Here is a 57,671-nt window from a genome sequence, read left to right on the forward strand (position 1 = left end):
AGCCGGGCGGGGGCGGGCTGGGGAAGAGGTCGCGCAGGCACACGCCGGGGTCGGGCACGCCTGCGGCGCGCGCCCGCGGACCGGTCCAGAACACGCAGACCTGGGCGGCGTAGCGGAGGACCGAGCCCCAGACCTCGGGGACGGACAGATCCGAGCACGCCGCGTCGACGACGTAGCGGGTGGGGAAATTGTCCGCGCCGTCCAGGACGACGTCGTAGCCCTCCATGATCCGCCGCACATTGGCCTCGGTGAGCCGCTCCCGGTGCTCGACGACGGTCACGTCCGGGTTGAGCGCCCGGATGTGCGCAGCAGCGCAGGCCGTCTTCGCCGCGCCGACGCCGGACGAGTCATGGATCACCTGCCGGTGGAGGTTGGACAGGGCGACGGCGTCGTCGTCGACGATCCCGATCGCGCCCACGCCCGCGGCCGCCAAATAGAGGAGGGCGGGCGAACCGAGGCCCCCCGCCCCGACGACGAGCACGCGCGAGGCGAGCAGGCGGAGCTGAGCCTCCTCGCCGAAGCCGTTGAGGAGGATCTGGCGTGAATAGCGCGCTCGCTGCACGGCCGAAAGCCCCCCGGCCGCGCGGACGATCGGTGCGAGGTCCATGGCATTCATCGTAGCCGGGCGGCCGGCAGGCCGGTGGCCTCCCCCGCGAGGGACGTCACATCGCCCAGATCCCGAAAACCATATAGACTGGAATAAATCCAGATTAGCGAATCGCTCACCCACCGGACACGAACAAAGGAGACGCATGCCGGTTCTGACCATCGGCGACGAATTCCCCGCCTACCGACTCACGGCTCTGAAGGGCGGCGATCTGCGCGCCATGGGCGTCGCCCAGCCGGACGACTACTTCGAGGAGATCACCGAAGAGAGCCACCCCGGCAAATGGCGCGTCGTCTTCTTCTGGCCCAAGGACTTCACCTTCGTCTGCCCCACGGAGATCGCCGCCTTCGGCAGGCTCAACGGCGAATTCGAGGACCGCGACGTGCAGATCCTCGGAGTCTCCGGGGACAACGAATTCTGCCATTTCCAGTGGCGCGCCCAGAACGAGGATCTGAAGACCGTCCCCTTCCCCATGCTCGCCGACACCAACCGGGACCTCATGGTCGCCTGCGGCGTCAAGCGAGCCGACGGCACCGCCGACCGAGCGACCTTCGTGATCGACCCCGGCAACGTCATCCAGTACGTCTCGATCACCTCGGACTCGGTCGGCCGGAACGTCGACGACGTCCTCCGCGTCATCGACGCGCTCCAGTCCGACGAGCTGTGCGCGTGCAACTGGAGGAAGAACGACCCGACCATCGACGTCGCCGAAAAGATCGGAGAGACCCTGAAATGAGCATCGAATCCCTGAAGAACGCCGTTCCCGGCTACGCCAAGGACTTGAAGCTGAACCTCGGCTCCCTGGCGCGCTCCACGAACCTCGACGAGCAGAAGAAATGGGGGACCTTCCTGGCCTGCGCCGCCGCGACCGGCTCGGCCACCGTGTTGCGCGAGATCTCCGAGGAGGCGGGCGATTACCTGTCCGAGGAGGCGTACGCCGCGGCGCTCGCCGCCGCGGCCGTCATGGGGATGAACAACGTCTTCTACTCGGCCAAGGGGAACATGGGAGACGACTTCGCGAACGAACGCGCGGGCCTGCGCATGAACGTCATCGCCAACCCCGGCGTGGACAAGGCGGATTTCGATCTGTGGTCCTTCGCGGTCTCAGCCATCGGGCACTGCGAGTTCTGCACCGCCGCGCACGCCGAGGACTGCCTGAAGGCCGGCATCTCGAAGGAAGGCGTCATGGACGCGCTTCGCATCGCCGCGACGACGGCGGGCCTCGCCCGGGCGACGACGATTGCCGAACAGCTCGCCTGACCGCCGGCCGATCCCCGGGGCCGGGGAGGACTGTGCCAGGCCTACAAAGGCTGCCACCCCGACATCGGCCGGCCCCGGGGCTGGGGCGGCTGGTGACTGGGAGGAACTGGCGTGCGGGCGCCATTCGGCGCCGGCGTCCGACCGGCGTGCGACGCTCCGGCGCGCACTGGGATCCGCGTGGTCTCCGGCCGGCGCGCCGCCCGAATGCAGCCCGGGGAGAACCGACAGACCGGGCTAGACTGGCGTCCATGCCGCTGACCATAGCCGTCATCACCGTCTCGGACCGCTGCGCGCAGGGCGCGCGCGAGGACCTGTCGGGGCCCCTGGCAGCCGACCTGCTCGGCAAATTCGGATCCGTCACCGGGCCGGCCGTCGTCCCCGACGGCATCGACAGCGTCCAGGGCGCGATCCTGGCGGCGGTCGAGAACGGCGCCCGGGTGATCGTCACTGCCGGCGGCACCGGCATCACGAGCCGCGACCTCACCCCGGAGGCGACCGCTCCCCTCATCTCCCGGAGGATACCGGGGATCGAGAACCTCCTGCGGGACAATCCGCGCGTGCCCAGCGCGGCGCTCTCCCGGGGGCTGGCGGGGATCGTCGAGCACCGGGGCTCGCGGGCCTTCGTCCTGAACGCGCCGGGGTCGGTCGGAGGCGTGCGCGACGCCGTCGGCGCCGTCGGCCCGCGACTGGCCCACATCGTCGAACAGCTCGACGACTCCGACCACCCGCTCGCCTTCACGCCGCACGAGGCCGCGACCCTCCGGGTTCAGAATCGCGGCGAATCGGACGGCCGGGATGCGGCCGTCGTCCTGGCGGGCGTCAGCCGCCAGGCCGTCGACGTCGGCCGCCTCGCCGAACTGGTGGGCACCCCCGCCGCGGGCGCAATCGTCACGTTCCGCGGGCAGGTCCGCGACCACGACGAAGGCCGGGCCGTCGTCGCCATCGACTACGAGGCGCACCCCGACGCCGACGCGGTCGTCCGGCGCATCGCCGAGGACGCCGCCCGGGGATCGGGAGCGTCCCGGATAGCCGTGCTGCACCGGACCGGCCACGCGGAGGTCGGGGACGTGGCGCTCGGCGCCGCGGTCTCGGCGGCGCACCGCAAGGAGGCCCTCCGGGTGCTCGAAGACGTCGTCGAGAAGGTGAAACTCCAGCTTCCCGTGTGGAAACGCCAGTTCTTCGCCGACGGCACGTCCGAGTGGACGGGAGCCGTCTGACCGCTCCTGCGACCGCGCCGGAGTGGGCTGGAGCAAGCTAGATGTTTGTATATACGAACATCACCGGTCCGACCGCGCCGCGACCGGGCGAACCTTCACCCCATCCGCGACCGGCGGAGGCTGTCCCGTTCGTGCTCCGCACGGCAACGGCTCCTTCCCGCGAACGGCCGAAGCGCCCCGCCGGACGGCGTCGCGCTCCAGGCTGCCAGACTCCCCCGGTTCCAGACGGGGCGCTTTTCCAGATCACCCGCCCGCGAACGGCGGAAGCACGTCCACGCGCACCAGCCCGACGAGGGGGAGGCCTTCGCCGGGCCAACGGACGCCATCGACGAGGAAGGCGCTGACGGCGAGTTGCCGGGCGAAGGCCTCGCCGTGCCGGGCGTTCAGCGCATCCCGCAGGTCCCCGGCGGTCGTCCCCGCGGGAAGCTCGACCGTCTCCCCGCGAGTGCCCGCCGCTTCGGCGACCGCGGCGAAGTACCGCAGGTTCACGGTCACGTCCGGGCAGGCGTGGTCCCTCTTCGCAACGCTCATAGGCGACTTCCTCTCTCTCATAGGCGACTTCCTCTCTTTCCGGCTACATGGCCCTTCTCATCCCGACCGTTCGGCTCTTCGCCCTCTTCCCGGTTCCTTCCGTCGTCCCCGGCCGGATCGACTCCCTCAGCCGAACCGGCGCGGCGGCGCCCCGCAACCGTCCTCACCCCGCGGCCATCCTCATCCTCCGATCGCGCTCATGGGCCGGGTGGGGTGGAGGAAGCCGTCGTCGGTTCCGTGCCCGGCCTGTTTGCCCCACATGGCGAGACGCCACGCATGGGCTATCTCCTCGTCCGAGCAGCCCGACCGCAGCAGCCCGCGCAGGTCTGTCTCCGCCGCGGCGAACAGGCAGGCGCGGATCTGCCCGTCGGCGGTCAGGCGGGTGCGGTCGCAGTCCCCGCAGAAGGGTCGGGTGACGGATGCGATGACCCCGACGCTGCCGCCCGGATGCTCCACTCCGAGGGCCCGGCCGGGTGCCACGTCCCACTCCTGCGCCGGGGATGCGCCGCGTTCCTCCGCGGGGCGGAGGGCGAGGTCGAAATGCCGGCGGAGCATGCCCAGGATCTCGTCGGCGGTGACGACGTCCTGGGCCCTCCACGTACCCGGCGGGCCGAGCGGCATGCGCTCGATGAAGCGCAGCCTGTAGCCGGCAAGGAGCGACTGGAGGAGGAGGTCGGGCGCTTGGCGGTCGTTGACCCCCGGCATGAGCACGGCGTTGACCTTGACGGGAAGCAGTCCCGCTCGCGCGGCGGCGCGTGCGCCGGCGACGGCGTCGCCGTACCTGTCGCGGCGCGTGAGCATGGCGTAGGTTCGCCTGTCGGCCGAGTCCATGGAGACGTTGACCCGGTCGAGCCCGGCCGCCTTGAGCCCGGTCGCGCGGTGGACGAGCCCGAGCCCGTTCGTCGTGAGCGAGGTCTCCACGGGCGCGCCGTTCCACGTCGTCAGCCGTGAGGTCGCCGCGACGATTCCTTCCAGGCCCTTGCGCAGGAGGGGTTCGCCTCCCGTGAACCGCACCTCGCGGACGCCCAGCTCCTGGACGCCGATGCGTACGAGCCGGACGACCTCTTCATCGGTGAGGATTCTCTCCCCGGGCATCGGCTCAATCCCCTCGGCGGGCATGCAGTACCGGCACCGGAGATTGCACCTGTCGGTGAGCGAGACGCGCAGGTCCACCGCCGTCCGGCCGAACCGGTCGATCAAGCCGGGAACGTCGGGCCGCCCCCGGCAGCCAGCTCCTTCGCGGGCCACTCGCCGGCGGACGGCCGGCATTCCCAGGGGCACCGCCGGGTTGGGCGGAGCCGCCGGGCCGGCCGGGACAGGCGTGGCGTTCATGGATTCCCCGGTTCGCGCCGCATGGCCTCACCGCACCGCGGCTATGAGCTTCTCGATCATCTTCGGGCCTCCCGAATGCAGTGCGTCGTGGTGGAATTCCGTGGAGACGATCCGTTCGATCCCCGCCAATTCCGCCGTCCGCTCGGACAGCGAGTGCGGCACGAACATGTCGGGGGTGTAGATCCACGCCGCCGAGGGCACTGTATTGGCCGCGAGCGCCTCGGCGCTGTAGAGCTCGGGCAGGGCGGCGTCGGCGGCGAGGAGGTCGGCTGCATCGGCCATCGGCGCCAGGGCGGGGTCTTCGCGCATCTGCCACGGGTACATGTGCTCTCCGGTGAATCTGAAGCCGTGACCCTCGGCCTCCAGCGCGGCTTCGCCGGCTCCGCCTTCGGCGAGGTCGGGCAGGCGGAATTGGAGGAATTCGCCGCGGACGCGGTGGGCGCTCCACGCCGTCGCCCCCGTGGAGGCCTGAGCGTAGATCGCCTCGTGCATGACGCCGTACAGCGGCGAGGCCCTCAGCGAGACCTCTGCGCCGATCCTCGCCAGGAATTGGGGCCGCAGGCGGCGGCTCCCCCGCTTGGTCCGGAAGGCGTCCTCCAGGAGGAAGTGCAGGCGTTCGAGCCCGTAGCTTCTGCCCAGGACGCCGCCGATCTGCCGGAATCGCCCCGGTGTCAGGCGCTCGCCCGTGGGCAGCGTCTCCTCGACGTCGGCCAGGTGGCGCGCGATCGACCACGCGGTCGCCTCGTCGCCCGGGTAGCGGGCGAAGAATTCGCGGTTGCGCTTGTCGGTTTCGACGTAGGTGAGCCGGTAGACGGCGTCGGCGTGGTCGACGACGGAGGGGAGGCCGGCCGTGATGAAAGCTTCGGACAGTCCCGCGGGCGCCTGGGAGAGGTAGGCCGTCACGGCGAAGCCGCCGAAGCTCTGGCCGAGGGCGCTCCACGGCTCGTCCTGGAGAGCCCGGCGGAGGTCTTCGGCGTCGGCGACGATCGAATCCTGTCGGAAGCAGGAGAGGTACGCGGCCTGCGCCCCGGGGCCGCCGACGTCGGTGACGGCCTGGGCGTCGAGCGGGTGCGACGAACCGGTGCCGCGTTCGTCGAGCAGGACGACCCGATAGTGGTCGAGCGCCGTGGACAGCCAAGAGCCGATGGGGGCCATCCTCGGCGCGGGGAAGCCGGGCCCACCTTGGAAGTAGACGAGGCGGGGCCGGTCTTCCCTGCCTTCGCGTACGTATTCGCGGGCGAAGATTTCGATCCGCGTCGGGGCGGCCGCGGTTTCCTTCCGTCCGGTGCCCTCCTGCGGGGCTCCGGGCGCCTCGGAGCCCACCGCCCCAGGCGCTGCCGGCGCGGGCTCCTCCGGTCCGGGAGAGGACGGCCGCGCGGGCTGCGACGCCGTGCTGCCAGCCGTCAGGCGGTCGAACGCGCCGAAGCGGTCGAGGGGGGCCTCGAGCCTGTGTTCGACCATGGTGTGGCCGGGGATCCGGAACGTCGCGTCGTACATGAGTCCAATGTACCCGGCCGCACGGCCGAGGAGAACAGCGCATGCGCGACTGCGCGTACGCCGTTCGGGAACCGGCTCCCATACCGGCGGGCCGAAGGCCTATCATTGGCTTCGCACGAGTCCTACGACACACTCTGACCCGAGAAGAAGGCGGTTTCCCATGGCCATGCCAAGTCCCAGCTACACCGTGACACTGCAGGTGAACGTTCCGCTTCACCCGCGCGCCACCCAACACCTGGTGGAGGCCGTGGCCGACGCGGGCGGACTGGTGACCGGCATCGACACGGTCGAATCGCAGGAGAACCAGCTGACGGTCAACCTCACCTGCGACTGCGTCAACTCGGCACACGTCCAGGCGGTGCGCGATCACATCGAGATGCTCGTGGGAGCCAACGTCGAGGAGGTCTCCGACGCCACCCTCCAGGCGCACGCCGGCGGAAAGATCTCAGTGGATCTGAAGAACCCGCTGCGCACGCGCCAGGATCTCGCCCGGATCTACACGCCGGGCGTGGCGCGCGTGTGCAAGAAGATCGCGCGCGACCGCTCCTTCGCCCGCCAGTACACGATCAAACGCAACACCGTGGCCGTCGTCACCGACGGCACCGCGGTGCTCGGCCTGGGCGACATCGGCCCGGAGGCGGCTCTGCCCGTCATGGAAGGCAAGGCCGCTCTCTTCAAGCGCTTCGGCAACGTCGACGCCTGGCCGGTGTGCCTCGACACGAAGGACACCGAGGAGATCATCTCGATCGTCAAGGCCATCGCGCCCGTCTACGGCGGCATCAACCTCGAGGACATCGCGGCGCCGCGGTGCTTCGATGTCGAGGAGAGGCTGCGCGAGGAGCTGGACATCCCCGTCTTCCACGACGACCAGCACGGCACCGCCATCGTCACCCTCGCGGCCCTGATCAACGCCTTGAAAGTCGTGGGCAAGAACATCGAGGAGGCGCGCATCGTCGTCTCGGGCGTGGGCGCCGCGGGGTCGGCCATCATCCGCCTGCTCCTGCTGCACGGGGCCCGCGACGTCATCGGCTACGGCCGCAAGGGCGCGCTCGGGCCGTTCCGCGAGGAGGCCAATCCGCACCGCAACTGGCTCGCCCAGAACACGAATCCGCGCGGATTCCAAGGGAGCCTGCAGGAGGCTCTGGAAGGAGCCGACGTGTTCATCGGCGTCTCCTCCGGCAATATCCTCACCGGGGAGGACGTGTCCACCATGGCCGAGGGCGCCATCGTCTTCGCCATGGCCAACCCCACCCCCGAAGTGGATCCGCGCGACGCCGGCAAGCACGCCGCGATCGTGGCCACCGGGCGCTCGGACTATCCGAACCAGATCAACAACGTCCTCGTCTTCCCCGGCCTATTCCGCGGCATGCTGGACGCGGGCGCCGCGCGCATCGACGACGAGATGCTGCGCGCGGCGGCCGTGGCGGTGGCCGACGTCGTCACCGACGGCGAACGCAACTCGAACTACATCATCCCCGGGGTCTTCGATTCGCGCGTGGTCGACCGGGTGTCGCGGGCGGTCGTGGAGCATGTGACGCGTTCGAGCTACCGGTCGTAAGGCCGGACGCTCGGTTCCCACACCGCCGGATCGCCGGCGGACAGCGCGGCGACTCGACGTAGGCGACTTTCTGGCCGGTCGATTCCAGTCCCCTCCCGAAGCTCTTGAACAGCCGCGCGCACGGAACCTGCGCCGTCTGCGAGACTGGGGGCATGGAATCCCAGATGACGCTCAAGAAGGCCGCTACGACGATGGCGACGATCGTCGCCGTCCTGTGGGGAATCGAACTGGTCGACCACGTGGTGCGGCACTGGTTCGACCGCTTCGGCGTCCACCCGCGCACGACGCAGGGGCTGCTGGAGATCTTCTCCGCCCCCGTCCTGCACCACGGCTGGACCCACCTGATCGGCAACACGATCCCGCTCTTCGTCCTCGGGCTCCTCGTCCTCATGGCCGGAGCGCAGACGTTCGCCGCGGTCACGCTGGTTTCGGTCCTCGGCTCGGGGCTTCTCGTGTGGGCGTTCGCGGCGTCGAACTCGGTGACGCTGGGAGCGTCGGGCGTCGTCTTCGGGTATCTCGCCTACATCCTCGTCCGGGCCTTCTACACGAGGCAGCCCAGCCACATGGCGATCGCGATCGTCGTCGCCGTCGCCTACGGAAGCATGCTCTTCGGCCTGCTTCCCCTCAGGGCCGGCGTCTCGTGGCTCGCCCACCTGGGCGGCGCCCTCGGCGGTGTCGCGAGCGCGCCGCTCCTTCAGCCGCGCGGGCAGGCATGACGTCCGCCTCGGGCGACGATGGTCACTTCCCCATGATGAGAAAAAACAGAAGAATGGAACCATGACTCTTCCACGCATTCCGAATATCCCACTGAACACCGGCCACCCGATTCCGCAGCTCGGCTTGGGCACATACAAGCTGAGCCGCGAGGACACTCCGCGCATCGTCGAGTTCGCCCTGTCCAAAGGATGCAGGCACATCGACACGGCCCAGATGTACGGGAACGAGTCGGAGGTCGGCCAGGCGATCGCCGCGTCGGGGATTCCGCGCGAGGACGTCTTCCTGACCACCAAGCTCGACAATTCGAATCACGAACCCGCCGCCGCGCGAGAGTCCTTCGCCGCCTCGCTGAAGCTCCTGGGCACCGACTACGTCGACCTCTTCCTCATCCACTGGCCCCTGCCCGACCAGTACGGCGGGGATTTCCTGACGACGTGGAAGGTCCTCGAAGAGTTCGCGGCCGACGGGCGCGCCCGGTCGATCGGCGTGTCGAACTTCCAGAAGCACCACCTCGAAACGCTCATCGAGGGCTCCGACACCGTGCCGGCCATCGACCAGATCGAGCTCCACCCCTATTTCGGCAATCGGGAAGTCTCCGAGTTCTGCCGGAAGAACGGCATCGTCGTCGAAGCGTGGGCTCCCCTTGTGCGCGGCGTCGTCACCGGAGAGCCGCTTCTGGCGGGCATCGCCGCCGCGCATGGATGCACTCCCGCGCAGGCTGTGCTCGCCTGGCATCTGGCCAAGGGGCACGTGATCTTCCCGAAGTCGGCGAGTCCCGCCCGCATCGAGGAGAACCTCCGATCGGCCGAAGTACATCTGACGATCGCCGAGGTGGAGGCGATCGACGAACTCGACCGCGGCGAAGCGGGGCGGACGGGATACAATCCGGATACGATGAAGCGGGTGGGCCAGTAGACCGTTGCATCTGCCCCCGCGCTCAGTTATCCAACCGACCCCGCGAAGGACGATTGATCGTCAGTGAACAAGGCACGCATTGCTCCATACGATCCACGGTACGAGAAATCCTTGCTCGAACTCTCCAGGCGTTCGTGGAAGCCAGTCTTCGACGGATTCGAGCCGAACATCCCGGATGTCGCGTACGCGTCGTACTATCCCAAAGGGTGCCAGGTTCGCCAGCCGACCGACTTGCGCGCCGTCCTCAGGGACGAACAGCACAACGTCTCCGTGGCGATCATCGACGAGATCGTCGTGGGGTGGGTGTGCGTGCGCATCCACCCCGAAGACCAGATGGGCGAGATCTACGTGCTGGCGGTCGACCCCATGTTCCAGCGCCGGGGCATTGGAAGCAAACTCGTCAACCACGCTTTCGACGTCATCCGCTCGGCGGGCATGAAGATGGCCATGGTGGAGACGGGCAACGACCCCGGCCATGAGGCTTCCAGGCACACGTACGAATCCGCGGGCTTCAAACGCTGGCCGATCGCTCGGTACTTCAAGAGCCTCGTATAGGAGGGCGGCTCGTAACGGGGCCCACACGAAGGTCGAGTCGCTGGCTGACACGACTCGTGGCCTCCGCGCCTGCGGCTGTGCGGGGCCCGGTCGAGGCGCGAAACCCGAGAGCGGGCGATCCAGGCGATGACGCGGCACGTCAGGGAGCGGGCGTCTCGCATCGAGAGACGATGCAGCACGGAGGCGGCACTGGCCGTAGAATCAGCCATTGACACCACTGCATCGCCCTCGATGCCGCCGCTGCGCAGCCCCGCCGGAGCCAGCCGGCAAGCCCGGGGGCACCGTTGAGGAGAGCCATGGTCACATACGCCTACGTCATCGCCGGGTCCGAAGCGACCGGCGGAGCCGGAATCCAAGTCGACCTCAAGACCTTCCACCAACTCGGCGTCTTCGGAATGGGAACGATCACGTGCGTCGTCTCGGTGGACCCGAAGAACGACTGGGCACACCGTTTCGTTCCTCTCGACGCCGGCCTCATCGCCGATCAGATCGAGGCCGCAACGTCCATTCGCTCCCTGGACACCGTGAAGGTCGGCATGCTCGGCACCGCGGCGACGATCGACGTCGTCGCCGCCGGCCTGAAACGGCAGGCATGGAAGAACGTCGTAGTGGACCCGGTCCTTATCTGCAAGGGAGGCGATCTCGGCCCCGCCCGGGAAGTCGACGACCAGCTGCGCGAAAAGATCCTCTCCCAGGCCACCGTCGCCACGCCCAACTACTTCGAGGCCTGCACCCTCTCGGGTCTCGACAGGCTCGAAACCGTCGAGGAGATGACGGAAGCGGCCCGCATCATCAGCGCCCAGGGGCCCCGCTACGTCCTCGTCAAGGGCGGTGTGGACTTCCCCGGCCCCGACGCCGTCGATGTCCTGTGGGACGGCGAGGCGGCCACCGTCTACTCCGAGCCGAAGGTCGGCCACGAGAGGGTGTCCGGCGCAGGATGCACCCTGGCGGCCGCCGTCACGGCCGAGCTGGCCAAGGGCGCCGGAATCCACGACGCCGTCCGCGTCGCCAAAGACGTCGTGACGGCGTCGATCAAGGGAAGGGTACCAGCCGGAACGCCCTTCGACTGGGCATGGCAGGGCGCCTACGCTTCGGCCTGAGCCTGACGCTCAGCTGGGCCGACTTACTTGAGCCGATCTATCTGAGCCGGCATTCACCTGGGCTGCCCTATCCGTGAGGGGCTCACGTGCGATTTGAGGGGTCTAGCGGGTTTGACACGCATCGAATGCGGTCTCCGGTCAAACCATCGAATGCGGTAATCGGTAAGACAATGCAGTACCCGGTGGAATCTCGGTCGCAAGCGTATTTCACCGGTAGATTGACCGGTGAAATCGACGAAAAGGTGAGCTTCGCCGGACGCCGACCATCAGTCCGGAATCGCACATCACCGATCCAACCTCGCCCGCCCGCATCGGCAGTCGAAAACCACGCCGAATAATGTTAGCAAGATTCAAATAGTATTAACTTGAGTTGATGAGAATTGACTCAGATCGAACAGATTCAAATCATTTCAAGTCATGTCAATCCGGCGAATCACATCCCCTGGTCGAAACTCTCGGCGAAACGCGCGTACTGGCCTTGGAATTCCAGCTCGAGGGTCCCCGTGGGCCCGGAACGCTGCTTGCCGATGATGATCTCCGCCAGGCCTCGCCTGTCCGAATCCTTGTTGAACATGTCGTCCCTGTGGATGAGCAGGACGACGTCCGCGTCCTGCTCCAGCGAGCCCGACTCGCGCAGATCTGCGACCTGAGGGCGCCTGTCGTTGCGCCTCTCCGAGTCGCGGTTGAGCTGGGCCACCGCGACGATCGGGATCTCCAGCTCCTTGGCCAGCAGCTTGATGGACCGCGAGAACTCGGAGACCTCCTGTTGACGCGACTCCACGGCCTTGCCGCCGGAGGTCAACAGCTGGAGGTAGTCGATGACGATGAGCTGGATGCCGTGCTGCTGCTTCATGCGGCGCGACTTCGCCCGGATCTCGCCCATCGTCATATTGGGCGAGTCGTCGACGATCAACGGCGCCTGCGAGATCTTGTCGAGGGTGCGGGCGATGGCTTGCCAGTCGCGCGTCTCCAACTCGCCCTTGATCATGCGGTCGAGGAACACCCTCGACTCGGCTGCCAGCAAGCGCATGGACAGCTCCGTCCGGTTCATCTCCAGCGAGAAGTACGCGGAAGCCATGTTGTTGTGGACGGCGGCCGAGCGGCAGATGTCCATGGCGAGGGTCGACTTTCCCCCGCCGGGACGTGCGGCGATGATGATCATCTGGCCCGCGCGCAGTCCGTTGAGCTTGGAATCCAACTCGGAGAAGCCGGTCGGGACGCCGTCGAGCCCGCCGTCGCGGTTGGCGTTGCGCTCCAGCTCCTCGTACAGGTCGGGGACGATCTCCTCGAGGGTCGTGTAGTCGGTGGTCTGGCGCTGCTCGGAGATCGCGAACACCTCGGACTGGGCGAGGTTGATGAGGCCTTCGACGTCGGCCCCGTCGGTGGTGTAGCCGAGCTGGACGATGCGCGTCCCGGCCTCGACGAGGGAGCGCAGCTGGGCCTGTTCACGCACGATCCGCGCGTAGTAGGCGGCATTGGCCGCGGTGGGGACGGTGGCGACGAGCGTGTGGAGATACGGCAGACCGCCGATGCGCTCCAACTCGCCCTTCTTTTTCAGCTCCGCGCCGACGGTGACCGCGTCGGCCGGCTCGCCCCGCCCGAAGAGCTCGATGACGACCTCGTATACGCTGGCGTGGGCGGGCCTGTAGAAGTCGGCGGAGCGCAGGATCTCGATGACGTCGGCGATGGCGTCCTTGGAGAGCATCATGCCGCCGAGCACGGACATCTCCGCATCGACGTTCTGCGGCGGAACGCGCTCATAGGACGAACCGGGCTGGGCGCCCTCGCTCACGGTCATATTCCCTCCGATCGACGACACCTAGGCTCGCGACGCCGCCCACACCCGCTGACTGCGTTCGCCGTCCATGCCCAGGCCGGCCGTCGGCCTGTGGGAACCGGGTCTGCGATACGGGCGGGCTTCCCACCCGTACGCCGACCCCGGCGATCGACTACGCCTCGCGGCGCTTGCGGAGTCTGAGCGCGCACGCCCAAGGTTAGTAGTTCAGCGGGAATACGCAAATCCACCCCTGTGGATAACGTGTGGAGACACGCTCGCGACACGGTGCAGCCCGTGTGGAGGCGATGTGGAAGGGAGCCCTGTTTCGTCCACATTCTCTCGCGCGTCTATCCACAATTGTGGACGGGATGGAGGAAAACCCCGCCATCCCGTCCCCAGGCCTGTCCACACAAGTGGATAACGGCGGCGTCTTTCCCCGCCCCCTGCAATGACGCTTCGCACACCGAGACTTAAACCCGTACTTGAGGTTCAGACGATTCTTCCCACTCCGGGAGTAATCTGGAAAAGTGTCGACGACCTCCCGCGGACGGAGCATCGACCGGCAGATCCGGGCGTATGCTTTACCTTCTCTGGCAACTCTCCTGGCCCAACCCCTCCTCGTCGCGGCGGACACTGCGATGGTCGGGCACCTGGGAACGCTCCCTCTGGCCGGGCTCGCGCTCGCCTCGACTCTTCTGTCCACCCTCGTAGGGCTGTGCGTCTTCCTCGCCTACGCCACGACGGCCGCCACCGGCACGCTGGTCGGCGCTGGAGACCGGCGCGCCGCCGCCAGCCGCGGGGTCGAGGGGATCTGGTTGGCCGCAGGAATCGGCTGCATCCTGGGCGCGATCCTCCTCCTCTTCGCCACACCCGTCCTCGAGCTCTTCAACGCCGAACCGTCGACCACGGCGCAGGCCGCACGCTATCTGCGCGCCTCGGCCGTCGGGCTCCCCGGCATGCTCGTGGTGCTGGCCGCCACCGGCACGCTCCGGGGGTTCGGCGACACCAAACGCCCGCTCTACGCGGCCACCGCGGGGGCCGTCGCCAACATTCCCCTCAACTTCGCACTCATCTACCCGGCCGGTCTCGGCGTGGCGGGCGCGGGCCTGGGAACGGCGCTGTCGGAGACGGGCATGGGCGGATGGCTGGCGTTCGTCGTCGCGAGGATCGCCCGGGGAAGCGGAGCCTCGCTGGCCCCGAGCCGGCGCGGAATCCTCGGAGCGCTCGGCCAGTCGTGGCCGCTCATCGTGCGGACGGTCTGCCTGCGAGCGTCCATCCTCGCCGAGATCGCCGCCGCCACGAGCCTGGGGACCGTCGCGCTGGCCGCCAACCAGATAGCGATGACCGTCTGGCAGTTCGCCGCCTACGGGCTCGACTCGCTGGCCATGGCGGCCCAGATCCTCATATCGACGGCGATAGGGGCGAGTTCGGCCGCCAAAGACGTCGACTCCCCGGCGCAGGGGAGAAGCGACGGACCAACCGAGCCGCATGGAAGCGAGGGGCAAACCGAGCCGATCGGCGACGTGCCCGCAGTGCTCAGCCGGTGCCTGCGCTACGGCGTGGCCACCGGGATCGGACTGGGGGTCGCCCTGGCGGCCGCGAGCGTCCCCATCCCGGCGGCCATGGGAGCCGAGTCGGCGGTGCGGAGCCTGTCCACCGGAACGCTCATCGTCATCGCCTGCTGCCTTCCGCTCGCCTCAGTCGCCTACATCCTCGACGGAGTGCTCATAGGAGCCCAGGACACCCGGCGCCTAGCCTGGTACATGCTCGCGGCCCTCTTCGTGTTCGCGCCGATCGCCTGGATGATCATGGCCGTCCACAGCGCGTATCCCGACGTACCGGGCGCCTGGCTCTTCTTCGCCCTGTGGGCGGCCTACGGCGGCGTCTTCATGGCCGCCCGGGCCGGCACGATGCTCGCCCGGGCCCGTTCCGGCAAACCCTTCGGCACGCCGTGAACGCAGTGCCACGAAGATGGGTGCGGCCGGCCGCCGCCCGCACCCATTCCGCGTCAGCGCCACCCGCGCGTCGGCGGGCGGCCCTGCATCAGCGTCACTTTTTCTTCTTCTTTTTCTTCGTCACGACCTCGACGACCTCGATGGTCAGACTCGCGACGATGTCGTCGTGAAGCTTGGCGGTCGCCTTATAGGAACCGAGCGACTTGATGGGCGTCGTCACGTTGATCGTGCGGCGGTCGACCGTCTTGCCGGTGGCCTCCGTCGCCGCGGCGGCGATCTCAGCGTTGGTGACGGCGCCGAACAGGCGCCCGCTCTCGCCCGCGGTCTTGACGATCGTCAAAGCCTCCGACTGGAGGGCGTCGCGCAGAGCGTTGGCCTCCTCGAGGGAGGCGATGGCGCGCTTACGGCGGGCCTCCGCGATCTGGTCGACCTGCTTCTGACCGCCTTTCGTCCATTTCGTCGCGTACCCGCGGGGAATGAGGTAGTTGCGGCCGTATCCGTCCTTGACTTCGACGACCTCGCCGGCCGACCCGAGACCGTCGACGTCATGCGTCAGAATGAGCTTCATGGATGGCCTCCTCAGCGAGTCGAACTCGAGTAGGGAAGCAGGGCCATCTCGCGGGCGTTCTTGACGGCCCGCGCGATCTTGCGCTGCTCCTGGACGGTGACACCCGTGACGCGTCGAGCGCGGATCTTGCCGCGGTCCGAGATGAACTTGCGCAGCGTGGCGGTGTCCTTGTAGTCGATGTTCTCGATCTTGGCCGACTTGAGAGGGTTGGCCTTCTTCTTGGGCTTGCGAAGAACCGGCTTCGCCATAGTTATGCTCCTTCAGTTGCGGTGGCCGGAGCCACCAGGCGGCTGGCGCCGCCGGGAAAGTCGAACGATGGGAATCAGAAGGGAGGGTTGTCGTCGAAAGCCGACCCGCCCTGCGGAGCGCTCTGCCACGGATCGTGCGCCGACCCGCCCTGCGGAGCGTCGTAGGACGCTCGGCCGCCGTACCCGCCGCCTCCGCCCTGGTAGCTGTTGCCGTAGTTGCCGCCACCGCCGAAGTTTCCGCCGCCTCCGGTCACCTTGGTGACCTGGGCGCGCGCGTAGCGCAGAGAAGGGCCGATCTCGTCCACCTGCATCTCCAGGCTCGTGCGCCGTTCGCCGTTGTATTCGTAATTGCGGACGGTCAGCCGGCCGGTGACGACCACCCGCATCCCCTTGGCCAGGGACTCGGCGACGTTCTCGCCGTGCTCCCGCCACACGGAGCAGCGGATGAACATAGCCTCGCCGTCCTCCCACTGCTGGGTCTGGCGGTTCAGGGTGCGCGGAGTGGAGGCGACGGTGAAGGAAGCTACGGGCGTACCCGAACTCACGTAACGAAGCTCCGGATCACCGGTCAGATTCCCGACGACGGTGATGATCGGTTCGCCTGCCATGGTCTCTCCTTCGGTGTGGACGTCTTCCTCAGGCCTCGATGCGCAGCAGCTTCGTGCGGAGAATGGCCTCGTTCAGGCCAAGCTGACGATCGAGCTCGCCGGCCATCGCGGGCGTAGCCTTCATCGTCACGACTGCGTAGATGCCTTCGGAGTGCTTCTTAATGTCGTAGGCAAGGCGGCGCTTGCCCCAAATGTCGACTTTCTCCAGGGTGCCGCCCTCATTGGGGACGACCTGAAGCAGCTTGTCGACGAATGTCTGGATGTTGCGTTCGTCGACGGTCGGATCGATGATGATCATCATCTCGTAGTCACGCATGCTCGTACCCACCTCCTCTGGTCTGTGCGGTCATGGTCTCTCCATGACAGGAGGGTCAATGCGTCTGGCGCCGGAACGGCCCGAAGGCCGGGGCGGGCCGGAAGACCGAACATCCCGATAGCCGGGCCGGGCACCGGAAACGGATTCTACCCGTGAGGGGAAGGCGTTGGCCAGTCTCCGGCCGACCGCCCCCGGGCCGTCGCGCCCATGCACCGGCCCCTTGGGGCAGCAGACAGCGTTCGCCGGCGACCGGGCGGAGTTGGGATCTCGTCCCCGGCGCCCGCCGCGCCGAACGCTCACCGGCTCCCGAGCGAGGCCTTCCCCGGCGAGGCGCAGCGTCCGGTCTCTTGGAGCCAAGGCTATTGGGTCTGCTGTGTCGCATCTTTACTCGGCTCGGGAGGAGGAGAGGCCGAAGGCACAACGGCAGGCGGCGTGGTGGGTTCGGGAGTCCTGGTCGGGGTCGGGGTCGGCGTGCGCGTCGGCTCGGACGGGGTGCGCTCGGTCGGCGTCGGCGAGACGCCGGGCGACGAAGACGTCGGTCTGCCCCTCGTCGTCGGCGCCTGGCTCGGCTTTTTGGCCGGCGTCTCCGTCTCGTCGTCGCCCGTGGGCGTCACGCGCTTCTTCGGCTTCGGGAAGTTCTCGACCTTCATGCCGTCGGTGGCGACCTCCATGTACCGGAGCCAGATCTCCGCGGGGAACGACCCGCCGCCGATGCCGTAGGTGTACTTGCCGAAGGGGGTGAGGACCTCTTCCTCGCCCTTGGACCCCACCTGGTACATGTCGACGACCGTCACCATCTGCGGCGTGTAGCCGATGAACCACGCGGACCACGGCCCCGACGACGTGCCGGTCTTGCCGGCCACCGGCCGGTCGAGCTTACCCGCGGTGGACCCCGTCCCGTCCGAAGACGTCACGCTCTGCAAGGCGTAGTTCATCTGGCTCATGAGCTCCGACTCAAAGACCCGCTTGCCCTCCGTCTCAGCCGTGTACACCGTTTCCCCGTTCTTGTTCTGCACACTGCGCACGATGTGGGGGGTGGTGCTCACACCCTGATTCGCGAAGACCGAGTACGCCTTCGCCATGTCGATCGGCCGGGGCGAAGCCGATCCGAGTACGTTCGTCAGGGTGCTGTCCAAGCCGGGGGTGTTCTCCGGTATCCCGGCCGTGATGGCGGCCTTCTTCGTCTTGTCGGGGCCTACATCCTCGTTGAGCTGAACGTAGGCAGTGTTCACGGAGTACTTCGTCGCGGTGATCAAGTCGATCTTCCCCCGGTCCTTGCCGTCGAAGTTCTGGACCTTGTTGCCGCTGAACACCTTCGGCGTGGAGGAGTCGAGCCGTTCGCTCAGCGACTTCCCGCTGTCCAGGGCCGCCAGGAGGGTGAAAGGCTTGAACGTGGATCCGGCCTGGGCGCGGTCCTGAGTGACCGCGTTGCGCTCCCGCGCCTTGTAATCCGCACCGCCGTACATCGCATAGATCTCGCCGGTGCGCGGATCGACGGAGACCAGCCCCACGTAGTTGTTGGCCGGCCTGTCCTTGGGCAGCCCGGCGACGGCGTCGACGGACGCCTTCTGCATTTTCGGGTCGATCGTGGTGACGATCTTCAAGCCGTTCTGATTGAGATCGTCGGCAGTGAACTTCTTCGTGGCCCGGAGTTCGGAATCCACCGCGGCGAGCAGATACCCGTTCGTCCCGGAGAACGCCGACGACGTCCCCGGAGGGATAGTCTGCGGGAAGGAGGCGGACTCGGCCTCCTGCTTGGAGATGTAGCCTTCGCCGACCATGCGGTTCAGGACGCGCGTCCAGCGCTCCTTGGCCTTCTCGGGGTTGACCGCTGGATCCCACCCGCTCGGGGAGGGGATGATGGCCGAGAGCATGGCGGACTGGGAGAGGTTGAGCTGCTGGGCGTGGATCCCGAAGTACTTCTGAGCCGCCATCTCGATTCCGTAGGCGCCCCGCCCGAAGTAGATCGTGTTGAGGTAGTTCTCCAAGATCTCGTTCTTGGACTGCTGCTGGTCGATCTTGATCGCCAGGAGGGCCTCCTTCAGCTTGCCGAGATACCCCCTCGTCGTCCCCAGGTAATAGCGCTCCACGTACTGTTGAGTGATCGTCGACGCACCCTGACGGTGGCCTCCCCGGAGGTTGTTGACGACGGCGCGCGCGATCCCGCGCGGGGAGATGCCGCTGTTCGTGTAGAAGGAGCTGTCCTCCGAGGCGACGACGGCGTGGGGCACCGTGTCCGGGAGGTCGGAGAGCTTTATCGGCTCGCGCTCGTACTGCGCGAACGTCCCCATCTTCGTCTTGCCGTCCGAGTAGTAGACGGTGGTCGTGCGGGCCAAGGCGAAGTCGCCTGGCTGGGGGATGTCGATGGTCACGTACAGATAGCCGACCGCCCCCACTCCCATCGCCAGGAAGAGGAAGACGGACGCCAGGACGATGCGCCAGCTCGGGACCCATCGTCGGATCGGCCCGTAGCCCGCCCGGGGATAGTTCCATCCGCGCTTGCGAACCGGGCGGAGCTTGCCGCGCCGAGTCCTGCGCATGGGGAAGGCCTGCCCAGCGGCCCTCCCGCCTTTGACGCTCGATACGTCCCCCGTCGGTCTTCGCGTGTGTGCCATCCCTTACCTTTCAGGCTGTCGTTCGGTCTGCCGCAACAGCGACTGCCGACGCGCACCCTTGCGGGCCTGTCTCCTTCGTGCTTCCCTCCGCGCTTTCGCCTGCTCGCCCAATTCGGCCTCCATGAAGTCGACGAAGTCGTCGGCGGCCGGATTCTCCTCATCGTATATCCCGTGCTCCGAACGTTTCTTCGCCTCCGACTCGGGGATGAGGAAGACTTCCAGCCACCTGGTCGCCGGACTCGAATCCACGAGCACCGCCTTGGCGAAGAGGGTGAGGGGGACGGCGAGGATGGCCCCGAGAGGCCCGATGACCACCGTCCAGAATATGAGCGAGAGGAAGGTGATCGTCGTGGAGAGGCCGACGGCGTCGCCCGTGATCTTGGGCTGGAAGATCCCCTGGATGACGAAGTTGATGATCGAGTACAAGGCTATGACCCACACCGCCGTCACCCAGCCGGAGTCGACGAGGGCCATCACCGCGGGCGGGATGACCCCCATGACGAACCCGATGTTCGGTATGTAGTTCGTGATGAAGCTTACCATCACCCAGGCCACGGGGAGCGGGACGTCGAGGAACCACAGGACGATGCCGTCGATGACGGCGACGATGATGCCGAAGATCGTCGAGACGAGCCAGTACTGGCGCACTCGCCCCTCGAAGCCGCAGAGAGCCTCGTGCAGGGAGGAGTCGTGGTTGGCCAGCACCCTGGAGCGGAAGTCCATCGTCATCGTGTCGACGGTGATGAACAGCATGGCCAGCGCGATGAGCGCGATGAGCGATCCCGCGGACGTGAGGTAGTTGACGAGGGTCGAGACCATCTCCAGGATCCGGTCGAAGTCCAGGTTCTTGAGCAGCTCGTCCTGGAGTTTGGCCGTGTCGAAGTCGAAGTCGTACTTGGCCGCCAGATCCCTCAGCTGGCGGACGATGTCCTCGAAGCTGCCCTTGTACTTGCTCAGCGTGTCGGGAAGGCCCACGAGCGACCACACCGTCAGGCCGACCGTGCCCAGGAGCACCGCGGCCAGGGCGGCCATCGTGCTCAGGCCCGACAGCCACGGCGGGAGCCCCTTCCTGACGAGCCACCGGTGTATCGGGCGGACGGTGAGCACCAGGGTCAGCGCGAAGAACGCCGGAGCGACCATGTTCTGCACCTGGTTGAGCCCCGCACAGCACACCGTCACGAGGGCGACGACGACGAGTGCCTTCATTCCCGGCGGGACCGTGCCTCCGGCCCTTCCTACCTCGGGCCGGAGCCCTCGCCCCGCGCCCCCGGCGCCCACGCCGCTTCGGCCCGCCTGCCGAGCCGAGGGGCCCGCCGGCTCGATCGCCGCCTGCCCTGGGAACTCCTCCGCCGAGCCGGCCTCCTCGGTGCGTCCGCCGCGGGACGGCGTCCCTTCGCCTGGAGCCGCACCGGAATCCGGCGCGTCGGCGGGCTCGGCCCGGCTGGGCGCGGCAGGCCCGTCCTCCTCGGGGTCCGCGGGCCCGGCCGGGCCCGCCTGAGCCGCTGGGACTCGGTCCTTCGGTGACATATGGCCTCCTGGGGCATCGAGGGCTTACTGAAGACTAGTCTGCCCTATCAGCCTGGACGAAGCCCCAGAGCACGGCCAAACCGATATGGTCATCACAGCCCCCTGAGGGCCCCGTCCCGGGCCGGGCGCCGCATCCCCGGTTCCCCCTCCGGCCCTCCCACGGGCTACGATGGCTCCGGTGAGCGGCATCATCACGCCGATGTGACGCCGCGGTCCGACGCGATCGGCCACGCGCGACACCGCTCCCGGCAGGTCTCGACGAGTTGTACGGACTCCGACAGCGCTACTGCCCTACACATTCATAGGAGAGTTAATGAGCACAATCCGAGTAGCGATCGTTGGCGTGGGCAACTGCGCCTCGTCACTCATCCAGGGCGTCGAATACTACAAAGACGCCGATCCGTCCACGCAGGTCCCCGGCCTCATGCACGTCCAGTTCGGCCCGTATCACGTTCGCGACCTCGAGTTCGTCACGGCCTTCGACGTCGATGCCAAGAAGGTCGGCTTCGACCTCGCAGACGCCATCGCCTCCTCCGAGAACAACACGATCAAGTTCGCCGACGTGCCCCCCACGGGCGTGACGGTCGAGCGCGGCCACACTCTCGACGGCCTGGGCAAGTACTACCAGGGGCAGATCGAGGAGTCGCCCGCGGCACCGGCCGACGTCGTGAGAATCCTCAAAGACAAGAAGGTCGACGTCCTCGTCAGCTACCTGCCGGTCGGTTCGGAGCAGGCGGCCAGGTTCTACGCCCAGTGTGCCATCGACGCGCGCGTGGCCTTCGTCAACGCCATGCCCGTCTTCATCGCCTCGACGAAGGAGTGGTCGGATAAGTTCGCCGCCGCGGGCGTGCCGGTCGTCGGCGACGACATCAAGTCCCAGATCGGCGCGACCATCACCCACAGGGTTCTGGCCAAGCTCTTCGAGGACCGCGGCGTCACCGTGGACCGCACCTACCAGCTCAACGTGGGCGGCAACATGGACTTCATGAACATGCTCGAGCGCGAGCGCCTGGAATCGAAGAAGATCTCCAAGACGAACGCCGTCCAGTCCAACCTTCAATCGCGGCTCGACGACCACGACGTGCACATCGGCCCCTCGGACTACGTCGCCTGGCTCGACGACCGCAAATGGGCCTTCGTCCGCCTGGAGGGCCGCAACTTCGGCGACGTCCCCGTGTCGCTGGAGTACAAGCTCGAAGTGTGGGACTCGCCGAATTCGGCCGGCATCATCATCGACGCCGTGCGCGCCGCCAAGATCGGGCTCGACCGGGGGATCGGCGGGGCGCTGCTGTCGCCGTCGTCCTACCTGATGAAGTCCCCGATGGAACAGCGTCCCGACGACGCGGCCCGCGAATCCGTCGAGGCCTTCATCCGCGGCGACGTCGAGAGGTAGTCGAAAGGCGAGGGGAGCGGGCTGCAGCCCGCTCCCCTCGTGGGGCCGGCTCGCCGCCTTCAGGGCGTTCGCCGTCGACAGCCGAGAACGCCGCTTCCCTTCCTCGCCTCTCCAGCCATCGGGGGACGGAAGTCACATTCGCAAGGAGGGCGTGACGCAATACGGCCCCTGCGGAACGGACCGGTCGGCCAATCGCATGTGAGACGCACACGGCTTGCATAAGGTGTGCATACACACCTGTCGACCACCTTCGCGGGGACGCCATGCAAGCTCTCGTCATCACACTCCAAATCGTCGTCATCCTCGGGTGCCTGCTCGTGGGAACCCACTACGGGGGCATGGGACTCGGCCTCATCTCCGGCATCGGACTGGTCGTCCTCGTCTTCGCCTTCCACCTCAAGCCGGGCGACCCCCCGGTCGACGTCATGCTGACGATCCTGGCCGTCATAGGATGCGCCTCGACTCTCCAGGCCTCCGGCGGACTGGACGTGCTCATGCAGTTCGCTGAGCGAATTCTGCGCAAACACCCCTCACAGATCACGATCCTCGGGCCGCTGACCACGTGGACCCTCACGGTGCTCTGCGGCACGGGCCACGTCGTCTACACGATGCTCCCGATCATCTCCGACATCGCGATCAAGAAGAACATCCGCCCCGAACGCCCGATGGCCATCTCCTCGGTGGCGGCCCAGATGGGCATCACCGCCTCTCCGGTCTCGGTGGCGACCGTCTCGCTCGTCGGGATCCTCCACAAGGAGACGAACCTGGGCTGGTCGATCCCCCAGATCCTCATGGTCTCCCTTCCGGGCTCGCTGTGCGGCGTGCTCCTGGCCGCGCTGTGGAGCATGCGCCGCGGAAAGGACCTGGACGAGGACCCCGTGTTCCAGGAGAAGCTGAAGGACCCGGGGTTCCGCGACTACGTCTACGCGGACTCGGACTCCCTCATCGGCAAGTCCTTCCCGAAGGAGGCCTACCGATCCGTCGCGATCTTCTTCTCGGCCATCCTCGTGGTGGTGGTCCTCGGCACCTCCACCGCGCTGCGCCCGAAATTCCCCACCGGGAAGGGAGGCGCCGCCGAGCCCCTGTCGATGAACCTGGTCATCCAGATGATCATGCTCCTAGCCGGGGCGGTCATCCTCCTGACGTGCAAAGTCGACGGTTCGAAGATCAACCGGGGGCCCGTCTACCGCTCGGGGATGACGGCGATCTTCTCAGTGTTCGGCGTGGCCTGGATGACGGAGACCTTCATGGGCGCCCACATCAAGGCGCTCGAGAGCTCCCTCTCCCGCATCATGAGCGACTACCCGTGGACCTACGCCATCATCCTGTTCGTCGTGGGCAAGCTGGTGAACTCCCAGGCCGCGGCGCTGCTGGTGATCGCCCCCCTCGGCCTGCAGCTCGGGGTGGACCCGGTCACGCTCGTCGGCTTCTACGGGGCGGCCTACGGATACTTCGTCCTGCCCACCTACCCCTCGGACCTCGCCGCCATCGGCTTCGACCGGACGGGCACGACGCACATAGGGAAGTACATCATCAACCACTCGTTCCTCGTTCCCGGATTCATCTGCGTCATCACGTCGTGCCTGGTGGGGACGGGCCTGGCGCACATCCTCCTCGGCGGCTGACCCCTCCGAACGGACGAACAGGAGTATCCGAAAAGCTCGGGCGCATGAGCTCCGGATCGCCCCGGCAACGCGGTCGGCCGGTCAGCCCGCAGCGGTCGGTCCGGCCCGGCGCGGCTCGTCGCCTAGAGCGCGCACGCTCCTCCAGTATCCGAAGGCTGTCGCCCAGACGAAGGCGGCCAAGCCCACCTGAACGGTCCACGACCAGCCGACGTCGGGCAGGACGAGGAGCGCCACGGCCGCGGCGAGACACGCCGACATGTTGAACATGACGTCGTAGATCGCGAAGGTGCGGCCGCGGTAGGCGTCTTCGACGTCGCCCTGGATGATGGAGTCGACCGCGATCTTCGCACCCTGGACGCCGATCCCGAAGACGAACAGCCCAGCTATGAAGACGGGCGTCGAATACGAGACGGCGACGGCGAGCTGCCCGACCGTCCCGACGACCAGGCACACGAGGGTCCAGCGAGACGGCGCCATGCGCTCGTGTGCGACGGGGGTCAGGATGACCGCGAGGAAGTGGCCCGCGACCATCGCTCCGCCGAGCGTCCCGAAGAGCGCGATGCCCGCGTCGGCGTCGGACGGCTCGGAGAGGAGGTTCCTCGCGGCCAAGATGATCGTGATGAGCTCCATGTAGTAGACGAAGCGGTGGAGCGCCATCGTCACCAGGGCCGCCGCCGGGGTGCCTCGGCTCAGGAGGTAGGTCACAGCCGCGCCGAGTTCGCCGGCCGTCCGCCGCAACGTCTCGCCCAGGGGCGCGGGCCGTTCCACCCCGTCGGGTCCGAGTTCGCCGGGGGCGAGGAGGAGGGCGGCCAGGGCCGCCCCCAGGTACAGGAGGGCCGCGGCCACGAGCGATGAGATCTCACGCGATGCGCTCTCCGGCAGCAGCACCCGCATGAGCACGCCGATGACGGCGCCGAGGCCCATCGCTATGCCGCCGAGCGTGGGGACCACCGAGTTGGCCATGACGAGGCGTTCGTTGCCGCCCACCACCTTCGGCAGGCCGGCCGACAGAGCCGACAGCAGGAAGCGCGCCAGGCCGAGCGTGCACAGCGCGAGCGCGCCGACCGCCGGCCCGACCCCCAGGAGCGCCATGACCGCCGCGATCACCGCGACGAGGGCGCACCGGACCAGGTTGCCGTAGAACAGCACCTGGCGGCGGCGCCACCGATCGAGGAACGGGCCGGTGAAGGGACCGATGAGGCTGTAGGGCAGGAGCAAGACGACAAGGGCGGAGGCGACACCGCCGGGTTCCGCCATCGACTGGGGGCTGAAGAAGAACAGGGAGGCCAGACCCGCCTGGAACATGCCGTCCCCGACTTGCGAGACGAGGCGCACGCCCAGGAGTTTGGTGAAGCCGGCCCGCTTGGACAGCGTGGCCAGATCCCCCAGGAGGCTCACGGCCGGGCGCCTTCCCGACGCATCGGACGCTCAGGGCCTTCGGGCGCGGCATCCGGGCCGGCCTCACGAGCATCCGGGCCGGGTTTCAGCCCATCCGAACGGGACGGCGAGCCGGCTGCGGCGTCGCCGTCCCGTTCGGCCCACCACGCCAGCAGGCGGCGCTCGGCCTCGGCCTGGCCGAGGGGCCCCTCCTCCAGACGCAGTTCGAGCAGGAAGTCCCTGGCCTGGCCGACCAGGCGCCCCGGTTCGAGCCCGAGGATCTCCATGATCCTCGACCCGTCGATGTCCGGGCGGATCGCGTCGAGGGCCTCGCGCTCGGCCAGTTCGACGATCCGCCGCGCGAGTTCGTCGTTGCCGGCCTGGAGGCGGGCGACTTTCCGCCGGTTCTGAGAGGTGACGTCCGCGCGGATGAGGCGCATGAGGCGAGGCAGCAGCGGTCCGGCGTCGCGGACGAAACGGCGGACCGCCGAATCGGTCCACCCCTGCTCGGAGAAGCCGAAGGCCCTCAGGTGCAGTTCGACCAGGCGGGCCACGTCCCTCTCCGTCTGCTTGTCGAAGCGCAGGGCGCGCAGTCGTTTGGCGGCCATCCGCCCGCCGACGACGTCGTGCCCGCGGAACGTCACCGAGCCGTCGCGTTCGTACCGGCGCGTGGCGGGCTTGCCGATGTCGTGGAGGAGCGCGGCGAGCCGCAGCACGAGGTCCGGCCTCGGCAGGGGGCCGCCGAGGAGGTCGGGCTCGTAGTCGCATTCGCCCTCCAAGGCCATGGCTTGGTCGAGCACCGTCAGGGTGTGCTCGTAGACGTCCTTGTGCCGCCCGTGCTCGTCGACGGTGTCGCGGAGCAGAGCGAGTTCGGGCAGGACGACGTCTGCCACACCCGTGTACACAAGTAGTTCGACGCCGCGGCGCGGGGCGTCGGAGACGAGGAGCCGTTCGATCTCGGCGCGGATCCGCTCGGCGGAGACGATGGACAGGCGCCCGGCCATCTCGCCCATGGCCGCCATGACGTCCTGGGCGACGTCGAACCCCAGCTGGGCGGCGAAGCGGGCTGCGCGCATGATGCGCAGCGGGTCGTCGTCGAAGGACTGGACGGCTGTGACGGGCGTGGACAGGACTCCGTCGACCAGCTGGTCGAGCCCACCGCACGGGTCGACGAGCTCGATCGACGGAAGGCGGACGGCCATCGCGTTGACGGTGAAGTCCCGGCGCGCCAGGTCGCCTTCGAGGGTGTCCCCGTAGTCCACGCTCGGCTTGCGGGAGCCGACGTCGTAGGAGTCGGTCCGGTAGGTCGTCACCTCGACGGTGAGATCGCGCCGGACCGAGCCGATCGTGCCGAACTCGCGTCCGACGTCCCACGTGGTCGACCCCCAGGAATCGAGGAGTTCCTGGGTTTCCCCGGGTCTGGCGGACGTCGTGAAATCGAAGTCGTGTATGGGCAAACCGAGGAAGGCGTCCCGCACTGGGCCGCCCACGAGTGCCAATTCATGCCCGGCATCTGCGAAAATGGATCCCAGTTCATAGATGGCTCGGGGAAGGGAGCGGAGCGCCTTCTGTCCCTGCATCAGCAGGAAGGCGCGCCGGTTCGCTCCGGTCATCTCCGTCATGTGTACCGGTTCGTTTGCGGGAGTCACGCGTTGCACCCTCTAAGGGTGCCATGTCGCGCCGATCCTGGCATGCGGACCGGCACGCCACAACCGCTTTGAGAGATATGTCGAGATCGGGACCACTGCCTTCCGGGATGGGGCAGCAGCTGCGGAGGAGAAGCGCCGCCGCCAACGCTGTCCGGCGACACTCGTTCCCGGTCGTCAACGAGACGAGCGCCGGCGGCGTGGTCGTATCCGCGCAGGAGGGGTGGGCCTACGTCGTCGTCATAGCGCGGCGCAATCGCGCCGGCCGCCTGGAGTGGTGCCTGCCGAAGGGGCATCTGGAGGGAGCCGAGACCGCCGAGGAGGCGGCCACGCGCGAAGTCTACGAGGAGACGGGGATAACGGCCCGAGTCCTGCGCCACCTCGCTAGTATCGACTACTGGTTTTCGGGCACGGACCGACGAGTCCACAAGATCGTCCACCACTTCCTCATGGAAGAGCTGGCCGGAGAACTGACAACCCAGAACGATCCCGACCAGGAGGCGGAGAGAGTCGAGTGGATACGCATGGACAGAGTCGGCTCGCGTTTGGCCTACCCGAACGAGCGCAGGATCGTCAGCGTCGCTCGAGACATCCTCTCGGGTCGTGATTGACATGCGTCGATTCACCGCTTCCAGGCCCACGCGCCGCACACGGTCGCTGACCCTGCTGATCCTGGGATTCTCGATGATCTTGGCCTGCGCGACCCCGGGCGGAACAGTCCAGGCGGATCAACGGCGGCGCACCCCGCACGTCTCGGCCCTCCTTCCCGGAACCGGCGGGCAGACCCCCCGCGCGGCGGCCGAGCGGACCTCCGGAACCGAGGACTCGGCCGGACTCCCCCAGTCAGGGAAGGCCAACGCCCCGCGAGTGACGATCACCTCCGTGGGCGACCCGGTCCTCAAGCCGGGCGCCGACCTGACGGTGACGGCTCGCATCTCCAATCCGGGCAAGCGGGAGGTGACGCTCGCGGGGGCGACGCTGGCGGGGCAAGCGTCCGTTCCGGCGTCGCGCAACCAGCTTCTGGCCTTCATACGCGGAGGAGGGGGAAGCGCGGCGACCCTCGCCGAGGACCGCAGGTCGCAGGTCGTCCCTCCCGGAGGCGCCGTGGACGTGTCCTTCACCGTTCCGCGTGCGGGGCTCGCGTGGACGGACACGCCGTCCACCTGGGGGCCGCACGGAGTGGCGGTGTCCGCGCTGATCGACGGGAATGAGTATTCGGACCGGTCGGTGGTCGTCGTCGCTCCCTCGTCGGAGGTCAAACGGATGCAGACATCGGTCGTCGTCCCCGTCACGGCGTCCACGGCCGAGCTGTCGACAGCCCGATCCATCGACCAGGCCCTCAGCAGGAACGGCGAGAACGAAGCGGAGGAGGCTTCCAGACGAGTGGCCAACACGCTCTCGGCGCTGTCGACGCCGGGCGTCACGGCGTTCGTCGACCCTCTCCTCGTCGAGTCCGGCCGCGGCGCTCCGACCGCGGCGCTGAGGTCCTTCGCGGCGACGGCGGGCGCCCAGCTCCTCCTGACCCCTCCGGGCGACGGCGATCTGGCGGCTGTGGCCCACGCCTGCCAGGCGGCCGGGCAACTGACGCAGTGCTCGGCGGCGTCCTTCGCAACCGGTAAGGCCCGCGCACAGTCGATCGCGGCGAAGCTGGCCTCCGAGCTGTCGATCCCACTGCCGCGCACCGACGTCTCGCTCCTGGCGCCCGGCCCCGACGCGACGCTCGTCAAGGCGCTCGCAGCCTCGGGCATCACCGGCGTCGTGCTGCCCTCCAGCGAGATGCCCCTGGCGGACGGGACGTCGTCGAGCGTGTCGGCGCTCTCGACCCTTCCCAGCGGAAAGGTCTCCGCCGTGACGAGCGACACCGCCATGAGCGCGGCGTTCGCGGGTTCGATGCCTTCCAGCGGCCAGGCCGACGCGACGCAGAAGGCGGGCTCCATGCCGGATATGGACCCTCTGCACTCGAGGCAGCTGGTGCTCGCGCTGTCCGCCGCCACATATCGCGAACGCCCCAACGACGCCCGGGCGACGGTGATCCAGGCCGACCGCCCGAGCCTGCCGTCGATCAGCCCGCACGACCCGGCGAGAGCGAAGAGCGGCAGCCCGCTCGACCCGAGCGCCATGCGGGGAACGGTCGAAGCGCTCATGGGTGCACCGTGGGTCGAGTCCGCCACGATCGACAAGGTGCTCGCCTCCACGCCTTCGAAGGTCAAACGGGAGGCTCTGGACGACACATCCAAGGCCGCCGGAGAGATCCAGCCTTCCCAACTCGGGCAGGTGGATTCGGCTCTCGCGCGTTTCACGTCGATCGGAGGAATCACCCAGACGCCCGAGCTGGTCACCACGCCGGCACGGGATCGCGGCTTCCAGCTGACTGCGAATGCATGGCGATCGGCGCCGGGGGCCCGATCGAAGGCTCTGAAGGCCTATTCCACCGAAGCCCGGGCGTTCGGCGAGGCGGTCAGCGCGAAGCCCTCCTCGACAGTCAACGTCATATCGCAGGAGACGGAGATCCCCCTCGACATCTCGAATTCCCTGCCGGTGCCCGTCACCGTCACCGTCGCCCTGGAGACGAAGGATCAGCGCCTGAAGATGACGAAGGCCGTCACCGCGACGCTCTCCGCCCATAACACGACGAAGGTCAGAGTCCCCGTCAAGGCACTGGGGTCGGGGAACATCACCGCGAAGGTGCGCATCCTCGACGGGAGCCTGCAGCCCCTCGGCTCGCCTCGGGCTCTGGAGGTGCGCGTGCGCGCCGACTGGGAGAACATCGGAACTTTGGTGTTCTGCCTGTTCTTCTTCACGCTCCTGATCATCGGCCTCGTCAGGTCGTTCCGCCGCGGGCGGCGGTCGTACCCCATCAGTCCGCTGGAGCATCGCCGCAAGTTGGGCCGGCATTCAACATAGTTTTTCGCCATGTGCCAGGTAGGATGGGCCGCAGTGGGTTCCCCCCGTTCCCCGCACGTCGCAGGCCGCGCACTTGGCAGGAAGGATTGACACGTGAACAGCTTCGTCGAGGCTGGTCAGCTGCTATCGGAACGCTATCGGCTCACCAGTCTTTTCCCCGAACAGCTTCCGTACAGCGGGATATCCGTGTGGAGTGCGATCGACACCCTTCTCGGCACGTCCCTCAGGCTCATCATACTCGACCCCGGCGCGCCGAACACCACCGAAGCCCTCGACTCCGCCCGCCGCAGCTCGCTCATCGACGACCCCCACGTCGTCCGCATCCTGTCCGTCGGGCAGGATGCATCGGCCTGCTACATCGCCACCGAAGTTCCCCTGGGAACGCCGCTTTCCCATTTCCTCCACGGCACGCCTTTCTCTCCGGAGCAGGCGCACGCGCTGTCCGGCGAGATCGCCTCGGCGCTCAACTCGGCCCGCTCTCGCGGCGTCCGCCACCTCCAACTGACGTCCCAGCAGGTGCGCGTCGGGGTCCTCGGCGAGGTCTTCATCGACGGCCTGGGGGTCGACGCCGCCTTGGCCGGGATGCACACCGATTCGATGGAGACGGCTCAGGCCGACAGGATCGAGGCCCGTGGGCTGAGCCTCCTCCTCGCCTGCCTGCTGACCGGCCAGCCGGGGGGCAAGCCCGAAGCCCTGCTCCGCGGCGTCGCCGACAACGACCGGCTTCCCGAACAGCTGCGCAATGTGTGCGCACGCGAACTCAAAGGGGTGGGGGCGCTTTCGCCCAGCGACTTCGTCCGGGAGCTCGCCCCCTGGGGCGTCATCTCACCAGGGGCATTCCCGCAGCCCGTCGGCGGCGCCTCGGCGCCGCCGAGCTCGCAGGGCGCGGCCTCCGGGCCGGCGGGAGCGGCGCCGTCGACTGGACCGGCCCCGCAGAGACCTCCCGCGCACGACCCGTCTGCCGGCGGCGCATTCCCAGCGAACGCACCGACTCCGCCGGGAATGCCGGGAGCCGCCGAGCCCGGGGCTCAGCCGCCGGCTCCCGCATGGAATCCGGCGGGCGCAGCGACGGGTCATCGCCGCCCGATGGTGGATCCGCTCTCGGAACACGCCATCGCCCCGAGCGGGATGAACCCGGCGTGGGTGGGGCTGGACCAGTTCGCCGAAGAGCACCCCGAAGCCATCGATCCTTCCGCCACTGCCATCTTCACTCCCGAGGACTTCGAATCCGCGAGCCATCACTACTCGGATCCTCGTCTGGACGTCGATGCGCCGGGACAGGCCGACGCCCCGAAATACGAGGCCTCCGGTCGCACTCCGCCCTCCGGCCAGGCGTCGACGGGGCCACAGGGCCGCCCTGAGTCCGCGCTCACTCCGGCGGAGCCAGACTCCGAGCAGAGGCTCGGGGCCGACGACGCCTCGGCCCCGAGCGCCTCCAGCGGCGGCACTGAAAAGGGCCGCTCCGCGGAGAACGGCACATCCGAACCGGGCGGCGGCCCAGCCCTCGTCGTGCCGGCCGCCGAGCCGTCTGAAGCCGCGGCTGAAACGGGGGAGGCGAGCACCCGCGAGACGCCCGCCGACAATGTGGCCGAAGGCCGCGACGGCGCGGCCGATGCCCCGGGGGCGTCTGCCGCCGATGACGCAGCGCCCGCTGCCTCGACATCCCCGACGCCGGATCCCGCCGAAGCCGGTGCATCCCAACCGGCGGACGACGCAGCATCCCCCGCAGCCGGGTCCGACCCGAGGGCCTCGGAGACCGTCGCGCTCCCGTCGGCGGCCTCCGGCGGCCGTCCGCAAGACGAGCAGGCCGCCCGGTCCGCGGGCGGACCGATGCCCGAATCCATACTCCCCGCCAGAGCTTCCGGGTCCGCGAGTCCGAACGCCGAGGATGCCGCCGCGGGCACCACCCCGCCAAACGCCATTCCGCCAAGCATCACCCTGCCAAACGCCATTCCGCCAGGCGCCGTCCCGCCAACCGGACCGCAGGTCGCCGCCCGCCGGCCGGGCCCGGCCGGCGGAAACCCACCGCCCCCGCCCACACCGGGGGCGCCTTCCGCCGGCCGGGCGCGCCCCGTGAACGCCGAGGCGAAGAAGCTATACGACCCCTCGAAGGTCGCGGTGATGGGCGCAGCCATCCTCGTCGTCGTCGGCGCGATATGGAGCCTCCTCACGTTCTGCGCCCCGACGAACGTCCCTCCCGCGAAGCCGGCGGCCGGCGCCCCCACCACCAAGGTCGTCCCGGAGAAGGACAAGAAGGAGAGCAAGCCCACCGCGACCAAGAAGGGCAAGGAGTCCTCCAAAAAGGAGGATGAGAACTTGCCCTCTCCCCAGGTGGAGAGCGCCACGCTCCTCAATCCGCAGGCGGCCGACTTCGATCCGTCCAACACCCGTTCGCAAGACAGCCCGCAGACGGTGAAGAACGTGGTCGACGGCAACGCGGCGACCATCTGGCGCTCCTGGTGGTATTCGAATCCCAACTTCGTCCGCAAGCAGGGCGTCGGCTTGGAGATCAAGCTGAAGGAGAAGGCGAAGGTCTCCTCAGTGGACATACAGTCCGGCGCCGTCGGCGGCAATGTCCAATGGCGCAACACCAGCGCGGCCGCTCCGAACGCCGGCGACGTCATCGCCGAAAGCAGCATGTCGACTTCGATGACCCTCGAATCCGGCAAGCCCATCGCCACGGATACCGTCATCCTCTGGTTCAACCAGCTCCCGAAGAACAAAGCGCGTCAGAACCGCATCGAGATTTCCGAGATCACAGTGAAATAGGAGGCCTGAGCCAGCTTCCGGGTCAGTCGCCGCGTTGGCTCGAACGCTGGCCTGACTCGGAATCGGCCGACATCACGAATTCGACAAGGGAAACCTTCCCGAGAGGTCGCTTTCATGCAGCCTCTCAGTCGCCTTGATGCGTGGTGCAGTCGCACCCGCGGAACGCCGATTCTCGATGTCCAACCGGGTCGCCTCCGGGCATTCGACGACGGCGCCGCCGCCCGTCCGCGGAGCACCGCCGCCGGGAATACTCACGGACGTGGAAAGCGTTCACTCGGAGCACTGCCGCGCCCCGCGGCCCGGATGAAAGGCCCACAATGACTGAAACTGAGAACATCCGCGACGTCGTCATCGTCGGTTCAGGCCCGGCGGGGTGGACTGCGGCGATCTACTCGGCCCGCGCTGGATTCGAACCCCTCGTTCTGGCAGGGACGCTGGAGGCCGGCGGCGCGCTCATGACGACCACGGAGGTCGAGAACTTCCCCGGCTGGCCCGAGGGCGTCCTCGGTCCCGACCTCATGGAGAGGCTTCAAACTCAGGCGGAGCGCTTCGGCGCGCAAGTCGAATACGAAGACGCCGTCGAGCTCGAACTGGACGGCGAGGTCAAGACGATCACCACCGAGTCGGGCGTGTACCGAGCCCGCGTGGTGATCCTGGCACTCGGTTCGGCCTACAGGAAGCTCAGATTGGACCGCGAGGCCGAATTCAGCGGAAAGGGCGTCTCGTACTGCGCCACCTGCGACGGCTTCTTCTTCAAGGGCAAGGAAATCGCCGTCGTGGGAGGCGGGGATTCGGCCGTCACCGAGGCCCTGTTCCTGGCCCGCTTCGGTTCGACTGTGCACGTCATCCATCGCCGCGGCGAACTGCGCGCCTCCAAGGTGATGGCCGACCGCCTCCTGGCCGAGCCGAACGTCGAGGTCCACTGGAACAAGGTCGTCACCGCGCTCCACGGCGAGGCGACCCTCGAGTCGGCGACTCTGACGGACACCGTCACGGGAGAGACTTCGACCCTTCCCGTGTCGGGACTGTTCGTCGCCATCGGCCACGATCCGCGCTCGGCCATCGTGCGCGGGGAGGTCGCGGTCGACGACGCGGGTTACATCCTCGTCGACGAGCCTTCGACCCGAACGAATGCACCCGGCGTCTTCGCTGCGGGCGACGTGGTCGATCACACGTACCGCCAAGCCGTCACCGCCGCCGGTTCGGGCTGCCGGGCCGCACTCGACGCGCAGTCCTACCTGGAGGGCCTGGCCTGAGAAGCGACGCTCGCGATACGGCAGCGTCGTCGTCCATGGCTCGATCGGCTCGCCATGCGCGGACGAGGCCGCAGTCACGGAAATCGTCGGAGGCCGGTAGGATCATATCGACATGACCGAAGCACCCGTGGCGGACGACACCCCTTTGCGCAAGGCGAGGGGCGCGTTCTTCACCCCCGCGCCGATAGCCGAGTTCATCACAGCCTGGGCGATCCGTTCGGCTGCGGACCGCGTGCTCGACCCGTCGTGCGGCGATGCGGCCTTCCTGGTTCCCGCGATCGAACGCCTGCGGAGCCTGGGGGCCGCCCGCCCGTCGGCGGAGGGTGTGGAGATCGACGGGCCGACGGCGTATGAGGCCCGGAACAGGGTGGCCGCCGCCGGAGGAACGGCGGGCATCCGGGTCAGCGATTTCTTCGACGTGGAGCCGGTGCGTGAGTGCGAGGCCGTCATCGGGAATCCGCCGTACATCCGCTACCAGGGGTTCAAGGGAGCTATGCGGGCGGCCGCGCGGTTGGCGGCACTTCAGGCGGGCGTGTCGATCTCCGCTCTGGCGTCCAGTTGGGCGCCCTTCGTCATCCACGCTTCGCAGTTCCTGGTGCCGGGCGGGCGTCTGGGATTCGTCCTGCCGGCGGAGCTGTTGAGCGTCAACTATGCGGCGCCCGTCCGCCGGTTCCTCTTTGAGAATTTCGGGTCGCTCGAACTCGTGCTGTTCGAACGGCAGGTCTTCGCCCAGGCCGAAGCCGACGTCGTCCTCCTCCTGGCGGAAGGCTTCGGGTCGTCGACGGGCACGGCCACCATCCGCCAAGTTCCCGGTGAACGGGACCTGGTCTCGCCGGATGCGGGGCTCCGCTGGCGTCCAGCCGATCCGGGAGGGAAATGGACCACCGTTCTCGTGCCGGCCGCGGCGGCGGAGGTGTCGGCGCGGCTCATCGACTCCGGCGGTTTTGCGCGGCTGGATTCGTGGGGGAGCACCCGGCTGGGAACGGTCACCGGCAACAACCGCTATTTCACTCTGTCGCCCGCCCGCGCAGGCGAATTGGGGCTCGGCGGGCGCGATCTCGTCCCCGTCAGCCCCGCGGGAAGCGCCCATCTTCGCGGTCTCGAGTTATCCGGGGAACGGTTCCTCTCCCTCGGGGCACAGGGGGAGAGCACTTGGCTGTTCCGTCCGGACGAACCCCTGTCGCGCGCCGCCGCGGCGTATGTCAGAACCGGCCACGACGCCGGAGTCGACCAAGCTTACAAATGTCGCGTGCGCACGCCCTGGTACCGGGTTCCCCTCCTCGACGCGCCTGACCTCTTCCTGACGTGCATGAACGCGGACACTCCACGCCTGGCGGCCAATGCGGCGGGTGTCCATCATCTCAATTCGGTGCACGGGGTGTATCTCGACGAGCGCGTCCGCCTCCTCGGGCGCGAACTGCTTCCCCTGGCAAGCCTCAACTCGGTGACACTCCTGAGCGCTGAGATGTCCGGACGCAGCTACGGCGGCGGGATCCTCAAGCTCGAACCCGGCGAAGCGGCGAGCTGGGCGATGCCGTCGTGCGGCCTAGTCGCCGATCGGGCGGATGCGCTGCGGGCAATCCGCAGCGAGGTCTCCCACGCATTGGCGAAGGGCGAGCTCCTCGGCGCCGTGCATCTCGTCGACGGAATCCTCCTCTCGGACTCCGGCATGCTCACCGATGCGGAGCTCGCCACAGTCCGCGACGCCTGGTCGTCCATGTCCGCTCGCCGAGCCCGCAGGGGACGTCGGCATGGCTAGGGACACACCGTTGGAGACCGCACCCGATCAGCTTCCCTCGCCGGAGCCCTACACAGCGCCTTCCTCCCATCCGGCGTCTCCGGCACACCCGCCGCTGTCGCGTTCTTCCGACCGGTCACGCGGATGGCTTCTGTTCGACGCCATCGTCGACCGCGCTTCGCAGACGACCACATCGCCATGGGTCCGAGACGACGGCAGGCTCGTCTACCGGCCCGACTTCGCCACGCTCGAACTCCTGCTGGGCGTCCCCCTTCGCCTGGGCGCGCCGACCACGTCGGGCGTGCCCGCATTGGCCCTGGACGTGTGGCTGGTCTACGAACTCCATCGTGCGGGCTTCGCCTCCGACGTCGTCTGGCCTCGCCCCTCCGAACCGAGGATTCTGCCGGGTCCGATCGCCGAGCTTGTCAAGTCGCTCCCCAAACGCGAATCCGAAGAGCTTCGGAGGCGTCTGGAAACGTCGAAGTCCTTGAGGAGCGCCGCACCTTCCGAGGCCCGCATCCTCGGCAAGAACTACGAGAAACAGGTGGATGTGCTGATGTCGCATTGGTCCACCGGGCCAGAGCTCATGATCTCCACTAAGCGCATGGATTCGAGCTTCGGCAAGAATGCGCCGAATCGCATCGAGGAAGCCTACGGCGACGCGAAGAACCTCCGCCTGCGCCATCCGCTGGCAGCGATCGGCTTCTTCTTCGGCATCCGTTCGACGGTCTTCTCACAAGCCCCGATGACGGCCGAATGGATCGTTGACCTCATGCAGAAGCTCAGTCGCGAGGACGACGCCTACGGTGCGACATGCCTTCTGCCTATGGAATACTCCGAATATGAAGGGGGCGCCGATCACGACGATGCAGGCGATCAGCCCGTCGAAGCCGTCCTCGAGCATCTGCCCGCAGTGACCGTGCGGGAAGACCTGGTCCCTGAGAACGTGCGCACGTCGGTTTTCCTCGGCCGAATGATCCAGCAGGTACTCTCAGCCACTCCGGTCACCCACCATGTGACCGTGCGAGAACGGATCAAGTCGGCGTCGCGGAAAGAGAAGTCGTAGGGATGGCCGATTCCGGAGAGTCTCGACGCCCCGCGTACGTTCTCGTCTTCGTCTCGGCACGCTGGTGCCAGATTTCCGCACCCATGAGGGTCATCGCCGGCGAGATACTGCGGGACTTGGCGGGACGCGACTTCGCGATCCGCGGCCTCGAAATCGACATCGACGAAGCCGAAGCCGCTCTCGCAGACCAGGCGTTCGACCGCCTCCGGCCTACTGGAGGTTCCTCAGCGGACCGGCCCCCGCATGGCCTCTTCGATCGACCCGCCTCTGCGACTTCCGGTTCGCACCAGGCAGTCTCGGCCGGCCTCGACCCGGTCGTCACCGCAGGGTTCGTCGATTCGATCGACTTCATTCCCATGCTCGTCCTCCTCCGCGAGGGAGGAACCGCCTCCGATCGCATGGCAACGGCCGCCGAAGGAACCGCGCCTGCCGCCGAAGCAGTGCACGACAGCACTGCCGTATCCATCGACACCGCCGCGTCCACCGGCGATGCCTCTTCGTTCCGCGAACTCGCCAGATTCGCCGGGCAACTGCCCAAGCTGCACATCCGTGCGGCTCTGCTCGCCGCACTCGCCGACGGCGTGTCTTAGAACGGCGCATCTCAGTCCTACAGCTCTTGGCCGGTCAAAAGCCGCCCCGTGAACGGAGAACCATAGTCTGTCCTGTGAACGGAGTCCTCGTGGTTCGGCGTCATCCTGGCCGAGGCACCTGAGTTCCCCGGCCGAAGGCCCCCGAGTTCGTCTTCTTCCCAGCACGCGCCCATGACCGGAGCCGAGGCGTGGCACACTTGAGTGTGGCCGCTGCCGCGAGCCGTCCAGTGGGATGCGCAACCGGCTCCGTCCCACCGAAACCGAATGCAGGAATGAAGGAGAGCGCGATGAGCGAACAACAGCGAGGCACGACCAGCACGACCCGTGCCGCTGCGGCCGGTACGCGCCTGGATCCTTGGTACAACACGTATGCGGATCGCGCTCTGGGAATGCGCCAGTCGGAGGTGCGTTCGCTTTTCGCCGTCGCCAATAGACCGGAAGTCGTCTCCTTGGCCGGAGGGATGCCCAATATCGAGGGGCTGCCGCTCGAGTTCCTCGCGGAGATGAGCGCACGTCTTCTGCGCGACCGAGGAACGTCGATCCTCCAATACGGCTCGGGGCAGGGCAACGCCGAATTGCGGGAGATGATCGCCGAGGTCATGCGGCCCGACGGCGTACGCGGCCATCCCGACGACATCACCGTCACCACCGGTTCGCAGCAGGCCCTCGACCTCATCTCCCAGGTCTTCGTCAACCCAGGCGACGTCGTCCTGGCCGAAGCCCCCTCGTACGTCGGCGCATTGGGGACCTTCCGGGCCTACCAGGCTAACGTCGTCCATGTGCCGATGGACGGCGACGGGCTCATTCCCGAAGAGCTCGAAGCGACGATCGAACACCTAGAAGGTGAGGGAAAACCAGTCAAATTCCTCTACACGATCCCCAACTTCCACAACCCCGCCGGGGTCTGCCTGTCTGCCGAACGTCGACGCCGGATCGTGAAGATCTGCTCGCGTCACCACATCCTCATCGTCGAGGACAACCCTTACGGTCTCCTCGGCTTCGACGGCGATCCCATCCCCGCCATCCAGTCCTTCAACCCCGACGGCGTCGTCTACCTCGGCTCGTTCTCCAAAACCTTCGCGCCGGGCTACCGCGTCGGCTGGGCGCTCGCACCGGCTGCGGTGACAGCCCGTCTGATTCTGGCCAACGAGAATGCGCTCCTCTGTCCGTCCACCTTCGCACAGCTGTCGATCAACGAGTATCTGCGCACATACGACTGGTACCAGCAAGTCAAGGAATACCGTGAAATGTATCGCGAGCGCGGTCGCGCGATGCAAGCCGCCTTAGAGGAATTCCTGCCGATGTGCACGTGGAACGCACCCGAAGGCGGCTTCTACACCTGGGTCAAGCTGCCGGAGGGACTCGATGCGCACGCCATGCTTCCGCGCGCGGTGACGAATCTCGTCGCCTACGTCTCCGGGACCGCCTTCTACGCCGACGGTCAAGGCCGCGACCACATGCGCTTGTCGTTCTGCTATCCGACGCCCGAACGCATCCGCGAGGGCGTGCGCCGCCTGTCGACGGTCGTGGCTGGCGAAGCCGAGCTCGTCGCGATGTTCGGCGTCCAGAACCGCGAGCACCCCCGGGGGAAGTTCAGTCAAATGTGAGGAGACCGCAACCGGACTCCTCACCGCCCGTATAATGTCTACCGTTCGTCCTGGTGATCCAGTCCGTCGACTCGGGAGGCTGTCCATGTCCGCTCCACTCACGGTTGCGATTCTCGCCGGGGGCTTGACGCACGAACGCGAGGTGTCCCTGCACTCGGGACGGCGCGTCGCGGCCGCGCTGCGCGAAGCGGGCATGTACGTCAAGATCTTCGACGTCGACGCGAACCTCCTGCAACGCCTTCACTCCATGGCTCCCGATATCGTGTGGCCGCTCATTCACGGAAGCACAGGGGAGGACGGTTCGCTTCAGGATCTTCTCGAACTGGCCGGCCATCCCTATGTCGGCACGGACCCAGCCTCCTGCAAGCTGGCGTCGGACAAGGCCATCGCAGCCGCCGTCCTGGCACGTGAGGGTGTCGCAATGCCCGACTCAGTGACGATCCCACAAAAGCTCTTCCGCGAGGTGGGTGTGGCACCGATTCTCGATCTGATCAAAGCGCGCTTCGGATTTCCCCTGGTGGTCAAACCGTCGCAGGGAGGTTCGGCGCTTGGAGTGACGATTGTCGAGGAATCGGCAGCCTTGCCCGGCGCGATGGTCGACTGCTACGCCTATGGCGAAGACGCTCGGATCGAAAAGTACATCGACGGGCGCGAGGTAGCGGTCGCGGTCATGGAGAGGGCCACAGAGTCTTCCTCCGCTGAGCCCCCGTCCACCGTACCTTCGTCATCTGCCACGTCTTCAGCGCTCGCTGAATCCTTGTCACCTACCGCATCACCCTCGCCCGCTGCGCCGTCTCCATCCACAGCAGCGACTTCAGCGCCGTCTCCATCCGCGGCATCAGATCCAGCTGCGACATATGAACAAGCTTCGTTCTGCCGGGCGCCAACCTCTCGGACCGGCGAACCCCATGCGCTTCCGCCCGTGGAGATCGTCACCGATGGCCCATACGATTTCGATGCGCGTTACAATGCCGGTCGCTCCGAGTACTTCGTCCCCGCCCGCCTGACGGACGAGGAGACATCCACAGTCAAATCAACCGCAGAGAGAGTGCACAGGATTCTCGGCTTACGGCATTTGTCACGCACAGACATCGTTCTCGACGGAGACGGCGTTCCCTGGGTGCTGGACGTCAACGTCGCCCCCGGTATGACGGAGACATCCCTTTTCCCGCAGGCCGCCGCAGCCGAAGCGCACAACCTCGGCACTACTGTAGACGATTTGTATACGAAGATTCTGCGTTCAGCCATAGATCGGTAATCCGAATGGCGTCGATTCGGCCGCTACAAGAGGATGGGATTCGTTTTTCAAACCTCTCGAATTCTCCTTTTCGTACCATGAGTTTGTTGTTCTGTGCTTTCGACGCTTATTCGGGGACATCAATACCCGCTTCACCCGGTGTTAAGACTCCGAGAATCCGATTGAGTTCGTCAATGGAAGCGAAATCGATTTTAATAGATCCACGTTTGGCGCCCATCTCCACCTTCACTCGCGTATCGAAGCGATCGGCGAGCCGGGTCGAAAGCTCTCCCAGTTCAGGCGCATAACGCTTGGTCCGTCGCCGGACAGGTCTCGGCGGCGTCTGCTCATCGCCAACTGCAACCAGCTCTTCCACCTGCCGCACAGAAAGGCCTTCGGCCACGATTCTATGGGCTATGCGCTCCATGGCCGCCGAATCGGACAGTCCCAATAGCGCACGCGCATGGCCAGCCGAAAGTCCTCCCGCGGCGACACGTCGCTGGACGAGAGGCGGCAATTTGAGAAGACGAAGCGTATTGGAGATTTGCGGGCGCGAACGTGCTATCCTCCGTGACAGCTCTTCCTGCGTGCACTGGAAGTCTTCAAGCAACTGCTGATAAGCCGCCGCCTCTTCAAGGGCATTGAGCTGGGTACGGTGGAGGTTTTCGAGCAATGCATCACGCAGAAGATCCTGATCTTGTGTATGCCGCACGATCGCGGGTACAGTGTCAATCCCCGCCAGCTCACAAGCACGCCAGCGCCGTTCACCCATGATGAGTTCATATCTGGCTTCGGGCTTATCGGCGATTGGCGCTTCAAGCGGTCGGACGATGACCGGTTGGAGTACCCCAACCTCCTTGATCGAAGCGGCGAGCTCGGCAAGCTCGTCTTCATCGAAGACCGTTCGTGGCTGTTTCGTGTTCGGGATTATTGCAGTCAATGGAAGCTCTGCGAACGTGGCCCCTGGCACCTCGACCAACCCGCCATCGGAATCATTCTCCAAAGCATCGTCCGCAGAAACGACATCGGGTTGGTTACCAGCGTTTGAACGATCGTTGGTTGTAGCGGCAGAAGCCGTTTGCTCTGAGTCGAAATCGTCCAGAGAATCAGATGCATCAGAGTCAGGATCGGAATCCAAACCATTGCCGGCATGCGAAGTCTCGGAATCCGCAATCCGGTCGGCTTCAGGATATTCCTCATGATTGTCGAAACGATCGTTCATGGTGTCCTCCGATTTCTCGAAGCTGTCAATGTCTGTCAGACTCTTCTCACGGCTTTCCCGATTGTCTTCCGGAAGGTGCGTTTCATTGATCTTCACAGGCATGCTGTCCGAAGGTTCAAGGCTGATCGATGATTCAACGTTCATAGAACTTTCGCTGTTTTCTGCTAAGGTGACAGCATCTTTCTCTTCTTGTTCTTCCTCAAGAAGTTCAACCTCGAGTTGTCGTCCAGCTTCGGTATCTTCATGAACAGCATGGTCCGGTTTCGATCGCTTTACCGCTTTCGATCGCTTTACCGCAATGCGAGACGACTCCTCCGACAAAACGACGACGCCATCTTGGTCAAAGGCCTTCCCATTTCCATTTCTTTTTGTCGACTTTTCCTCGGGTGAATTCGCTTTACTTTCAGATTGAGGAATTACAATTTCATTTTGTTTGTTTTCATCATGTTTTACATTAGTTTTTTGTTTTGTTTTCGAAGAAGGCTTTTCACGACTTTTCTTTGTTTCATCTATGCTTTTCCGGTTATTCTTTGTGTTATTGGTTGACTTCGTAGCAGAATCAGTAGTTCGATCAGTTTTGTTGCCCCGTTCCAGTAAGAACTTTTCCTCCAGAGGAACTTTTGACTTTTTCTCTTCGGAATTCCCCCCGAAGAATACGTCAATCGGGCGGTCTTTTACCTCTTTCTGTGAATTCGGAATAAGGGCTCCGATACCTTTACCTAAACCGCGTCTACGTTCCGCCATAGTGAAGTGACCCCTTACTCGGCTCTATCAGCCAGTTCGTGCGCCGCGGCTAGATAAGCAATGGCACCGCTGGAACGAGGTGCATAGGTAATCACGGTCTCGCCGTATGATGGTGATTCAGCAATGCGCACTGACCGAGGAATTTCAACAGATAGCGTTTCCTCAGGGAAGAAATCCCGCACATTTTCGGATACTTCAGCGCTGAGATTTGTGTTTTTCGAAGCCATAGTTAGAAGAATCGTGCTGACTCGAAGACCGGCGTTCCATCCATCGCGCGCTCCTTCTATAGTCCTCAAAAGTTGCGTGAGACCTTCGAGAGCATAGTACTCAGTTTGAACGGGAATTAGAACCTCATGAGCGGCGATCAGTGCATTGATTGGAAGTAGCGACATGCTTGGCGGACAGTCTATTATCACATAATCGAATCGTTCGCCTTGTTCCGCAAGTTCTTCTAAAGCAGGATACAGGGTTTCGCGTAAACGCGTACTTCGATCTGGTGCTTCCACCAGTTCGACATCGACAAGGGCAAGATTGATTGACGAAGGCGCAATGTACAATCCCGGCAGCTTTTTGGACTGTTGCAAAATCTCGAAAAAGGAAACCTCTCGAGTAAGGACATTGTACAGACCAAGAGTGTCTTCATTACGTTCTGCACCAAGCGCAGTAGACGCATTTCCCTGAGGATCGTCATCAATGACGAGAACGCGAAGTCCGCCCGAGGCAAGTGCCGCCGCAAGATTAACGGCACTGGTTGTTTTACCAACCCCTCCTTTCTGATTTGCCACCGCAATGATTCGCGTCTTAGTTGGAACCTTGAATTTGGCGTCACCGATAGACTCAAGGCGTTTCATATCCTCCGCGAGACTGCGGGCAAGAGGGGCGCCTTCACCGACCAGACGATCCCACTGATTCGGGTTCGGTCCAGCGTTAGACCCACTCGTTTTAGCCTTTTTCATGGGATCACTCACCTGAATTTCTCCTCTCATTGACCCTATTCTACGCAATACGAGCTGACAGAACCGATGAAATCGACCTCTGAAATTCGTTTCATTTGTCAATGCACACATCGATTCGTTTAATCGTAGCCTGTTTAAGGATCAGTGACATGCATAATGGTCACTCATTTATATTTTTGTTGTTTAGATTCGAATCATTATTCAAACATTCCATATGAATTGAATTTCCATTGCATTTAGCACCTAAAACTATTTCATTTTGTTGTCGCAATAGTACACAATGACATCTAATTGATCATAACACATGAAAAACAATGACTAAGTACCCATCAATTTGATTGTATTAACTTGATTTTCATTAATATCGCATTAGTTTTGAAATATTGGTACGACACTAGTCATATGTAATACGTTTATGTGCATCACACTTGCATGTTTCACGTGAAACACATAAATTCAAATTACGCTGACTGTCTTAACTCATTTAAATCGTTTCACGTAAAACGTTGCTACTTTATCAATGTCCCAATTCATAATGTCACTCAAATCAACCGACGCATCACAACCACGATCAACCATCAACTTATGAGTGTCATTTGGCGATTTGAAGAAAAAATATTTCCATACAAATTGTGTACGTAAAATATATTACAGAAGCTATTATGTCTGTCGTTAAAGAATGTCTACTATTGTTCAGTAAGCATCCTTGACGTAAATTTAGTAACGCAATCGTTTTCGTAGTTCAATACACTAATTAGCAACCACTTCACCTAAGTATATTGGTTGGTAGAATTAAAACGTTTCACGTGAAACGAGGGAATTGTACTTTGACAATCCTTTCAGTAAGGTAATCACTTAGAATTGGAAGTTTGTGTATCCTCTATAAAACTATTTATAATTGTTATTTGAATAATTATTGATACATGTTTAATACATCAATTCACTGACATGGCGTCATATGGACAAATTTGATTATTGTCACTTTGAATGCAGTGAACAACAATTGGTCAATATTAGTAAAGTATTTAACGTCCGGTATTTAAATTAGTTTCATCAACGAATTCATAAAATTAATTTACTGTATCCGTTTCACGTGAAACAAGTGTACTTAACTATTTCGTAAAAATTGAATTGTTGTATATCAATGCTATGAAAAGTGTCTAGTTATACATTGAATAATCGATTCAATAACTGACCGCAATTTCATTTAAACGTATATTACAATTGATAATTTGACAAAGCATTCAACACATTTCAACCATATAGTAATAGAATAGTATCTGTCAGTGATAACATAAATTTTCACCGAAAAGTTCCTAACTTTCGTCTAGCAGACACGACATCTCGAAGTTTCACGTGAAACAGAATAGTCATGAATAATTGCATAAATTTTGCTTGGTACAGGCAAACAGCAAACTACTGTTCGGCATTCCATCTGTAGTGTATGAAGTGGAATTTGGAATGGCAGACTGTAACTAACTATAATTATTCAGGCAATTTTGAATATGACCATCCAATCAAAACACTCTTCCGATTCCGTTTCACGTGAAACATCATAGATCTCACGGACATCTATTCTTAATCGGTCATGTACTACTGGATTAATGATGAACAATTCCTAATTGACCACGTCAAAGTAATTTACAAGACATTTTTCGAATTACGATTGTCAATAGACAATAGTGCAGAATTGTACAGATTCATTATATTTTGAATACTTACTGAACCTATAACTGGCACATACAATTTTGTACATGGTCAATATGAAATGACATGTCGTTTATGATGCTTCGACACCATTGTATGTATTTACAATACACAATTTGTATGCGAAACCATAAGCGTGTTTCATCTCGGAATTCTATTATGATTCAATGAATACATCAGTTCAATGAATAGACAACATTGTCTAGCAATTACCAAGAACGGATAACGACAATTACTCACATAGTGGAACATCCATACGTCAAATTAATGGTTAAAAGGTTACCAACGATGGATAGCGCGAAAGTAACCATTATACAATTTCCAATTTGCTTACTGGATGAACTGACTATGTGAATTTCCTATCGTTGTTTCACGTGAAACATAAACTATTGGAATTCACAAATTTTTGTCACACAATTTCTGAATTAATTCCCTAGTGTTGACATAATTAGTACCGTATACAAACTAAGCAGTAGTCAATGTCTAACACAACCACATTCAATTCAAGCGATATGAGCTAGACAAGTAAACGTATCAACAGCAAATGATTCGTTTCATAAACATCATCCTCTGGTGGTGATACATACCATGTTTCACGTGAAACCTTTTTCGTGGCGCCAATTAGTCGTGTGAAGGCGAACATATGACACTCATATTAGAGTGGTCATACAATAGGTTTCAATTGAATGAGAATTATGCGATGTGCATATACCATTTTAAATCATCAGTTGAAATGACCAACAATGATCGCCAGAACTAATTCTATTTCTTTCGGACTTCCAAGACTCTTGTCATTTCATTTGTTCCAAAAGGAATAACGTCATATACGTCTGCCCACGCTGCCCGAGTCTTCTTAAAAACATCAAATGCAGCGTTAATTTCTTCATCAACACGTAAACCTTTCAAAGTAAGCAAAGATCCAGATGATTTCAAAAGAGGCATAGTAAGAGGCAACAGTCTCCGTACAGAAGCAACTGCACGTGCAGTGACAATATCGGCTTGAATCACATGACTAAGCCGTTCAGCCCGTCCATGATAGATTTCGACATTGTCTAAACCAATCGCATCAACAACGTCATGGAGCCAGGCAGAACGTCGTTCCATTGACTCGACAAGAAACAAATTAAGATCGGGTCGAATTATAGCAATTACCATTCCTGGAAAACCCGCGCCCGTTCCGACATCAACAACAAAAGAACCATCTGGAATGAAATCAACAATAGCCGTCGAATTGAGAATATGTCGAGACCATAGGCGTCCTAGTTCGTGAGGTCCAATAAGTCCACGCAATTCACCTTCAGATATGAGCATTGTGGAAAATTTTTGCAATCTCTTCCATGCCCTATTTCCGAAACGTGAGGCCCCACCTTTAGGTGGAGCCTCACTACCGTCTGCATTCATCATGCTATTTCATGCTCCGATAGTAAAATTAAAAAAGTGAGCAAATGGATGGAATGCATCTAGCTTACGTCCTATTAATGGTTGTGAAATCAACTATCGATAACCGATTCATTGAGAACGGAATCGTCATCAGATTCATGTGACTCTACGTTACTATCTTCATTTTCATATGAACTTTCATCGGAAACGAATTCACCAGACGCCAGATCACTCGATCCGTCGATAGCAAAAGAACTAGTTACTTTTGGTGAATCACTGCCGTCTTCATTGGTTTCGCCCATAACCGCCGACCGTATTTCCGGTTGATCTGAATCATCAGTAGTTTCCTGTAAGACCGCATCGTCACCATCTTCACCTCCAGCAGAACTCTCTAATGAAGTCAAGGCGATAACTACGTGTCGGGACGAGCCTACACCTTCAGAATCGGAAACGACATTTGCGGCTGCTGCTATGTCATGAACGACTTTTCTTTCAAATGGATTCATGGGTGGAAGTGTCACCGATTCACCGTTCATGAGAACTGTCGCAATAGCTTCACGAGCAATTGCCGCAATTTCAGCACGATGTGCCTCTCGATAGCCCGCTATATCTAGCATAAGGCGACTACGTTCACCGGTTTTAGATTGAACGGCTAGCCTCGTCAATTCCTGAAGGGACTCTAGAACCTCACCGTTCCTTCCTATAAGACGCTTAAGCCGCCGATCTGCCGGACCGTCAGTCACCACGGCAACGGCAGCTCGTTCGGCCTCGACGCTGATTTCGATATCACCATCGAGGTCTGCGATATCAAGAAGCTCTTCAAGGTAATCAGCGGCTAGATCACCTTCCGCATCGAGCTTTTTGATCAATTCACTTCTTGAGCTGGGGATACTCATTATTTAACCTTTCCACAGCAAGAAAAATAGCTGTATCATGATTTTTAAAAGTTCCGCTTCTTCTGGTTTTGCTGAGCTCTTTTCTTTCTGTTCGCCTGCTTGGCCCTAGATCGCGCGCGTTCCGCCTGCCGGCGCTCATAGCGTTTACGCGCGCGTTCAGCGTCAGTAAGACCGTCTTTTCCGCGAACTTCGGCCGATTCAGAGGCCTCCTCCTGCTCCCCAGATTCATCAGCGTCCCGATCGGCTGGATGTGGTGAAACCAATGAATCGCCTGGACGAATCCCAGCTTTCTTTGCGCGTTCCTTACTCAGAGGCTGCACCCTCTGGCCGCCATTCTTTCTAGCTTCCTCAGCTTCGAGCTGCGCAATCTCATCACCACTCAGCCCTTCTCGCCTCCGCTTTTCCCGCAAACGCTTTTCACGTTCACGATAGGCTTGAGAACCAGGCGTCGGATTGTGTCGAATAAACCAGGCCTGTTGCCCCATATTCCAGATATTGCCAGCAACCCAGTAAACTAATACGCCAATTTGGAAAACACTTCCCATAAAAAGATAAACAACAGGCATTCCGTACATCATTATCTTTTGAGTACGAAACATAGGATTAGAAGAATCCATTGCTGAATCGGGCATATTTTTCATAGTTAATTGTCGCTGAGTGAAAAACATCGTGACACTCATAAACAAAACCAATACAGCGGCAACGATTCGAACATTAGTAGCGGCAGAACCAGCATCTTCAGCGACTCGGAACGAAGAAGACAATGGCGCGCCAAAAACTGTGGAATTCTCAAAATCCGTGGCGATTTGTTTCGTTATAGGACCCAGCGCTCCACGTTTGCCTTCAGCAATAGCAGGGAAAGCGTAAAGAACCCGATAAAGTGAAAATAAAATTGGCATCTGCACGAGCATAGGCAGACAAGAAGCAAATTGGGATGTGCCATGTTTACGATAAAGCGCCTGCAATTCTTCTTGCTGACGTCGCAACGAAACTTGATCACGCTTACCTTTGTATTTCTTCTGAATCTTTTTAATCTCAGGTTGCAGAATCTGCATCTGCCGTGATGATCTAATCTGACGATTATACAAAGGCAACACAAGAAGACGTACGACAACGGTTAGGCCGAGAATTGCCACAACCCAAGCCGGACCGGGGCCATCCGACATGCCAACGAAGGCCAGCACCTTGTGAATCAAGTTCATAATCCACGCAACAACCCACATAACCGGGGCAAGGATTGTATCCGTCATTCACGCCTCTTCTTTCAATCGTAGCGGGCAGATCCGCATAGTCGATCAAGCTTTGAGGAAAATAATGAAGCTCTCATGAGTGGCTTCGTGCTTTCCCTATTTCGTCCGCATCGCCTGAAGAAATATGATCCTCAGCGTCTTCATGCTCATACAGAGCATGAAGTTCGTCGCTATCCAGTGGTCGTTTAGGCCATTCTCCCTTCGGCGGTACTCGGTCCACTCCGCCTTTGCTCCACGGGTTACACCGCAGAATCCTCCACACACTCAGTAGTGTACCTTTAATGGCCCCGTGAATGCCGAAAGCCTCTATCGCGTACTGCGAACAGGTGGGCGCATATCGGCACCTCGGCGCAAAAGCAGGCGATACCCGACGTTGATAGAAACGAACGGGTGCCGCAAGAATTCGAGAGGCGAAGCTCATTGCCCACGTCTCCCCGCTTTATCCCGGGCGAGGGCGATGCACCGGTCCAAATCGGCTGCGAGCTGCGTCGACGTCGCCCCACGAGCCTGTGGAAAAACCCGTATCACAACCATATCTCCTGGGCCGAAATTATCAATTCTTATCCTGACGATGTGCCGGAGTTGTCTGTACAAACGATGCCGAACGACTGAATTTCCCACACTTCTCGGTATGATGAAGCCGACCTTCACCGGTCGAAGGTCGGCTCTGTTTTCCTCCCGATCACTGTCAATGGCTATGAGCAAACGAGAAGATCCACCGCGAGTTCCCTTGAAAGCCCGGGAAAACTCAGCCGAGTTCCGCATTCGGTTCTCGGCTGGAAGCAAGACTCAGGCGGACAGCGAAGCACGGCCTTTACGGCGTCGCGCAGAGACGACGGCGCGTCCAGCTCGGGTGCTCATACGCTTACGAAAGCCGTGTACTTTGGCCCGACGACGATTATTCGGTTGAAATGTCCGCTTGGTCACGGCTCTTCTCCCACGTTAGAACTGACACGAGGGTTAACCTCGCGGTTGGCAGGCACCTAGGAGGTGCGCAAATGACATATCGACTTTACGCGACATTCGACTGCCGGGTCAATGTGAGAATCTATCGGGTGACGGGAATCTCAGGCATAAGAATGAATGACATGGGTGTCATTCACCGCTTTCCACACGTGTGCATTTTCCGGCACCGCAGAGTTTGAGGCAGTTTCCCGGAATTCGGCCGGACGAATGACATCCGTGTAATTTCCACAGGTGTGGAGAAACCTGTGGATAACGTGTTATCACTATCCCCAGACGACTGTCTAGAATGGCTTCGGGCTTCGCACCGGAGGCACAGGCGGACGCCACACACAGTAGGAAGGGGCTCAATGAACGACAGCAATCCAGCCAAGGACGCATGGGTAGCGGCGGCAGAGTTGTTACGCTCCGACGGCTCGCTGTCAGATTCCCAGGAGGCATTCGTCCGCATGGCCTATCCATTGGCATGCGTCGACGAGATCTTCATGATCGCGGTCGGATCGGAATTTGTGAAGACCTGGATCGAAGAGCATGTCGCCAAAGCCATGACGGAGATGCTGTCTAACATACTCGGTCGTAACGTCCGACTGATGATTTCTGTAGATCCCAGCATCAACGATGTTCAACCTACCCAAACAACGAGTAATGCAGGCTTCACTACCAAAAACTTTCATTACTCTGAAAAAGAAGAAATACCTACAAAAACCAAGTCTTCATATTCTTCTCCGGATAACTCCACCTCGGAAGGATTTTCGCTAGAAACAGACATAGAATCAACACAAAATAATAACCTAAACAAAATTGATAAAAACTATCAATCAGGTAAAGCACGTACAAATAATTTATCGAATAAAATTCATGGTCGACATGCGGTAACAAAAAAAACTTCAAGGCATAATTTGGAACTTATGGAAAGGATTCATGCAGCACGATTGAATCCTCGCTACACATTTGACAATTTCGTGATTGGTGACTCTAATAGATTCCCTACAGCCACGTCACTTGCTGTAGCGGAATCTCCAGGCACTACATACAATCCTCTTTTTCTATATTCCGACTCTGGAATGGGAAAAACGCATCTTATGCATGCCATAGGAAATTACGTGATAAATTTATTTTCTGGAAGTAAAGTTCGATATGTAAGCGCAGAAGAATTCACAAACGCTTTTATTAACTCCGTACGCGATGGAAAGCAAGCTGAATTTAAAGATCAATTCCGAACAGTCGATATACTTCTAATAGACGACATACAATTTATTGGCGGCCGTGATACGACTGTAGAAGAATTCTTTCATACTTTCAATGCTTTAACTAACTCTAACAAACAGATTGTAATTACTTCTGACGTTTCTCCTCATCTCCTTAATGGATTTGAAGAGCGTATGATATCACGCTTCAACTCAGGCGTAACTGCGAACATCGACCGACCTAACCTCGAGACCAGAATCGCCATTCTCGAGAAGAAAGCGGATTCGGATGGCTTCAACGTTCCGCGAGAGGTCAACGAATACATCGCAACTCATATGACGACTAATGTCCGCGAAATGGAAGGCGCCTTACGGCGTGTTACCGCTTTCGCCGACTTGTCCAAGCAAGCTATTACTCTTAAACTTGCAGAAATGATTTTAAAAGACTTAATTAATAATCCTGACTCCATAGAAATAACTGCTTCTCTTATAATGGCACAGACAGCACGTTATTTTGATATAAAAATTGAAGAAATGACTTCGGCAGATCGTAGTCGTATGCTTGTTACTGCACGTCAAATAGCAATGTATCTTTGCCGTGAAATGACTGATTTGTCTCTGCCAAAAATTGGTGAGCTTTTTGGAAAACGAGATCATACAACCGTTATGCATGCTTGCAGAAAAATTGATAAACAAATGGCTGAACGTCAGGTTACATATAATCAAGTCTCAGAGTTAACAAGTCGAATTAAACAAGCTGCTCAGCAGGCTCAAGGATAATCCACAGGTCATGTGCGTTTCCTTGTGCCCACTGCCTTCTGATCTGTGGAAAGGAAGAACTCAGGCTGTGGAGATTCCGAAGGCGAAAATGTCTCATCCACCGCAAAGCGAGGCTGTCCCCGTCAGAGTCCACACGGACTTGCACACGCAGAGAGCCCGACATTTCGGGGAAAGGGTCCGGTTTCCACAATATCCACACGGCCTACTACAGCCACCAACCTCTTTACCCTTGAAGTGCCATCGACCGGTCATGGACTCCGCAAGTGATTCGCCGGACTCCGGGGTCGACGAATCCGGCAGCATGAATGGGAAGGTCCCGACCTCGAGAGAAGAAGGCGAAGCCGATGTCCACAAAACCACGAGTCTCGCGTAGAGTGGTTATGCCCGCGCCTATGTCCGTGGGATCCGTCACTGTGTCAAGGAAAGAAGGTCACCCGTGAAGCTCAGGGTTGAGCACGACGTTTTTGCCGACGCCATTTCGTGGGTTGCGCATACCATTCCCTCGAGGCCGTCGCTTCCCGTGCTGGCCGGAATACGGATCGAGGCCTTCAAGGACGGCACGGTGGCGCTCAGTTCTTACGATCCAGACATAGCTTCACACGTCGCAATCGAGGCAGCGGTCAATGAGCCCGGCGAGATCCTCGTCCATGGGCGCCTTCTGGCGGATTTCGCTCGTGCACTTCCGAACAGGCCCATCGACATGCAAGTATCCGGTTCGAAACTCGAAGTGACATGCGGTTCCTCGCGTATTGTTATGCAGTCCATGCCTTTGGAGGATTATCCCGCCGCTCCGGACATGCCCGATCTGACAGGCGCCGTTGATGGAGCTTTGTGGCAAGAGGCGGTCGCACAGGTGGTTTCGGCTGCATCAAACGATGATACTCTTCCTCTCCTTATTTCGGTATGTATAGAAATCGAAGGAAGGCAAGTGTCTCTTATGGCCACAGATCGCTATAGACTTGCGGTGCGTGATCTCGAGTGGGAGCCGACTCGAGATGACGTGCAGGAGCGAATTCTTATACGGGCTTCGCGTTTGTCCGATATAGCCAAGTCATTGGGATCCGCTGGAAAGGTCGAGATTTCGGTCGGTGACGGCAATCGAGGGGGCGTCATCGGGTTTTCAGCGGCGGGACGCCAGAATGTCGCTCGTCTCATCGATGGCGATTATCCTCAGGTTCGCAATCTCTTCCCCTCGGATGTGAGCGGGTACGCCGTCGTCAATCGCCAGGAGATGCTCGACGCCATTAAGCGCGCTCGCCTCGTGGTTGAAAAGAATTCGGCGGTGCGGCTGTCCTTCAGCGAAGGACAGGTGATTCTCGAGGCCGGCCAAGGTGACAATGCGCAAACCAGTGAGGCGTTGGAGGCTACGCTTGCTGGCGAGGACATAGTCATGGCTTTCAATCCGGGCTTTCTACAGGAAGGATTGAGTTCGACGAGCGCTGAATACATTCGTTTGTCTTTCACAAATCCGTCAAAACCTGCTGTTCTGACTGCACAACGTGAAATAGGAAGTGACGATTCACAAGATTTTCGTTTGTTACTTATGCCTATTCGGACATATAATTCATAACGTTTTGAAAATATTCTCGGAGTCTCAAAATGTATTTGAGCGATTTAGCTTTAACTGATTTTCGTTCATACATTCAAACTCTTATTCATATTGATCCAGGTGTAGTAATTTTAATTGGTGACAACGGACAGGGAAAGACGAATGCAGTGGAGGCGATTACCTACCTTGCAACGCTTTCCTCGCATCGAGTTTCCTCGGACGCAGCCCTTATCAGACAAGGCGCCAAGGCTGCCGTCATCCAAGCGAAAGTTCTGCATGGGCAGACACCGACGACTCTTCAGGTCGAGATCCGCTTCGGTCGGGCCAATCGTGCGCGCATCAACCGCGGACAGGTGCGTCCGGCAGAGATACTCGGAATCGTCAAGACGGTCGTCTTCGCTCCCGAAGATCTCGAACTGATTCGCGGTGATCCCAGTGCCCGCAGAGCTTATCTGGATTCGATCATGGTGCAACTCCGCCCCAGACTCGCCGGAGTGAGGACCGAATACGAGAAGGTCATGCGACAGCGCGGAGCGTTGTTGAAGTCCATTGGAGCAGCCCGACGTCGTGGCGCTTCGATCAACTCGAGTTCTCTAGACGTGTGGGATCTTCAGCTGGCGCGGTTGGGGGCCCAGATCACGGCGGCACGCGCCGACATCGTCTCCAAGCTGCGGCCTCACGTCGACCGGTATTACCGCGAGCTCTCGAATGGGTCCCTCATGGCTCGCATCGACTATCGCGCTAATGCGAGTCAAGGGCATTTCGAACTTCCGACGCCTGAAAATCTTTCGGACGCGGAGTCGATAGCCGCCATTGAAAAGCACGAAGGAGAACTCGCCGATGCCGATTTCGCCGAAGTTCGGTTGATCGCTGAGCTCTCCGAACGGCGCGAGGCTGAAATGCAGAGGGGTGTCAATCTGGTTGGCCCCCATCGGGACGATCTCGCCTTAACGCTCGGTTCGCTCCCCGCTAGGGGGTACGCCTCGCACGGGGAGTCGTGGAGCTACGCTTTGGCGCTCAAACTGGCCGCATGGGAAATTCTACGCGCTGACGTTTCGGGTGAATGGGCTGAGGACGGCGAGCCCATTCTCATCCTCGACGACGTATTCTCCGAACTCGATGCGGGTCGTCGCGAACGCCTCGCCGGCATCGTCTCTCGAGCTGGGCAGGTCTTCGTCACGGTTGCCGTCGGCAGCGAGCTTCCCGAGGGATTGAACGGACAGCGATTGCATGTCGCCGATGGAAAGATGAGTCTTCGGGTCGAGGGTGTCGCCGATGCCTGAGGGAGCGATCGCCGGAGCGCGGCGTCAAGCCCGTCGAGAGGATCTCCTCGCGTTGCGTCAACTCGACCGAGTTCGCGAAACGGCTTTCGCTCGGGGAGAGGTGCGGATTCGCCAGCCGCTGGCCTCACAGACGGATGACGGGTCGAACGATGGGGACGGTCAGGCCGCTGAAGAACCGATTGGCGACGAGGTGTGGACTCCTGGTCCCGGGTGGGGGGATGTGGGTTCCGGTCCGCGTCCCTCCAGACGCGATCCCCGTCCGATCGGACAGCTTCTTGGACGTTTCGTGCGCGATCGAGGGTGGACGCAGCGGCTTGAAGTCGCCTCCGTCGTCTCCCGGTGGGATGAAATCGTCGGTCCGACTGTTGCCAGGCACTGCACTGTCGAGGAATTCGCCGAGGACGGAACTCTGACCCTGAGAACCTCGTCGACGTCGTGGGAAACGCAGATTCGAGCCCTTCTCGCCACGCTCGAGACCACGCTTGCGGAGGAAATCGGTGAAGGCGTGGTGAAGAGAATCGTCGTCAAGGGTCCCGCGCTTCCGAATTGGAAACATGGACGGTTTTCCGTTCCCGGCAGAGGCGTGCGAGACACTTACGACTGACCTCCATGTTGTATTTGATATATTTAAATAGTTTAAAATAAATTTAAATGTGAACTATGGGGTGAATAATGGGTGTATTGTGCGAAACTGAGGGGGCTAGTGGGAACTGTAACCTGCCTAACAATGCGGCGTAGGAGCCTGGGCAACCTGAGAATTCTCTGATGTGCGGTAGAATTGCCGAAGCCCCCATCCGTGTGGGGACCTACGACAGCGAGGTAGGACCGCCTGAGAACGACCTCGTGAACTCGAGTTTGAAGGAGTCGCCAAGCGTGACAGCTGACGAGACGCATGCTCAGTCCGAAGGAGAAGAGGAGAAGTCCACCTCGGTGGACAAAGTCTCCGATGAACAATCGTACGACGCCTCGTCGATTACGGTTCTCGAAGGTCTCGAAGCTGTGCGCAAACGTCCCGGCATGTACATCGGGTCGACCGGTGAGCGCGGCCTTCACCACTGCGTATACGAAGTCGTGGACAATTCTGTGGATGAGGCCCTGGCGGGATACTGCGACCACATCGAAGTGACGATCTTGGCTGACGGCGGCGTGCGCGTGCGCGACAACGGCCGCGGGATTCCCGTCGGCGACCATCCAACCGAGCATCGTCCTGCAGTCGAAGTCGTCATGACGATCCTCCACGCGGGAGGGAAGTTCGGCAACGGCAGTTACGCCGTTTCGGGCGGATTGCACGGCGTCGGCGTCTCCGTGGTCAATGCGTTGTCGAGCCGCATGGAGACCGAAGTCTGGCGTGACGGCTACGTATGGCGGATCTCCTTTGAAAACGGCGTGCCGACCGGTCCTCTTCGGCGAGGCGAAGCCACCGATGAACATGGGACGAGTCAAACGTTCTGGGCGAACCCCGAGATCTTCGAGACGGTCGACTACGATTTCGAGACGTTGCGCAAACGTTTTCATCAGATGTCCTTCCTCAATAAGGATCTGCGCATCACTTTGATCGATGAACGGCCGACCGCCACCGCGGAAGGCGACGAGGTCACCGGAAAGCCCGACGGCGCCGATGACCCGGAGAGCGGACGGCGCGAAGTCTCCTACATGTATTCGGGAGGATTGTTCGACTACGTCAAACATCTCAACGCTCGCAAGAAAGTGGAGGTCGTACATCCCGACGTCATCTATTTCGAGGCGGAGGATCAAGCGAAGCAGATCCAGTGCGAAGTGGCGATGCAATGGACGTCGGCTTACTCCGAAACCCTCAATACCTTCGCCAACACGATCAATACGACCGAAGGCGGCACTCACGAGGAGGGATTTCGATCAGCTCTGACCTCGGTGATCAACAAATACGCGCGTGACAAGGGCCTGCTCAAGGATAAGGATCCCAATCTCTCAGGCGAGGACATCCGCGAGGGATTGACGGCGATCATCTCCGTCAAGCTCGGAAATCCCCAGTTCGAGGGCCAGACCAAGACCAAGCTCGGCAACACCGAGGCGCGTACCTTCGTCCAACAGCAGGTCTATGCTCATCTGACCGACTGGCTCGACATGCATCCAGGTGAAGCCAAGGAGATCGTTCGCAAATCGTTTCAGGCCTTCGCAGCTCGCGCGGCGGCCCGCAAGGCCCGTGAAGCCACTCGCCGCAAGAGCGTCCTCGAATCGGCGTCGATGCCGGGTAAGCTTAAGGATTGCACGTCCCGCAATCCCGAAGAGTGCGAGATCTTCATCGTCGAGGGCGACTCGGCGGGGGGATCGGCCGTCAACGGGCGGGATCCCGAGCACCAGGCGATCATGCCGATTCGCGGGAAGATCCTCAACGTCGAGAAGGCGCGTCTGGACCGTGCTCTGTCCTCCGAAGCGATCCAGGGTCTCATCACGGCCTTCGGAACAGGCGTCGGCGAGGAATTCGACATGGCGAAACTGCGATACCATAAGATCGTTTTCATGGCCGACGCAGATGTCGACGGCTCCCATATCGCAACTCTTCTTCTGACACTCGTCTACAGATACATGAGGCCGCTCATAGAAAGCGGTTACGTCTACCTCGCCATGCCTCCCCTCTACCGCATCAAATGGACGAATGCTTCCCACGACTATGTCTTCTCCGATCGAGAACGCGATGTCAAGCTCGAGGAGGGAAAAGTTAAGGGATATCGTTTGCCTAAAGATGAAAGCCAGCGCGTACAGCGTTATAAGGGGCTAGGCGAAATGAACGCCGAGGAATTGTGGGATACGACCATGGATCCCATTAAACGGACTCTCAAGCAGGTATCCATAGGCGAAGCTGCTGCAACCGACGAAACCTTCTCGGTGCTCATGGGAGAAGATGTTGAATCCCGACGCAGCTTCATCCAGCGTAACGCACACGACGTTCGATTCCTCGACATCTAAGGCAGGATTCCAGTGAGCGAAGAACAGACCGCCGGATACGATCACGGGCGTATTGCGGAAGTCGACCTCCAGCGGGAGATGGAGAAGTCTTATCTCGACTACGCCATGTCCGTCATCGTCGGACGCGCCCTCCCCGACGTGCGGGACGGCCTCAAGCCCGTGCACCGGCGGGTCCTCTACGCGATGTACGACGGCGGATACCGGCCCGACTCCTCCTTTTCGAAGGCTTCGAAGATCGTCGGCGATGTCATGGGCAACTATCATCCCCACGGCGATGTCGCCATCTACGACACTCTGGTGCGGCTGGTTCAGCCCTGGTCGATGCGCTACCCGCTCGTGGCCGGCCAGGGGAACTTCGGCACGCCGGGCGACCTCGGTGCGGCGGCTCCGCGTTACACCGAGGCGCGCATGGCACCCCTCGCGATGGAGATGGTGCGCGACATCAAGGAGAACACCGTCGACTTCGAACCGAACTACGACGGTTCGCTCATGGAGCCGACTGTTCTGACAGCTCGTTTCCCGAATCTCCTCGTCAACGGTTCGGAGGGAATCGCCGTCGGCATGGCCACCCGCATCCCGCCTCACAACCTGCGCGAAGTCGCCGATGGCGTCCAATGGTACCTGACCAACCCGGATGCCAGCAAGGAGGAGTTGCTCGCAGCTCTCATGCGCCGGATCAAAGGACCGGACTTCCCCA

Annotated in this window: 47 protein-coding genes (1 of these 47 running past the window's edge); 26 read left to right on the forward strand and 21 right to left on the reverse strand. The window is 62.2% G+C overall.

The window, feature by feature from the left end; all coding sequences use genetic code 11:
• The coding region (locus HMPREF0043_RS00005; protein ID WP_040317434.1) for a HesA/MoeB/ThiF family protein at positions 1–607 on the reverse strand (607 nt) is incomplete at its 3' end.
• 145 nt (positions 608–752) lie between these two features.
• On the opposite strand from HMPREF0043_RS00005, the gene HMPREF0043_RS00010 reads away from it, so the two are divergent.
• From HMPREF0043_RS00010 to HMPREF0043_RS00020, 3 genes are all read left to right on the forward strand, one after another.
• Positions 753–1,343, forward strand: a complete 591-nt coding sequence (locus HMPREF0043_RS00010; RefSeq protein WP_021600655.1) for a peroxiredoxin — start codon at positions 753–755, stop codon at positions 1,341–1,343.
• Positions 1,340–1,867, forward strand: a complete 528-nt coding sequence (locus HMPREF0043_RS00015) for a carboxymuconolactone decarboxylase family protein (RefSeq protein WP_021600656.1) — start codon at positions 1,340–1,342, stop codon at positions 1,865–1,867. Before HMPREF0043_RS00010 ends, HMPREF0043_RS00015 begins: the two co-directional genes overlap by 4 nt.
• Before the next feature lie 248 nt (positions 1,868–2,115).
• Positions 2,116–3,084: a molybdenum cofactor biosynthesis protein MoaE gene (locus HMPREF0043_RS00020; protein WP_021600658.1), complete on the forward strand. Its 969-nt coding sequence runs from the start codon at positions 2,116–2,118 to the stop codon at positions 3,082–3,084.
• A gap of 243 nt (positions 3,085–3,327) precedes the next feature.
• Here HMPREF0043_RS00020 and HMPREF0043_RS00025 read toward each other — a convergent pair whose 3' ends face one another.
• The 3 genes from HMPREF0043_RS00025 to HMPREF0043_RS00035 all read right to left on the reverse strand — a co-directional run bounded on the left by HMPREF0043_RS00025 (position 3,328) and on the right by HMPREF0043_RS00035 (position 6,444).
• A complete protein-coding gene (locus HMPREF0043_RS00025) occupies positions 3,328–3,615 on the reverse strand; it encodes a MoaD/ThiS family protein (RefSeq protein WP_021600659.1) in 288 nt (95 codons plus the stop codon).
• Between the two features lie 180 nt (positions 3,616–3,795).
• Positions 3,796–4,947: a GTP 3',8-cyclase MoaA gene (gene moaA, locus HMPREF0043_RS00030; RefSeq protein WP_040317435.1), complete on the reverse strand. Its 1,152-nt coding sequence runs from the start codon at positions 4,945–4,947 to the stop codon at positions 3,796–3,798.
• 27 nt (positions 4,948–4,974) lie between these two features.
• The gene (locus tag HMPREF0043_RS00035) at positions 4,975–6,444 is read right to left on the reverse strand and encodes an alpha/beta fold hydrolase (RefSeq protein ID WP_021600662.1); all 1,470 of its coding nucleotides are present in this window, start codon (positions 6,442–6,444) and stop codon (positions 4,975–4,977) included.
• A 160-nt stretch (positions 6,445–6,604) separates the two neighbouring features.
• Here HMPREF0043_RS00035 and HMPREF0043_RS00040 point away from each other — a divergent pair, with 160 nt between their 5' ends.
• The 5 genes from HMPREF0043_RS00040 to HMPREF0043_RS00060 all read left to right on the forward strand — a co-directional run bounded on the left by HMPREF0043_RS00040 (position 6,605) and on the right by HMPREF0043_RS00060 (position 11,289).
• A complete protein-coding gene (locus HMPREF0043_RS00040; protein WP_021600664.1) occupies positions 6,605–8,002 on the forward strand; it encodes an NAD-dependent malic enzyme in 1,398 nt (465 codons plus the stop codon).
• Positions 8,003–8,154: 152 nt separating this feature from the next.
• Positions 8,155–8,718 (forward strand): rhomboid family intramembrane serine protease, encoded by a 564-nt coding sequence (locus HMPREF0043_RS00045; RefSeq protein ID WP_021600666.1) that lies wholly within the window; start codon positions 8,155–8,157, stop codon positions 8,716–8,718.
• 124 nt (positions 8,719–8,842) lie between these two features.
• Positions 8,843–9,634, forward strand: a complete 792-nt coding sequence (locus HMPREF0043_RS00050; protein ID WP_332248418.1) for an aldo/keto reductase — start codon at positions 8,843–8,845, stop codon at positions 9,632–9,634.
• A gap of 111 nt (positions 9,635–9,745) precedes the next feature.
• Positions 9,746–10,189, forward strand: a complete 444-nt coding sequence (locus HMPREF0043_RS00055) for a GNAT family N-acetyltransferase (protein ID WP_021600668.1) — start codon at positions 9,746–9,748, stop codon at positions 10,187–10,189.
• 296 nt (positions 10,190–10,485) lie between these two features.
• Positions 10,486–11,289: a hydroxymethylpyrimidine/phosphomethylpyrimidine kinase gene (locus HMPREF0043_RS00060; RefSeq protein ID WP_021600669.1), complete on the forward strand. Its 804-nt coding sequence runs from the start codon at positions 10,486–10,488 to the stop codon at positions 11,287–11,289.
• A gap of 433 nt (positions 11,290–11,722) precedes the next feature.
• Here HMPREF0043_RS00060 and dnaB read toward each other — a convergent pair whose 3' ends face one another.
• Positions 11,723–13,087: a replicative DNA helicase gene (dnaB, locus tag HMPREF0043_RS00065; RefSeq protein WP_021600670.1), complete on the reverse strand. Its 1,365-nt coding sequence runs from the start codon at positions 13,085–13,087 to the stop codon at positions 11,723–11,725.
• Between the two features lie 506 nt (positions 13,088–13,593).
• Between dnaB and HMPREF0043_RS00070 the strand changes: the two genes are divergently transcribed.
• Positions 13,594–15,021 carry an MATE family efflux transporter gene (locus HMPREF0043_RS00070; RefSeq protein WP_040317436.1) on the forward strand — a complete coding sequence of 476 codons (1,428 nt, stop codon included), beginning with the start codon at positions 13,594–13,596 and terminating at the stop codon, positions 15,019–15,021.
• A 94-nt stretch (positions 15,022–15,115) separates the two neighbouring features.
• Here HMPREF0043_RS00070 and rplI read toward each other — a convergent pair whose 3' ends face one another.
• The 6 genes from rplI to HMPREF0043_RS00100 all read right to left on the reverse strand — a co-directional run bounded on the left by rplI (position 15,116) and on the right by HMPREF0043_RS00100 (position 20,903).
• Positions 15,116–15,589, reverse strand: coding sequence for a 50S ribosomal protein L9 (rplI, locus tag HMPREF0043_RS00075; protein WP_021600673.1), 474 nt, complete (start codon positions 15,587–15,589; stop codon positions 15,116–15,118).
• Positions 15,590–15,600: 11 nt separating this feature from the next.
• Positions 15,601–15,837, reverse strand: coding sequence for a 30S ribosomal protein S18 (rpsR, locus tag HMPREF0043_RS00080; RefSeq protein ID WP_021600674.1), 237 nt, complete (start codon positions 15,835–15,837; stop codon positions 15,601–15,603).
• Positions 15,838–15,911: 74 nt separating this feature from the next.
• Positions 15,912–16,445 carry a single-stranded DNA-binding protein gene (locus HMPREF0043_RS00085; RefSeq protein ID WP_021600675.1) on the reverse strand — a complete coding sequence of 178 codons (534 nt, stop codon included), beginning with the start codon at positions 16,443–16,445 and terminating at the stop codon, positions 15,912–15,914.
• A gap of 28 nt (positions 16,446–16,473) precedes the next feature.
• A complete protein-coding gene (gene rpsF, locus HMPREF0043_RS00090) occupies positions 16,474–16,761 on the reverse strand; it encodes a 30S ribosomal protein S6 (RefSeq protein ID WP_021600676.1) in 288 nt (95 codons plus the stop codon).
• A 359-nt stretch (positions 16,762–17,120) separates the two neighbouring features.
• Positions 17,121–19,376, reverse strand: coding sequence for a transglycosylase domain-containing protein (locus HMPREF0043_RS00095; RefSeq protein WP_084431849.1), 2,256 nt, complete (start codon positions 19,374–19,376; stop codon positions 17,121–17,123).
• Between the two features lie 3 nt (positions 19,377–19,379).
• Entirely contained in the window at positions 19,380–20,903 is a 1,524-nt protein-coding gene (locus tag HMPREF0043_RS00100) for an AI-2E family transporter (protein ID WP_021600678.1), read from the reverse strand.
• Positions 20,904–21,216: 313 nt separating this feature from the next.
• Here HMPREF0043_RS00100 and HMPREF0043_RS00105 point away from each other — a divergent pair, with 313 nt between their 5' ends.
• Entirely contained in the window at positions 21,217–22,296 is a 1,080-nt protein-coding gene (locus tag HMPREF0043_RS00105; RefSeq protein ID WP_021600679.1) for an inositol-3-phosphate synthase, read from the forward strand.
• Between the two features lie 263 nt (positions 22,297–22,559).
• Complete coding sequence (locus HMPREF0043_RS00110; protein WP_021600681.1) at positions 22,560–23,921, forward strand: anaerobic C4-dicarboxylate transporter; 1,362 nt, start codon at positions 22,560–22,562, stop codon at positions 23,919–23,921.
• Between the two features lie 81 nt (positions 23,922–24,002).
• Here the strand turns inward: HMPREF0043_RS00110 and HMPREF0043_RS00115 are convergent, their stop codons facing one another.
• Positions 24,003–25,319 carry a hypothetical protein gene (locus tag HMPREF0043_RS00115; RefSeq protein ID WP_021600682.1) on the reverse strand — a complete coding sequence of 439 codons (1,317 nt, stop codon included), beginning with the start codon at positions 25,317–25,319 and terminating at the stop codon, positions 24,003–24,005.
• Complete coding sequence (locus HMPREF0043_RS00120; protein WP_021600683.1) at positions 25,316–26,920, reverse strand: CCA tRNA nucleotidyltransferase; 1,605 nt, start codon at positions 26,918–26,920, stop codon at positions 25,316–25,318. Before HMPREF0043_RS00120 ends, HMPREF0043_RS00115 begins: the two co-directional genes overlap by 4 nt.
• A 134-nt stretch (positions 26,921–27,054) precedes the next feature.
• On the opposite strand from HMPREF0043_RS00120, the gene HMPREF0043_RS00125 reads away from it, so the two are divergent.
• From HMPREF0043_RS00125 to HMPREF0043_RS11590, 9 genes are all read left to right on the forward strand, one after another.
• Positions 27,055–27,555, forward strand: coding sequence for an NUDIX hydrolase (locus HMPREF0043_RS00125; protein WP_021600684.1), 501 nt, complete (start codon positions 27,055–27,057; stop codon positions 27,553–27,555).
• 1 nt (position 27,556) lies between these two features.
• Positions 27,557–29,848, forward strand: a complete 2,292-nt coding sequence (locus HMPREF0043_RS00130) for a DUF6049 family protein (protein ID WP_021600685.1) — start codon at positions 27,557–27,559, stop codon at positions 29,846–29,848.
• Between the two features lie 93 nt (positions 29,849–29,941).
• Positions 29,942–32,617 (forward strand): hypothetical protein, encoded by a 2,676-nt coding sequence (locus HMPREF0043_RS00135; RefSeq protein WP_021600686.1) that lies wholly within the window; start codon positions 29,942–29,944, stop codon positions 32,615–32,617.
• 317 nt (positions 32,618–32,934) lie between these two features.
• Complete coding sequence (trxB, locus tag HMPREF0043_RS00140) at positions 32,935–33,873, forward strand: thioredoxin-disulfide reductase (protein WP_021600688.1); 939 nt, start codon at positions 32,935–32,937, stop codon at positions 33,871–33,873.
• Between the two features lie 112 nt (positions 33,874–33,985).
• Complete coding sequence (locus tag HMPREF0043_RS00145) at positions 33,986–35,632, forward strand: N-6 DNA methylase (protein WP_021600689.1); 1,647 nt, start codon at positions 33,986–33,988, stop codon at positions 35,630–35,632.
• Entirely contained in the window at positions 35,625–36,677 is a 1,053-nt protein-coding gene (locus HMPREF0043_RS00150) for a hypothetical protein (protein ID WP_021600690.1), read from the forward strand. The genes HMPREF0043_RS00145 and HMPREF0043_RS00150 overlap by 8 nt, the downstream gene beginning before the upstream one ends.
• 2 nt (positions 36,678–36,679) lie before the next feature.
• Complete coding sequence (locus HMPREF0043_RS00155; protein ID WP_040317437.1) at positions 36,680–37,267, forward strand: hypothetical protein; 588 nt, start codon at positions 36,680–36,682, stop codon at positions 37,265–37,267.
• A gap of 287 nt (positions 37,268–37,554) precedes the next feature.
• Entirely contained in the window at positions 37,555–38,874 is a 1,320-nt protein-coding gene (locus tag HMPREF0043_RS00160) for an aminotransferase-like domain-containing protein (RefSeq protein WP_051317339.1), read from the forward strand.
• 85 nt (positions 38,875–38,959) lie between these two features.
• Positions 38,960–40,132, forward strand: a complete 1,173-nt coding sequence (locus tag HMPREF0043_RS11590; protein WP_232205949.1) for a D-alanine--D-alanine ligase family protein — start codon at positions 38,960–38,962, stop codon at positions 40,130–40,132.
• Positions 40,133–40,238: 106 nt separating this feature from the next.
• Here HMPREF0043_RS11590 and HMPREF0043_RS11885 read toward each other — a convergent pair whose 3' ends face one another.
• The 8 genes from HMPREF0043_RS11885 to rpmH all read right to left on the reverse strand — a co-directional run bounded on the left by HMPREF0043_RS11885 (position 40,239) and on the right by rpmH (position 49,193).
• Entirely contained in the window at positions 40,239–42,077 is a 1,839-nt protein-coding gene (locus tag HMPREF0043_RS11885; RefSeq protein WP_021600696.1) for a ParB/RepB/Spo0J family partition protein, read from the reverse strand.
• Between the two features lie 14 nt (positions 42,078–42,091).
• Positions 42,092–43,063: a ParA family protein gene (locus HMPREF0043_RS00175; protein ID WP_232205951.1), complete on the reverse strand. Its 972-nt coding sequence runs from the start codon at positions 43,061–43,063 to the stop codon at positions 42,092–42,094.
• A gap of 2,439 nt (positions 43,064–45,502) precedes the next feature.
• A complete protein-coding gene (gene rsmG / locus HMPREF0043_RS09960) occupies positions 45,503–46,144 on the reverse strand; it encodes a 16S rRNA (guanine(527)-N(7))-methyltransferase RsmG (RefSeq protein ID WP_156897447.1) in 642 nt (213 codons plus the stop codon).
• A gap of 86 nt (positions 46,145–46,230) precedes the next feature.
• Positions 46,231–47,016 carry a R3H domain-containing nucleic acid-binding protein gene (locus HMPREF0043_RS11920; RefSeq protein ID WP_084431855.1) on the reverse strand — a complete coding sequence of 262 codons (786 nt, stop codon included), beginning with the start codon at positions 47,014–47,016 and terminating at the stop codon, positions 46,231–46,233.
• 44 nt (positions 47,017–47,060) lie between these two features.
• The gene (gene yidC / locus HMPREF0043_RS00180; protein WP_021600700.1) at positions 47,061–48,266 is read right to left on the reverse strand and encodes a membrane protein insertase YidC; all 1,206 of its coding nucleotides are present in this window, start codon (positions 48,264–48,266) and stop codon (positions 47,061–47,063) included.
• 73 nt (positions 48,267–48,339) lie between these two features.
• The gene (yidD, locus tag HMPREF0043_RS09970; protein ID WP_051317342.1) at positions 48,340–48,687 is read right to left on the reverse strand and encodes a membrane protein insertion efficiency factor YidD; all 348 of its coding nucleotides are present in this window, start codon (positions 48,685–48,687) and stop codon (positions 48,340–48,342) included.
• Entirely contained in the window at positions 48,684–49,052 is a 369-nt protein-coding gene (rnpA, locus tag HMPREF0043_RS11925; protein WP_156897448.1) for a ribonuclease P protein component, read from the reverse strand. Before rnpA ends, yidD begins: the two co-directional genes overlap by 4 nt.
• Positions 49,053–49,055: 3 nt before the next feature.
• On the reverse strand, positions 49,056–49,193 hold the full coding sequence (gene rpmH / locus HMPREF0043_RS09975; RefSeq protein WP_051317343.1) for a 50S ribosomal protein L34: 138 nt from the start codon (positions 49,191–49,193) through the stop codon (positions 49,056–49,058).
• Between the two features lie 386 nt (positions 49,194–49,579).
• Between rpmH and dnaA the strand changes: the two genes are divergently transcribed.
• The 6 genes from dnaA to gyrA form a co-directional block, all read left to right on the forward strand.
• Entirely contained in the window at positions 49,580–51,196 is a 1,617-nt protein-coding gene (gene dnaA, locus HMPREF0043_RS00185) for a chromosomal replication initiator protein DnaA (RefSeq protein ID WP_040317470.1), read from the forward strand.
• A gap of 436 nt (positions 51,197–51,632) precedes the next feature.
• The gene (dnaN, locus tag HMPREF0043_RS09980; protein ID WP_021600704.1) at positions 51,633–52,766 is read left to right on the forward strand and encodes a DNA polymerase III subunit beta; all 1,134 of its coding nucleotides are present in this window, start codon (positions 51,633–51,635) and stop codon (positions 52,764–52,766) included.
• Positions 52,767–52,795: 29 nt separating this feature from the next.
• A complete protein-coding gene (gene recF, locus HMPREF0043_RS00195) occupies positions 52,796–54,028 on the forward strand; it encodes a DNA replication/repair protein RecF (protein ID WP_040317439.1) in 1,233 nt (410 codons plus the stop codon).
• Positions 54,029–54,080: 52 nt separating this feature from the next.
• The gene (locus HMPREF0043_RS10410; protein WP_232205953.1) at positions 54,081–54,632 is read left to right on the forward strand and encodes a DUF721 domain-containing protein; all 552 of its coding nucleotides are present in this window, start codon (positions 54,081–54,083) and stop codon (positions 54,630–54,632) included.
• Positions 54,633–54,901: 269 nt separating this feature from the next.
• On the forward strand, positions 54,902–56,974 hold the full coding sequence (gene gyrB, locus HMPREF0043_RS00200) for a DNA topoisomerase (ATP-hydrolyzing) subunit B (RefSeq protein ID WP_051317344.1): 2,073 nt from the start codon (positions 54,902–54,904) through the stop codon (positions 56,972–56,974).
• Positions 56,975–57,052: 78 nt separating this feature from the next.
• Positions 57,053–57,671, forward strand: partial view of a DNA gyrase subunit A gene (gene gyrA, locus HMPREF0043_RS00205; RefSeq protein ID WP_084431902.1) — the 5' end (the start) only. It continues 1,979 nt past the right edge of the window; only the first 619 of its 2,598 coding nucleotides appear in the window; its start codon is at positions 57,053–57,055; its stop codon lies off the right edge, out of view.

Origin of the sequence: Actinobaculum sp. oral taxon 183 str. F0552, from assembly GCF_000466165.1 — a bacterium.
Taxonomy (GTDB): Bacteria; Actinomycetota; Actinomycetes; order Actinomycetales; family Actinomycetaceae; genus Peptidiphaga.

Excerpts from the sequence above, each read along its gene's own strand:
- HMPREF0043_RS00010 (WP_021600655.1), top strand. The coding sequence starts at position 753 with ATGCCGGTTCTGACCATCGGCGACGAATTCCCCGCCTACCGACTCACG.
- HMPREF0043_RS00015 (WP_021600656.1), top strand. The coding sequence starts at position 1,340 with ATGAGCATCGAATCCCTGAAGAACGCCGTTCCCGGCTACGCCAAGGAC.
- HMPREF0043_RS00020 (WP_021600658.1), top strand. The coding sequence starts at position 2,116 with ATGCCGCTGACCATAGCCGTCATCACCGTCTCGGACCGCTGCGCGCAG.
- HMPREF0043_RS00025 (WP_021600659.1), bottom strand. The coding sequence starts at position 3,615 with ATGAGCGTTGCGAAGAGGGACCACGCCTGCCCGGACGTGACCGTGAAC.
- moaA (WP_040317435.1), bottom strand. The coding sequence starts at position 4,947 with ATGAACGCCACGCCTGTCCCGGCCGGCCCGGCGGCTCCGCCCAACCCG.
- HMPREF0043_RS00035 (WP_021600662.1), bottom strand. The coding sequence starts at position 6,444 with ATGTACGACGCGACGTTCCGGATCCCCGGCCACACCATGGTCGAACAC.
- HMPREF0043_RS00040 (WP_021600664.1), top strand. The coding sequence starts at position 6,605 with ATGGCCATGCCAAGTCCCAGCTACACCGTGACACTGCAGGTGAACGTT.
- HMPREF0043_RS00045 (WP_021600666.1), top strand. The coding sequence starts at position 8,155 with ATGGAATCCCAGATGACGCTCAAGAAGGCCGCTACGACGATGGCGACG.
- HMPREF0043_RS00060 (WP_021600669.1), top strand. The coding sequence starts at position 10,486 with ATGGTCACATACGCCTACGTCATCGCCGGGTCCGAAGCGACCGGCGGA.
- dnaB (WP_021600670.1), bottom strand. The coding sequence starts at position 13,087 with ATGACCGTGAGCGAGGGCGCCCAGCCCGGTTCGTCCTATGAGCGCGTT.
- rplI (WP_021600673.1), bottom strand. The coding sequence starts at position 15,589 with ATGAAGCTCATTCTGACGCATGACGTCGACGGTCTCGGGTCGGCCGGC.
- rpsR (WP_021600674.1), bottom strand. The coding sequence starts at position 15,837 with ATGGCGAAGCCGGTTCTTCGCAAGCCCAAGAAGAAGGCCAACCCTCTC.
- HMPREF0043_RS00085 (WP_021600675.1), bottom strand. The coding sequence starts at position 16,445 with ATGGCAGGCGAACCGATCATCACCGTCGTCGGGAATCTGACCGGTGAT.
- rpsF (WP_021600676.1), bottom strand. The coding sequence starts at position 16,761 with ATGCGTGACTACGAGATGATGATCATCATCGATCCGACCGTCGACGAA.
- HMPREF0043_RS00095 (WP_084431849.1), bottom strand. The coding sequence starts at position 19,376 with ATGGCACACACGCGAAGACCGACGGGGGACGTATCGAGCGTCAAAGGC.
- HMPREF0043_RS00100 (WP_021600678.1), bottom strand. The coding sequence starts at position 20,903 with ATGTCACCGAAGGACCGAGTCCCAGCGGCTCAGGCGGGCCCGGCCGGG.
- HMPREF0043_RS00105 (WP_021600679.1), top strand. The coding sequence starts at position 21,217 with ATGAGCACAATCCGAGTAGCGATCGTTGGCGTGGGCAACTGCGCCTCG.
- HMPREF0043_RS00110 (WP_021600681.1), top strand. The coding sequence starts at position 22,560 with ATGCAAGCTCTCGTCATCACACTCCAAATCGTCGTCATCCTCGGGTGC.
- HMPREF0043_RS00120 (WP_021600683.1), bottom strand. The coding sequence starts at position 26,920 with ATGACGGAGATGACCGGAGCGAACCGGCGCGCCTTCCTGCTGATGCAG.
- HMPREF0043_RS00125 (WP_021600684.1), top strand. The coding sequence starts at position 27,055 with ATGGGGCAGCAGCTGCGGAGGAGAAGCGCCGCCGCCAACGCTGTCCGG.
- HMPREF0043_RS00130 (WP_021600685.1), top strand. The coding sequence starts at position 27,557 with ATGCGTCGATTCACCGCTTCCAGGCCCACGCGCCGCACACGGTCGCTG.
- trxB (WP_021600688.1), top strand. The coding sequence starts at position 32,935 with ATGACTGAAACTGAGAACATCCGCGACGTCGTCATCGTCGGTTCAGGC.
- HMPREF0043_RS00145 (WP_021600689.1), top strand. The coding sequence starts at position 33,986 with ATGACCGAAGCACCCGTGGCGGACGACACCCCTTTGCGCAAGGCGAGG.
- HMPREF0043_RS00150 (WP_021600690.1), top strand. The coding sequence starts at position 35,625 with ATGGCTAGGGACACACCGTTGGAGACCGCACCCGATCAGCTTCCCTCG.
- HMPREF0043_RS00155 (WP_040317437.1), top strand. The coding sequence starts at position 36,680 with ATGGCCGATTCCGGAGAGTCTCGACGCCCCGCGTACGTTCTCGTCTTC.
- HMPREF0043_RS00160 (WP_051317339.1), top strand. The coding sequence starts at position 37,555 with ATGAGCGAACAACAGCGAGGCACGACCAGCACGACCCGTGCCGCTGCG.
- HMPREF0043_RS11590 (WP_232205949.1), top strand. The coding sequence starts at position 38,960 with ATGTCCGCTCCACTCACGGTTGCGATTCTCGCCGGGGGCTTGACGCAC.
- HMPREF0043_RS11885 (WP_021600696.1), bottom strand. The coding sequence starts at position 42,077 with ATGGCGGAACGTAGACGCGGTTTAGGTAAAGGTATCGGAGCCCTTATT.
- HMPREF0043_RS00175 (WP_232205951.1), bottom strand. The coding sequence starts at position 43,063 with ATGAGAGGAGAAATTCAGGTGAGTGATCCCATGAAAAAGGCTAAAACG.
- rsmG (WP_156897447.1), bottom strand. The coding sequence starts at position 46,144 with ATGATGAATGCAGACGGTAGTGAGGCTCCACCTAAAGGTGGGGCCTCA.
- HMPREF0043_RS11920 (WP_084431855.1), bottom strand. The coding sequence starts at position 47,016 with ATGAGTATCCCCAGCTCAAGAAGTGAATTGATCAAAAAGCTCGATGCG.
- yidC (WP_021600700.1), bottom strand. The coding sequence starts at position 48,266 with ATGACGGATACAATCCTTGCCCCGGTTATGTGGGTTGTTGCGTGGATT.
- yidD (WP_051317342.1), bottom strand. The coding sequence starts at position 48,687 with ATGAGCTTCGCCTCTCGAATTCTTGCGGCACCCGTTCGTTTCTATCAA.
- dnaA (WP_040317470.1), top strand. The coding sequence starts at position 49,580 with ATGAACGACAGCAATCCAGCCAAGGACGCATGGGTAGCGGCGGCAGAG.
- recF (WP_040317439.1), top strand. The coding sequence starts at position 52,796 with ATGTATTTGAGCGATTTAGCTTTAACTGATTTTCGTTCATACATTCAA.